The 57,270-nt window shown below is 63.7% G+C and carries 51 protein-coding genes (2 of these 51 cut by a window edge); 18 read left to right on the forward strand and 33 right to left on the reverse strand.

The genetic code is table 11. From position 1 onward, the window contains the following. Positions 1-707 carry the 5' portion of a LysR family transcriptional regulator gene (locus ACODSZ_RS12945; RefSeq protein ID WP_175344611.1) on the reverse strand. Its footprint begins 199 nt before the window's first position, so 707 of the gene's 906 nt are visible here — the first part of the coding sequence; it begins with the start codon at positions 705-707; the stop codon falls past the left edge of the window. A 196-nt stretch (positions 708-903) separates the two neighbouring features. Between ACODSZ_RS12945 and nfsB the strand changes: the two genes are divergently transcribed. Then, positions 904-1,557 carry an oxygen-insensitive NAD(P)H nitroreductase gene (gene nfsB, locus ACODSZ_RS12950; RefSeq protein ID WP_175344610.1) on the forward strand — a complete coding sequence of 218 codons (654 nt, stop codon included), beginning with the start codon at positions 904-906 and terminating at the stop codon, positions 1,555-1,557. 21 nt (positions 1,558-1,578) lie between these two features. Here nfsB and ACODSZ_RS12955 read toward each other — a convergent pair whose 3' ends face one another. Then, entirely contained in the window at positions 1,579-2,391 is an 813-nt protein-coding gene (locus ACODSZ_RS12955) for an IclR family transcriptional regulator domain-containing protein (RefSeq protein ID WP_175344609.1), read from the reverse strand. A 16-nt stretch (positions 2,392-2,407) separates the two neighbouring features. Further along, the gene (locus ACODSZ_RS12960) at positions 2,408-3,190 is read right to left on the reverse strand and encodes an IclR family transcriptional regulator domain-containing protein (RefSeq protein ID WP_008331696.1); all 783 of its coding nucleotides are present in this window, start codon (positions 3,188-3,190) and stop codon (positions 2,408-2,410) included. 129 nt (positions 3,191-3,319) lie between these two features. On the opposite strand from ACODSZ_RS12960, the gene ACODSZ_RS12965 reads away from it, so the two are divergent. The 5 genes from ACODSZ_RS12965 (at position 3,320) to ACODSZ_RS12985 (ending at position 8,920) form a co-directional block, all read left to right on the forward strand. Beyond that, positions 3,320-4,201 (forward strand): 4-hydroxyphenylpyruvate dioxygenase, encoded by an 882-nt coding sequence (locus tag ACODSZ_RS12965; RefSeq protein WP_034350938.1) that lies wholly within the window; start codon positions 3,320-3,322, stop codon positions 4,199-4,201. Between the two features lie 4 nt (positions 4,202-4,205). Next, entirely contained in the window at positions 4,206-5,051 is an 846-nt protein-coding gene (locus ACODSZ_RS12970) for a shikimate dehydrogenase family protein (protein ID WP_488927738.1), read from the forward strand. Continuing rightward, entirely contained in the window at positions 5,048-5,920 is an 873-nt protein-coding gene (locus ACODSZ_RS12975; protein WP_241820937.1) for a sugar phosphate isomerase/epimerase family protein, read from the forward strand. Before ACODSZ_RS12970 ends, ACODSZ_RS12975 begins: the two co-directional genes overlap by 4 nt. 356 nt (positions 5,921-6,276) lie before the next feature. Continuing rightward, entirely contained in the window at positions 6,277-7,437 is a 1,161-nt protein-coding gene (locus ACODSZ_RS12980; RefSeq protein WP_488927739.1) for a porin, read from the forward strand. An 85-nt stretch (positions 7,438-7,522) separates the two neighbouring features. Beyond that, the gene (locus ACODSZ_RS12985; RefSeq protein ID WP_488927740.1) at positions 7,523-8,920 is read left to right on the forward strand and encodes an MFS transporter; all 1,398 of its coding nucleotides are present in this window, start codon (positions 7,523-7,525) and stop codon (positions 8,918-8,920) included. A 110-nt stretch (positions 8,921-9,030) separates the two neighbouring features. On the opposite strand, the gene ACODSZ_RS12990 is transcribed toward ACODSZ_RS12985, so the two are convergent. Further along, positions 9,031-9,453 carry a hypothetical protein gene (locus tag ACODSZ_RS12990; RefSeq protein WP_488927741.1) on the reverse strand — a complete coding sequence of 141 codons (423 nt, stop codon included), beginning with the start codon at positions 9,451-9,453 and terminating at the stop codon, positions 9,031-9,033. Positions 9,454-9,648: 195 nt separating this feature from the next. Here ACODSZ_RS12990 and ACODSZ_RS12995 point away from each other — a divergent pair, with 195 nt between their 5' ends. The 5 genes from ACODSZ_RS12995 to ACODSZ_RS13015 all read left to right on the forward strand — a co-directional run bounded on the left by ACODSZ_RS12995 (position 9,649) and on the right by ACODSZ_RS13015 (position 15,058). Then, positions 9,649-11,124: a DUF7125 family protein gene (locus ACODSZ_RS12995; protein WP_488927742.1), complete on the forward strand. Its 1,476-nt coding sequence runs from the start codon at positions 9,649-9,651 to the stop codon at positions 11,122-11,124. Between the two features lie 2 nt (positions 11,125-11,126). Beyond that, entirely contained in the window at positions 11,127-11,522 is a 396-nt protein-coding gene (locus tag ACODSZ_RS13000; RefSeq protein ID WP_488927743.1) for a response regulator, read from the forward strand. A gap of 233 nt (positions 11,523-11,755) precedes the next feature. Next, a complete protein-coding gene (locus ACODSZ_RS13005) occupies positions 11,756-12,166 on the forward strand; it encodes a response regulator (RefSeq protein WP_488927744.1) in 411 nt (136 codons plus the stop codon). Positions 12,167-12,332: 166 nt separating this feature from the next. Continuing rightward, on the forward strand, positions 12,333-13,043 hold the full coding sequence (locus tag ACODSZ_RS13010) for a response regulator transcription factor (RefSeq protein ID WP_488927745.1): 711 nt from the start codon (positions 12,333-12,335) through the stop codon (positions 13,041-13,043). A 695-nt stretch (positions 13,044-13,738) separates the two neighbouring features. Further along, positions 13,739-15,058: an MFS transporter gene (locus ACODSZ_RS13015; protein WP_034350929.1), complete on the forward strand. Its 1,320-nt coding sequence runs from the start codon at positions 13,739-13,741 to the stop codon at positions 15,056-15,058. 248 nt (positions 15,059-15,306) lie between these two features. On the opposite strand, the gene ACODSZ_RS13020 is transcribed toward ACODSZ_RS13015, so the two are convergent. After that, on the reverse strand, positions 15,307-15,666 hold the full coding sequence (locus ACODSZ_RS13020; protein WP_488927746.1) for a response regulator: 360 nt from the start codon (positions 15,664-15,666) through the stop codon (positions 15,307-15,309). Positions 15,667-15,894: 228 nt separating this feature from the next. On the opposite strand from ACODSZ_RS13020, the gene ACODSZ_RS13025 reads away from it, so the two are divergent. The 4 genes from ACODSZ_RS13025 to ACODSZ_RS13040 are packed head-to-tail and all read left to right on the forward strand — an operon-like array spanning position 15,895 to position 18,878. Then, complete coding sequence (locus ACODSZ_RS13025) at positions 15,895-17,178, forward strand: PP2C family protein-serine/threonine phosphatase (RefSeq protein ID WP_488927747.1); 1,284 nt, start codon at positions 15,895-15,897, stop codon at positions 17,176-17,178. Next, entirely contained in the window at positions 17,175-17,738 is a 564-nt protein-coding gene (locus tag ACODSZ_RS13030) for a SiaB family protein kinase (RefSeq protein WP_008331662.1), read from the forward strand. Before ACODSZ_RS13025 ends, ACODSZ_RS13030 begins: the two co-directional genes overlap by 4 nt. Positions 17,739-17,766: 28 nt before the next feature. Further along, positions 17,767-18,156 carry a DUF1987 domain-containing protein gene (locus tag ACODSZ_RS13035; protein WP_008331657.1) on the forward strand — a complete coding sequence of 130 codons (390 nt, stop codon included), beginning with the start codon at positions 17,767-17,769 and terminating at the stop codon, positions 18,154-18,156. Further along, positions 18,156-18,878 (forward strand): GGDEF domain-containing protein, encoded by a 723-nt coding sequence (locus ACODSZ_RS13040; RefSeq protein WP_241820929.1) that lies wholly within the window; start codon positions 18,156-18,158, stop codon positions 18,876-18,878. The genes ACODSZ_RS13035 and ACODSZ_RS13040 overlap by 1 nt, the downstream gene beginning before the upstream one ends. A 60-nt stretch (positions 18,879-18,938) precedes the next feature. On the opposite strand, the gene ACODSZ_RS13045 is transcribed toward ACODSZ_RS13040, so the two are convergent. From ACODSZ_RS13045 to ACODSZ_RS13070, 6 genes are all read right to left on the reverse strand, one after another. Further along, complete coding sequence (locus ACODSZ_RS13045) at positions 18,939-19,574, reverse strand: response regulator transcription factor (RefSeq protein ID WP_175344216.1); 636 nt, start codon at positions 19,572-19,574, stop codon at positions 18,939-18,941. Positions 19,575-19,849: 275 nt separating this feature from the next. After that, positions 19,850-20,824, reverse strand: a complete 975-nt coding sequence (locus ACODSZ_RS13050; RefSeq protein WP_008331651.1) for a diguanylate cyclase — start codon at positions 20,822-20,824, stop codon at positions 19,850-19,852. Continuing rightward, positions 20,821-25,347 carry a CHASE domain-containing protein gene (locus ACODSZ_RS13055; RefSeq protein ID WP_488927748.1) on the reverse strand — a complete coding sequence of 1,509 codons (4,527 nt, stop codon included), beginning with the start codon at positions 25,345-25,347 and terminating at the stop codon, positions 20,821-20,823. Before ACODSZ_RS13055 ends, ACODSZ_RS13050 begins: the two co-directional genes overlap by 4 nt. Before the next feature lie 158 nt (positions 25,348-25,505). Continuing rightward, positions 25,506-26,852 (reverse strand): response regulator c-di-GMP phosphodiesterase, NosR family, encoded by a 1,347-nt coding sequence (gene nosR, locus ACODSZ_RS13060; RefSeq protein WP_488927749.1) that lies wholly within the window; start codon positions 26,850-26,852, stop codon positions 25,506-25,508. Continuing rightward, a complete protein-coding gene (locus ACODSZ_RS13065) occupies positions 26,849-28,213 on the reverse strand; it encodes an ATP-binding protein (protein ID WP_488927750.1) in 1,365 nt (454 codons plus the stop codon). The genes nosR and ACODSZ_RS13065 overlap by 4 nt, the downstream gene beginning before the upstream one ends. Positions 28,214-28,268: 55 nt before the next feature. Then, positions 28,269-29,900, reverse strand: coding sequence for a methyl-accepting chemotaxis protein (locus tag ACODSZ_RS13070; RefSeq protein ID WP_488927751.1), 1,632 nt, complete (start codon positions 29,898-29,900; stop codon positions 28,269-28,271). 360 nt (positions 29,901-30,260) lie between these two features. On the opposite strand from ACODSZ_RS13070, the gene ACODSZ_RS13075 reads away from it, so the two are divergent. Next, complete coding sequence (locus ACODSZ_RS13075) at positions 30,261-31,886, forward strand: EAL domain-containing protein (protein WP_488927752.1); 1,626 nt, start codon at positions 30,261-30,263, stop codon at positions 31,884-31,886. Between the two features lie 30 nt (positions 31,887-31,916). Here ACODSZ_RS13075 and ACODSZ_RS13080 read toward each other — a convergent pair whose 3' ends face one another. The 11 genes from ACODSZ_RS13080 to ACODSZ_RS13130 form a co-directional block, all read right to left on the reverse strand. Then, positions 31,917-32,363 carry a bacteriohemerythrin gene (locus tag ACODSZ_RS13080; protein ID WP_175344209.1) on the reverse strand — a complete coding sequence of 149 codons (447 nt, stop codon included), beginning with the start codon at positions 32,361-32,363 and terminating at the stop codon, positions 31,917-31,919. A 322-nt stretch (positions 32,364-32,685) separates the two neighbouring features. Further along, positions 32,686-33,648 carry a chemotaxis protein gene (locus tag ACODSZ_RS13085; protein ID WP_175344208.1) on the reverse strand — a complete coding sequence of 321 codons (963 nt, stop codon included), beginning with the start codon at positions 33,646-33,648 and terminating at the stop codon, positions 32,686-32,688. Between the two features lie 14 nt (positions 33,649-33,662). Further along, on the reverse strand, positions 33,663-35,417 hold the full coding sequence (locus ACODSZ_RS13090) for a methyl-accepting chemotaxis protein (protein ID WP_488927753.1): 1,755 nt from the start codon (positions 35,415-35,417) through the stop codon (positions 33,663-33,665). A gap of 155 nt (positions 35,418-35,572) precedes the next feature. Then, entirely contained in the window at positions 35,573-37,819 is a 2,247-nt protein-coding gene (locus ACODSZ_RS13095) for a hybrid sensor histidine kinase/response regulator (protein WP_488927754.1), read from the reverse strand. Between the two features lie 31 nt (positions 37,820-37,850). Continuing rightward, positions 37,851-38,225 carry an Hpt domain-containing protein gene (locus tag ACODSZ_RS13100; protein WP_349627566.1) on the reverse strand — a complete coding sequence of 125 codons (375 nt, stop codon included), beginning with the start codon at positions 38,223-38,225 and terminating at the stop codon, positions 37,851-37,853. A gap of 37 nt (positions 38,226-38,262) precedes the next feature. Next, positions 38,263-39,930: a cache domain-containing sensor histidine kinase gene (locus ACODSZ_RS13105; protein WP_488927755.1), complete on the reverse strand. Its 1,668-nt coding sequence runs from the start codon at positions 39,928-39,930 to the stop codon at positions 38,263-38,265. 29 nt (positions 39,931-39,959) lie between these two features. Further along, entirely contained in the window at positions 39,960-40,601 is a 642-nt protein-coding gene (locus ACODSZ_RS13110) for a response regulator (RefSeq protein ID WP_175344204.1), read from the reverse strand. Positions 40,602-40,826: 225 nt separating this feature from the next. Then, positions 40,827-42,401 (reverse strand): cryptochrome/photolyase family protein, encoded by a 1,575-nt coding sequence (locus ACODSZ_RS13115; protein ID WP_175344203.1) that lies wholly within the window; start codon positions 42,399-42,401, stop codon positions 40,827-40,829. Positions 42,402-42,431: 30 nt separating this feature from the next. Continuing rightward, the gene (locus ACODSZ_RS13120) at positions 42,432-43,673 is read right to left on the reverse strand and encodes an MFS transporter (protein ID WP_488927799.1); all 1,242 of its coding nucleotides are present in this window, start codon (positions 43,671-43,673) and stop codon (positions 42,432-42,434) included. 8 nt (positions 43,674-43,681) lie between these two features. After that, positions 43,682-44,275: a chalcone isomerase family protein gene (locus ACODSZ_RS13125; protein WP_175344202.1), complete on the reverse strand. Its 594-nt coding sequence runs from the start codon at positions 44,273-44,275 to the stop codon at positions 43,682-43,684. Between the two features lie 101 nt (positions 44,276-44,376). Beyond that, complete coding sequence (locus ACODSZ_RS13130; RefSeq protein WP_241820917.1) at positions 44,377-45,294, reverse strand: LysR family transcriptional regulator; 918 nt, start codon at positions 45,292-45,294, stop codon at positions 44,377-44,379. A gap of 139 nt (positions 45,295-45,433) precedes the next feature. On the opposite strand from ACODSZ_RS13130, the gene ACODSZ_RS13135 reads away from it, so the two are divergent. Both ACODSZ_RS13135 and ACODSZ_RS13140 read left to right on the forward strand, forming a co-directional pair. Next, complete coding sequence (locus tag ACODSZ_RS13135) at positions 45,434-46,300, forward strand: intradiol ring-cleavage dioxygenase (RefSeq protein ID WP_488927756.1); 867 nt, start codon at positions 45,434-45,436, stop codon at positions 46,298-46,300. A 7-nt stretch (positions 46,301-46,307) separates the two neighbouring features. Next, positions 46,308-47,378: a maleylacetate reductase gene (locus ACODSZ_RS13140; protein ID WP_488927757.1), complete on the forward strand. Its 1,071-nt coding sequence runs from the start codon at positions 46,308-46,310 to the stop codon at positions 47,376-47,378. Between the two features lie 130 nt (positions 47,379-47,508). Here ACODSZ_RS13140 and ACODSZ_RS13145 read toward each other — a convergent pair whose 3' ends face one another. From ACODSZ_RS13145 to ACODSZ_RS13195, 11 genes are all read right to left on the reverse strand, one after another. Then, complete coding sequence (locus tag ACODSZ_RS13145) at positions 47,509-48,267, reverse strand: hypothetical protein (RefSeq protein ID WP_175344198.1); 759 nt, start codon at positions 48,265-48,267, stop codon at positions 47,509-47,511. Positions 48,268-48,355: 88 nt separating this feature from the next. Continuing rightward, positions 48,356-49,081 carry a 4'-phosphopantetheinyl transferase family protein gene (locus ACODSZ_RS13150; RefSeq protein ID WP_488927758.1) on the reverse strand — a complete coding sequence of 242 codons (726 nt, stop codon included), beginning with the start codon at positions 49,079-49,081 and terminating at the stop codon, positions 48,356-48,358. 158 nt (positions 49,082-49,239) lie between these two features. Then, on the reverse strand, positions 49,240-50,484 hold the full coding sequence (locus ACODSZ_RS13155) for a beta-ketoacyl-ACP synthase (RefSeq protein ID WP_175344196.1): 1,245 nt from the start codon (positions 50,482-50,484) through the stop codon (positions 49,240-49,242). Then, entirely contained in the window at positions 50,481-51,218 is a 738-nt protein-coding gene (gene fabG, locus ACODSZ_RS13160; RefSeq protein ID WP_008331599.1) for a 3-oxoacyl-ACP reductase FabG, read from the reverse strand. The genes ACODSZ_RS13155 and fabG overlap by 4 nt, the downstream gene beginning before the upstream one ends. Continuing rightward, the gene (locus tag ACODSZ_RS13165; RefSeq protein WP_175344195.1) at positions 51,215-51,688 is read right to left on the reverse strand and encodes a hotdog family protein; all 474 of its coding nucleotides are present in this window, start codon (positions 51,686-51,688) and stop codon (positions 51,215-51,217) included. The genes fabG and ACODSZ_RS13165 overlap by 4 nt, the downstream gene beginning before the upstream one ends. Beyond that, entirely contained in the window at positions 51,685-52,884 is a 1,200-nt protein-coding gene (locus ACODSZ_RS13170; RefSeq protein WP_175344194.1) for a beta-ketoacyl-ACP synthase, read from the reverse strand. Before ACODSZ_RS13170 ends, ACODSZ_RS13165 begins: the two co-directional genes overlap by 4 nt. 13 nt (positions 52,885-52,897) lie before the next feature. Then, positions 52,898-53,461, reverse strand: coding sequence for a DUF3261 domain-containing protein (locus ACODSZ_RS13175; protein ID WP_488927759.1), 564 nt, complete (start codon positions 53,459-53,461; stop codon positions 52,898-52,900). After that, positions 53,458-55,872, reverse strand: a complete 2,415-nt coding sequence (locus ACODSZ_RS13180) for an MMPL family transporter (RefSeq protein ID WP_488927760.1) — start codon at positions 55,870-55,872, stop codon at positions 53,458-53,460. Before ACODSZ_RS13180 ends, ACODSZ_RS13175 begins: the two co-directional genes overlap by 4 nt. Beyond that, positions 55,865-56,476, reverse strand: a complete 612-nt coding sequence (locus ACODSZ_RS13185; RefSeq protein ID WP_175344192.1) for an outer membrane lipoprotein carrier protein LolA — start codon at positions 56,474-56,476, stop codon at positions 55,865-55,867. The genes ACODSZ_RS13180 and ACODSZ_RS13185 overlap by 8 nt, the downstream gene beginning before the upstream one ends. Continuing rightward, complete coding sequence (locus ACODSZ_RS13190; protein ID WP_008331592.1) at positions 56,473-56,937, reverse strand: acyl-CoA thioesterase; 465 nt, start codon at positions 56,935-56,937, stop codon at positions 56,473-56,475. The genes ACODSZ_RS13185 and ACODSZ_RS13190 overlap by 4 nt, the downstream gene beginning before the upstream one ends. Then, a protein-coding gene (locus tag ACODSZ_RS13195) for an HAL/PAL/TAL family ammonia-lyase (RefSeq protein WP_488927761.1) crosses the window boundary here: on the reverse strand, positions 56,930-57,270 show its final stretch. 1,240 nt of this gene lie beyond the right edge of the window; only the last 341 of its 1,581 coding nucleotides appear in the window; its start codon lies beyond the right edge, outside the window — the gene reads right to left on this strand; its stop codon occupies positions 56,930-56,932. The genes ACODSZ_RS13190 and ACODSZ_RS13195 overlap by 8 nt, the downstream gene beginning before the upstream one ends.

Consider the following 57,270-nt stretch of genomic DNA (forward strand, 5'->3'; position numbering starts at 1 on the left):
CGGCCCTCCACGGCCCAGCGGTGCACCAGTTCGCCATCGTCGCAGACGCGGTCGCCGTTGACCTGCACCTGTACCGGGGTGCCGTCCTGGAAAAAAGTCCACTGCGAATGCAGCATGTCCGACAGCAGATAGCGCAGGCAGTTGTGCTGGCGCAGGTCGGCCGGGGTACGCGGACGACCATGGCGCGCCAGATAGTCGGGTGAGGCGCACAGCACGCGGCGGTTGTCGGGGGCCAGGGGCAGGGCGACCAGGCTGGAATCTTCCGGCGGGCTGTAGCGGATGGCCACCTCCACCGGCTGGCGGAACATGTCGGCCACGCGATCGCTGATGCGCACCTGCAGGCTCACCGCCGGATGCTGGGCCTGGAATTCATCGAGCCACTGGCACATCAGGTTGCGCCCGAAATCCGAGGGCACCGACAGCGACAGGTTGCCGCCGACCACGCGCCTGCCGTGGGCCACGGCGTCGCGTCCGGCATTGATTTCGGCCAGCACGTTGCGGGCGTATTGCAGGTAGCGTTCGCCATCGGGCGTCAGACGCAGACTGCGCGTGGAGCGCGCCAGCAGGCGTGCGCCGAGTTCGCCTTCGAGGCGCTTCATGGCGGCACTGGCCACCGCAGGGGTGACATCGTGCTGGCGGGCGGCGGCGGAGAGGCTGCCGTTGTCGGCGGCACAGACGAAGATGGCGAGGTCTTCCAGACGAATCATGAGCGGCAATGTTGAACAAGGAGGATCGAAGTCCTCATTCTACTTTCAATTATTTTTTGAAAATGTTTCTGTCCCGCTCGGCTTTGTTGAAACCGCATCCTGCCCGATGATGTCACGCAAGCCGCACTCGCCAATTCATGAGCATTAAGCGCGCTTTAATGCTCAACGCCACCACCATTAAACGCAAGGAAACCCCATGAGCCTGCTCCAAGCCGCCCGCAAACGTCACTCCACCAAAGCCTTCGATCCCAGCCGCAAGGTCCCCGAGAACATCATCGCCGAACTGCGCGAGCTGCTGCGCCTGGCACCATCGTCGGTAAATTCGCAGCCCTGGCATTTCGTGGTGGCTTGCACTGATGCCGCCAAGGCCCGCATCGGCAAGGCCGCCGAAGCCGGTCATCCCTACAACCTGCCCAAGATCCTAAACGCCTCGCACGTGCTGGTGCTGTGCGCCCGCACCGCCATCAGCGAGCCGCACCTCGACGCCGTGCTGGAGAAAGAAGACGCCGATGGCCGCTTCGCCAATGCCGAGGCCAAGGCCGGCCAGCACGGCTCGCGCCTGCTCTACAGCAACCTGCATCGCTATGAATTGAAGGATGCCCAGCACTGGATGGAAAAGCAGGTCTACCTGGCGCTGGGCACGCTGCTCTTGGGCGCGGCCGAACTGGAAGTGGATGCCGTGCCGATGGAAGGTTTCAATGCCAAGGTGCTGGATGAGGAACTGGGCCTGCGCGAGAAGGGTTTCACCAGCGTCGTGCTGGTCGGCCTGGGCTACAGCGGTGCCGATGACTTCAATGCCAAACTGCCGAAGTCGCGCCTGGCTGCGGAGACCGTCTTCACTGATCTGTAACCGGCATCACGCGCTGGTCCCTCACACCTGATGGATCAGCGCATTGGCTGCCTGCTGCAAGGCGGGCAGCACGCGCGCCAGCGTCTGTTCCTGCGATTCCACCGCCAGCGGGAAGCTCAGGCTGAGCGCACCCACCACCTTGGCATGGCGATTCTTGAGCGGCACCGCAATGCCGCGTACTCCCGTCTGCAATTGCTGCTCCACCAGGGCATAACCCTGCTGGCGTGCCTGCGCGATCAGCTCGTAGAGGCGATCCGGATCGGTGATGGTGTGGGGCGTGAAGGGCGTCATGGCACAGGTGGCCAGCCAGTCGCGCACCTGCTGTTCGGGCAGGGCACCGAGCATCACGATGCCCGGTGAGGCCAGTTGCGCCGGTACCCGTGCGCCCAGCACGAAGCCGGTGGTCATCACCCGCGTGGTGCCGTTGCGGGCGATGAAGACCAGGTCCCAGCCATCGAGCACGCTGGCATAGACGGCTTCGCCGGTCTGCCCGGTGATCTGCTGGAGATGCGGTTGCAGGATGCGCGGCAGCGGCGCCGAATCGAAATACGACCAGCCCACTTTCAGCACCCGGGGCGTGAGTGCGAAGGTCTTGCCTTCGCTGTGCAGGTAGCCCAGGTGTTCCAGCGTGAGCAGATAACGTCGTGCGGCGGTGCGTGAGAGGCCCGTGCGTGCTGCCACCTGCGCCGAGGTCATGCGCTGGTTGTCGTAGTCGAAGGCTTCCAGGATCAGCAATCCCTTCTCCAGTCCGGCAATCCAGTCGCGCCGGGCCAGGCCGCCCTCGCCAGCCTCGCTGCTGTCTTCCGGCAAGTCGATCTTCTCCCGTTCGCTCATCGCTGACCCCTCGTCCTCATACCCACATCATCAGCGTATTGGCCGTGGTCTGCAGCGCCGGTACGCCGCGTGCGATGGCTTCCTCGCGCGAGCAGGCGGCGATGTTGGAGGTCACGCTCAAGGCGCCGATGACGCGGCCATTGCGGTTCTTGACCGCAATGGCGATGCCGCGCATGCCCATCTCGAACTGGTTCTCGGTAATGCCATAGCCCTGCTTGCGCATGGTGACGATCTCGGTGAACAGGGCGGCCTTGTCGGTCATGGCCATGTGGGTGTGCGGGATCAGGGTCACGCGGTCCAGATAGGCGGCGATCTCGGCATCCTCGCGCATGCCCAGCAGCACGCGCCCGGCCGTGGTGGTGTAGGCCGGCAGGCGCGTGCCCGGCTCGAAACCGGCATTGACCAGCTGCGCAGCCGTCACGCGGGTGACGTAGACGATCTCGTCGCCATCGAGCAGGGAGAAATTGGTGGACTCCTGCAACTGCTGGGTCAGCCGTTGCAGGAAGGGCACCACCGCGCGCGGCACGCGGGCCGATTCCAGATAGGACTGGCCCAGGTTCAACAGACGCGGCATGAGCCAGAACTTCTTGCCGTCCGAGGCCGCCATGCCGGTGTGCACCAGCGTGAGCAGATAACGGCGCGCGGCGCTGCGGGTCAGGCCCACGCGCTCGGCCACCTCGCTGGCCGTCAGCTGTGGTGAATCGCTGTTGAAGGCGGTGATGACATCAAATCCCTTCATCAATCCTTCGATCAGGTCACGTTTCTGGATGTCCAGTTCCACGGAGGTTTGGTCGATCATCGTAAAAAAAGTCCAGAAATGAGTGATTGGCGAACAAGTTGCGCGATTATCGCACGTTTGGGCGTATGTCGGCCTTTTTGCGGGGGTGGGGCTTGGCTATACTCGGCTCCGAGACAAATCATCGGGATCATGATGAACACCATAGAAAACAATCCTGTCCCCACCAATCCGCTGGGCATCGATGGCATCGAGTTCATCGAATACGCCACCAGCGAGCCGCTGGCGCTGGGCGCGGTGCTTGAGCGCATGGGTTTCGAGCAGGTTGGTCGCCATCGCTCGCGTGAGGTGGTGCTCTACACCCAGGGCGGGATGAACGTGATCGTCAACGCCGATGTGTCGGCCTGGTCCGGTTTCGATCACGAGGTGCAGGCCACCAACCTGAGCGCCATCGCGCTGCGCGTGCGCGATGCCAACGAGGCCTATCGCCGCGTCACCGAACTGGGTGCCTGGCCGATTCCCACGCGCGCCGGGGCGATGGAACTGAACATCCCGGGTGTTCATGGCTGTGGCGATTCCATCATCTACTTCGTCGACCGCTATCGCGATTTCTCCATCTACGACGTTGACTTCAAGCCTTCCAGCCAGGAGCGGCGCAAGACCACGGCGCTCTCGGGCATGCACTTCTTCGGGCTGGTGCAGGCGGTGGGGCCGGAGCGCACGCGCGAATGGATCGACTTCTATTCCTCCTTGATGGGATTTTCGGTGCTGCCGGAAGGGCAATTCTTCGGCATCCTGCCCAAGGGCATGCTGCTGGCCAGTCCGTGCCGCCAGTTCTACATCCAGCTGGTGGAACCGCCCGCGGGCACTGAAGACATCCACTGGGAAGAAGAGTGGCTGCGCCTGGGCCTGGGCACGTCCGACGTGCTGCAAGCCGTGCGGCAATTGCAGGAGCGCGGCGTGATCTTCGTCGACCGCGCACCCACCCAGATCAGCGAGCGTGGCGCGCTCACCCAGCTTTACAAGGGCGGCATCAGTTTCGAACTGGTCCGCAGCCAGAAAGACAAGAACTGAGACCATGAAGGAAATCACAGGCACCACCCGCATCTTCCCTGTCATCGGCTGGCCGGTGGAACAGGTGAAGGCACCGACCTTGTTCAACGCTTACTTCAGGCATCACGATCTGGATGCGCGCGTGATCCCGTTCAAGATCGAACCCGAGCGCTATTGCGAAGCCGTGCGCATGTTCATGAAGACGGAAAACGTCGGCGGCATCTTCGTCTCCATTCCGCACAAGCCCATGACGCTCGATGCCGTCCAGCAGGCCACCCTGCGCGCCCGTGTGGCCGGCGCCTGCAATGCGGTCTACCGCGATGCCGATGGCGTGATCTGGGGCGACCTGATCGACGGCGAAGGTTTCATCCGCGCACTGGCGCGCACGGCCGCGGACCGTCCGCTGGTATGGAACAAGACGCGCGCCCTGGTGGTGGGCACTGGTGGTGTCGGTTGTGCCATCGTCGCCTCGCTGGCCGCGCAGGGCATCGCCGAGATCAGCGTCTTCGACACCCATCGGGCCGGGGCCGAAGCCCTGCTGGCGCGTGTGGAAGCGGCCTATCCGGCGACCCGCGTGCGCTTTGCGCCACCGGACGCCAGCGGTGTTGACCTGCTGGTGAACTGTACGCCGCTGGGCATGCACGCGGGCGACCCGATGCCCTTTGCGCTGGAAGGCGTGAGTGCCGGGGCCATCGTGGCCGACTGCGGCATGAAGATCGAGATGAGCCAGTTGCTGGTGCAGGCCCGGGCCAAGGGCTGCCGCATCCAGAAGGGCAAGGAAATGCTCATCGAGCAGGCGCCGTTGTACCTCGAACTGTTCGGCTGGCCGGGCGTGGCTGCCGACGATTTCCGTCATCTGGAGGCATTGTGAACCTCGACAATTTCGGTATGGACACCATCACCCTGCCGGGTGGACTGGAATCCAAGCTGGCGGCTTCGAAGGCAGCCGGTTTCTCGCAGCTCATGCTGTGGTCCAAGGATCTGGTCGCGTATCCCGGCGGGCTGGAAGCGGCGGTGAGGCTGGTGCGCGAGAGCGGCGTGCGCGTCACCGGCATCCAGGTCATGCGCGATTACGAAGGTCTGCAGGGCAGCCTGCACGACTACAAGGTGGACGTGGCGCGCAACCTGCTGCAGATCTGCAAGGCGGTCGGCGCGCCGCTGCTGATGGTGTGCTCCTCGACCTCGCAGCATGCCAGCGGCGATACGCGCCATATCGCGCGCGACCTCGCCAAGCTGGCCAACCTGGCGGTGCCGCTGGGCATTCGCGTGGGCTTCGAAGCCTTGTCCTGGGGGCGTCACATCAATCAATACATGCAGGCCTGGGAAGTGGTGGAGATGGCCGATCACGCCAACCTGGGTGTGGTGATCGATTCCTTCCACATCCTCGCCAATGGCGGCGCGCTGGAAGACCTGGAGGCCATTCCCGGTCGCCGCATCGTGATGGTCCAGTTGTCGGATTTCATGTGGCGCGAGATCCGCACGCCCGAAGAACGGCTGGAGACGGCGCGCCATCTGCGCGTCTTCCCCGGTGAGGGCGAGCATTCGCCGGAACTGTCGGACATGGTGCGACGCCTGCATCGCGGCGGCTATCGCGGCGACTACAGCTTTGAAGTGTTCAATGACGATTACCTGCAGATGTCGCCGGCCGTGGTGGCCGAGCGTGCGCGCCGGTCCGCCAAGTGGGTGACCGATCAGGTCTTGCGGCGCGGCTTGCGGGCACGTGAGCCGGTGGCGGCGTGAACGCACTGCGTGATCTTTAACCTGCAGTCAACAATCAGTCATCGGCATTACCGCCGGCTCGCCACAACAAGACCATAGCGAGCGGGTTTGACGATGCGGCACCGTCTCCCCTGGGGCCGGTGCGCATCACCACAACAGAGGAGACCTCATGACATCGCACCGTCCTTCATCCTGAACCACCGGCCCTCTCCCTGAACACGCCAGGGAGTGCGCGGGCCCCTGCCCATTCTCCCGAACCGGACATGCCGCGCTGTGCGTCGGCAGGGGACCTGTTGCGTGCGCCGGGAGTGCGGCCCGCTCTACCACCACAACCACCACAACAACCACAACAACCACAAACAACAGAGATCAGAGACATGAAACCACGATCCGAATGCGCATCGCGCAACTTGCGGACCCCCGTCGCCATGGGCCTGCTGCTGGCCGCATCCACTGCGGCACTGGCCCAGAGCAGCAGCAACGTCACCTTGTACGGCACCGTCGATCAGTACCTGGGCTACATGCACAGCAGCAGCGGCAAGAGCCTGTGGGCGCTCAACGATGGCGCCATCCTGCGCAGCCGTATCGGCGTCAAAGGCGTGGAAGACCTGGGTGGCGGCTATGCGGCCACCTTCACGCTGGAAAACGGTTTTGCCGGTGACACCGGTGGCCTGGCCGACAGCACGCGCCTGTTCGACCGCCAGTCCTGGGTCGGCATCAGGACGCCCGCCGCAGGCGAGTTCCGCATCGGCCGCCAGAACAGCGTGCCCTTCTTCATCGGTGGCGCCATCGACTATACCGAGCGCACCACCTACGGTTCCATCATCAATACCTTCGGCGTGCCCTCGCGTTTCGACAATGACTTGTCGTGGAAGTCGCCGCGCTGGGCCGGCTTCCAGTTCGACATCCACTACGCCATGCCGGAGACGGCCGGCGAGGGACCGGGCCGCCGAGGTGTCTACCAGTTCGGTCTGGATTACACTAACGGCCCGTATCGCGCCGGTTATGCCGGTGTGGTGACCAAGCCCAATGCCGGCGGCCTCTACAGCAATACGGTGCAATACCATAACGTGTATGCCGACTACGACTACGGCCCGGGCAAGATCTACCTGGCCTACGTACGGAGCAATAACACCACCGCCAACGCCAACGGCAACAATGCCGCGACCATCCTCAACAATGTCAGCAATCCCAACAACTTCTTTGCCGGTAACGATCCGAATATCCAGCGCTTCTACAACGTCTATCAGGTCTCGGCGGACTATCGCCTGACCCCGCAGCTGCGCATCGGCGCGCTGTATGGCGTGATGGTCGACACCTCTCACAAGGACGGTGGTGCACAGGGCGGCAACGTGGGCGCCTACTATGACCTCTCCAAGCGGACCACGCTCTATGGATTCGCCAACTACATGAAGAACCAGGCTAACGCCGGCTGGCGCTTCAGCGGCTCGGCCGGACCGGGCAGCAACCTGGCCGGGGCCGACATCAATGGCAAGAGCCTGATCGGCTTGCAGATGGGCATCCTGCATCGCTTCTGAACGACGCCATTTCCTTATACCGGCAAGCCGGTCCGCATCTTCCCGACAAAACGGACGGCTTGCCCAGCATCATCACGGAGACACCATGCAATCCTCTCATTCCCGCGATCAGTCGCAGCAGAGCAAGAAGGCCGCCGCCAGCGGCTGGATCGGCTCGGCGCTCGAATACTATGACTTCTTCATCTATGCCACCGCCGCTTCACTGATTTTCCCGCAGCTGTTCTTCCCCAAGGGCGATCCGACTACGGCCATCATCGCCTCCCTGGCCACCTATGGCGTGGGCTATGTGGCGCGTCCCATCGGCGCTTTCGTGCTGGGCCACCTGGGCGACACTCATGGCCGCAAGAAGGTGTTGCTGTGGTGCATGTTTCTGATGGGTTTTTCCACCATCGGGGTGGGGCTGTTGCCGACCTATGACCAGGTCGGCCTGTGGGCACCTGCATTGCTGGTCATCATGCGCCTGGCGCAAGGCTTCGCGGTGGCCGGTGAAATCTCCGGCGCCAGTTCCATGATCCTGGAGCACTCGCCCTTCGGACGGCGCGGCTATTTTTCCAGCTTCACCCTGCAAGGGGTGCAGGCCGGACAGATCCTGGCTGCCGCCGTCTTCCTGCCGCTGGCGCATTACATGCCAGCTGAACAGTTCAACGTGTGGGGCTGGCGCATTCCCTTCCTGCTGAGTTTCCTGGTCATCATCGCCGGCTGGATCATCCGCCGCACGGTCGAGGAAACCCCGCTCTTCAAGGCCGCTGACAAGAAGGAACTGCAGCGTCGCTCGCCGGTGGTGGAAGCCTTCCGCGACAGTTCGCCCGACATGCTGCGCGTGGTCTGCATGGCGCTCATGAACGTGATCCCGGTGGTGGCCACCATTTTCGGTGCCGCCTATGCGGTGCAGCCGGCCTATGGCATCGGCTTCGCCAAGGATGTCTACCTGTGGATTCCGGTGGTGGGCAATATCGTCGCCGTGCTGGTCATTCCCTACGTGGGCAAGCTGTCGGACCGCATCGGCCGTCGTCCACCCATCATCATCGGCTCGCTGCTGGCCGGGCTGTTCGCCTTCGCCTACCTGTATGCGATCAGCATCCGCAATGTCGAGCTGGCCTTCGTGATGTCGATTCTGATGTGGGGCGTGGTCTATCAGGGTTACAACGCGGTCTTCCCGAGTTTCTATCCGGAACTGTTCCCGGCCCGTTCGCGGGTCTCGGCCATGGCCATTGCGCAGAACGTCGGGACCGCCATCACCGCCATGCTGCCGGCGCTCTTTACCGCCGTGGCGCCCCCCGGCTCGCACAACATCTGGCTCACCGTGGGCAGCATTGCCTTCGGCATCACCGTGGTGTCGGCCCTGGCGGCGCTGTCGGCCCGCGAAACCTATCGCACCCCGCTGGAAAAACTGGGCGAGCCCGATGCCCAGCCCATGCCGCTCAACGAATATGAACGGCTGCGGGCCCAGGCCGATCTGGAAGGGCGTTACGCCAAGTCCTGAGGCGTTCCTGCCGCAGGGGAAGTGAAACAAAGCGCCGTTGCCTGAGAGGGCAACGGCGCTTTTTCCTTGGCCTTTTCGTATTGACGCTTTGCGCGCCTGCCCGCAGCGGCTCACTGGGGCGTCGATGGACCGCACGCCTGCTGGCGCTGCTGCCTGTCCTCGTTGGCCTGCCGCTGCGCCGGTGGCAAGGGGGTTTTCTGCTGCAGTTGCGCCTTCACCTTTTCACGCAGCTCGCTGAAGACATCCATTTCCAGCAGGGCCGTACGCTTGAGCAGTTTTTCCATCCTCTTGCGCAACCTGGCCTGGCTTTGCGCCTGCGATACCGCCCCCTCAAGCGGGCTGGCCAGTGCCTGCTGCATTTCCTCCGTCCATTGCCGCCGCCCCTGGTCCGACAGGCTGACCACGACCGAATCCTGGGTCTGCTGCGCTGCCGGCACCGGGGATGGACGGTCCGGATCGGGCCGGAAGGCGTGCCCGGCCAGCCTGGCCTGGCCCGGGACGATCTGGGAGATTGCTGCAGGCGTCACTTTCATGCGGCCCTCGAAAGGAAGGAAGATGCTCCCGTATCGGTACGCCGCTGGCCTGGCTTGAGGGATGTCAGGATCTTTTCTTTTCCTGACCAATGCAACTTTCGGCCTGCATGACAACCATAAGCAAGTAATAGGCAATCGTATAATGACGAAACTCATTAAATCTTTGCACAATAAAAACGCCGAGCCATCCTCCCCATGAGCCATCACCCATCGTCCCCTCACCGCGCTGCCGTCCCGACCTCACGGGCCAGCCGCATTGCGCTGCTCAGCACCGGTATTGCCGGGTTTGACGAGATCCTGGGCGGTGGCCTGCCGGCGGGCAGTCTCTACCTGATCCAGGGGCTGGCCGGTAGCGGCAAGACCACGCTGGCCTCGCAGGTCGGTTTTGCGCAGGCACGCGGTGGCAAGAAGGTGATGTTGTTGACGCTCATTGCCGAATCGCACGCCAAGATGCTCAATCATGTGAGCAATTTCGATTTTTTCGACGAAAGCCTGGTCGGCGACCAGATGCAGATGTTGAGCGGCTACGGCGCGCTGGCCAGTGAGGGTCTGCGCGGCCTGCTGCGCCTGATCAGCGCCGAACTGAACCGCCATCGTCCCTCCATGCTGATCATCGACGGCTTCCGTTCGGTGCGGGAGTCGGGACCGTCGGATCTGAACCTGTCGGAATTCATGCACTCCCTGAATGCCCTGGTGTTCACCATGAATTGCACTACGCTGCTGCTCTCGCCGGTGGAAGGCAACATGCCCGAGTCGGAAAACACTCTGGTTGATGGTGTGATCGAACTGAGTCAGTACGAGTCCGGCATGCAGCTGGTGCGCGAGATCAAGGTCTTCAAGCTGCGCGGCGCCAATCACCTGCTGGGCAAGCACGTCTTCGAGATCAACCAGAGCGGGGTCGAGATCTTCCCCCGCTTCGAAGCCACCGCCACCCGCGCAGGCAAGGTGCCGGGCACCTCGGACCGCTATGTCAGCGTGGGCATTGCGTCCTGGGACAAGTGCATCGGCGGGGGCGTGGTCAGCGGTTCGCTCACCTGTCTGCTGGGCAGCCCCGGCGTGGGCAAGACCCTCATGGGCCTGCATTTCATCGAGCAGGGTTTGAAGGATGAACAGCAATGCCTGATCCTGGGTTTCTACGAATCGCCCGAGCGCCTGCTGGCCAAAGCCCGCAAGGCCGGGATGCAGCTGGATGAACATATCGACAGCGGGGCTCTGCAGATGATGTGGCAGCTACCGCTGGAAATGCTGTGCGACGATCTGGCCAAGCGCATGCTGGACAACATCGCCCAGCGTGGCGTGACACGCCTGTTGATTGATGGCGTGGATGGCCTGCGCAGCATCGTGGTGCAGCAGCAGCGCATGCGCCCCTTCCTGGTGGCCTTGACCAATGAACTGCGTGCGCGCGGCGTGACCACTTTCATCACCGAGCAGTTGCCGTACTTCCGCGAATCGCGGCCCCAGGTCGATCCCAGTTCCTCGCAACTGTACGAAAACATGATGCTGCTGGAATACGTGGTCAAGGATAACGTCAACCGCCGCCAGATTTCCGTGATGAAACTGCGCGAAAACGGCTACGACGGCGCCAGCCGCCTGATGAACATCTCCGACGCCGGCATCGAGATCGATGGCCTGGTCACCCCTGTTGCCGCGCCGGTTGCGGATGGACGTTGACCATGTCCGGTGCGTCACCTCCCCAGCCGGCGGTCCAACCGCTGCTCCTGATCGTCGACGATGAGATCGACATCACCGACACCTATGCCATGCTGCTGGAGCTGCACGGCTATCGCGTGATGACGGCCGTGCACGGCGCCGATGCGCTGGTCAAGGTGCAGCAGGCCTGGCCCGATCTGGTCATCTCCGACTGCATGATGCCGGTGATGAACGGACTGGAGCTGTGTGGCGCCCTGCGTGCCTTGCCACAAGGTGCCGGCCTGCCCATCATCCTGTGCAGCGGTGCACCCGAACGTCACGATCTGTCGCAATCCAGTCACAATCTGTTCCTGCGCAAGCCGGTCTTCTTCGAGCAACTGCTGGCCGAAATCGAGCGCCTGCTCGGCACGCACGCCTGATCCCCCCACCCCTGATTGCCCCGGCGCCCATGGCAGAGCTTGGCCAGGGGCGGTCTTGCGCGTCTTTCCCTCACGCTCGTGCCGGGCACGCAGCGCCTGTCCCCGGATTGCGGTGACGCCATGTTGTCCGAGTTTCAGGAATTTCCTGATATCGCGTTTCATCGCCAACCATCACCATAAATCACGACAAGTAACCGTGACATGACGTGCGGGATAGAGGGCGGGAGGACAAGGTGGCAACGATCAGCAAGGCACCGACCGTATTGGTCGTGGAAGATCACGCGGAGTCGCGCGCGATGTTGTGCGGAATATTGCAGCAGGGTGGGCTGCAGGTGGTGGCGGCTGCCGATGGCGTGGAGGCCATCGCGCTCATGCCTGAGCATGTGCCGGATCTGATCCTGACCGACCTGGGCATGCCGCGGATGGATGGCATGGAGCTGGCGCGCTACACCAGCTCGCATGAACGTTTTTCCCGGATTCCGGTGGTGCTGATCAGTGCCCACCTGCCGGCAGCCAGTGCGCGACTGTCCACCATTGCCGCTTTTTTACTCAAACCATGCTCGGTAGACCACCTGCTCGGGACGGTCACGGACCTCCTGCGCCAACGGGCGCAAAGCCAGGCCAGGCGGAGTTTTCAGGTGTAAGGGATCTGCGAGTTTTTATGATTTTATTTGCAGATATTTTCTGTATAACGTTGTGATTATGGAAAGCATTTCCGCGCTCGCAGAAGGTCCCGGTTCCCGTCCGGGAGGGGCGCATGGGGATGCTCCGGCAGTCATAAAAACAGGTTTCGTCCGGAACAAAAGAGTGATGAAAGTACTTATCGTAGAAAGCGATCTCGACTGGCGTAACACGTTGAGCGCACATATGGGGGAATTGGGATACGAGGTCTCGGTCTGCTCGGCACTGGGGCAGGCCAGGGACACGCTCAGGAGCCGTCAGCCCGACATCCTCATTTCCGACATCGGCTTGCCGGATGGCAGTCTCCTGCCGGAACTGGCCTCGCTGCGGCAGAATTTCCCGTCCATGGGCATCATCATTCTCACCGCCGCCACGCGCAGCGAGGAGCGGGTGCGCTGCATGAGCGACGGCGCCGATTACTACCTGGTCAAGCCGGTCAAGCTGGAGGAAGTCTCGGCCACGCTCACGGCCCTGGCGCGGCGCATGAAGACCGCGCCGCACCAGAGTTCGCCGCAGTCCGAAAAGTGGGCCTTCAACCGTCGCTCCGGACGCCTCTCCAGCAATGGCGCGGTGGCGCTGCAATTCACCGACAAGGAAAGCATCGCCCTGGCAGCGCTGCTGCAAAGTCCCAACTATCCGGTCTCGCACGCGCAATTGTTCGACCTGCTGCGTTCCGGGGGCGAGGAATATGATGCCCATCGCATCGATGCGCTGATCTACCGCGTGCGTCAGAAATTGCGCTCGTTGCAGGAGGCCCCCATGCAGATCCGCAATATCTACGGCGAAGGCTTCCTGATGCTGCGCCGTAGCTCGACCGTCGATATTGTCCTGGAGTCCTGAGCCGCAAGAGGCTCGCGCCATTTTGTCATTGGCTTCACCTGTTACCGAAGCCCGCCTGGCAGCAGAGGCTGTCGGGCGGGCTTTCTGACTTGTTCCCGTCACTAGGGCCTGTTCACATTAAATCTGCGAGTGCGAGAGGTCGCCAAGCGTTGACTGCCTAGGCGCAGCGACGCGCCGTGGTGGTGCCACGGCAAGGAGCTGCAACAACGGCAGGCGACGCTTGGCGGCCTCTCCCGGAGGGTTGCCCCCAGAAGGCGCGCTGGCCGCGTTGCACGTCAGGGCTGGTGGCACCACCACCAGCCCTGACGCGCGCCTTGCCAACACGCCTTCTGGGGGCAACGCATCTCGCAGATTTAATGTGAACAGGCCCTAAACTTCACATCGGCCTGAAACCGTCAGGGATGCTGCTAGGTCCGCCAACGACGGCAAGAAATGCTGCATTGCGGAAGCTTCGCCGCTTTTGGGGTATCATTGGGCAAGTTTCGACGCCAAATCGTATTTCTTCGCTTTACGTTTTCCGCTGAATCTGTCCTTCGCAGACATGCCCAGCACTGTCCCGGCATGCCCTCTGCGCTTACCCGACCGAACAAGTTGAAGCAGGCCATCCGGCTGGCTGCGGCATTGCCATGGGTTCGCTGATCCTGTGGCGATGCTGGCGGCGCTCCGGATAGCCGCTTTGCTGCTAGTGAACCATCATGACCACTTCTGCCCGATCTGCTGAATTGACCGGGGCTCTGAACGAGTCCCGGCATCGTCCGCTCACTTCCTCCGACTACCGCACCCTGGGCCTGTCCGCCTTGGGGGGCACGCTGGAGTTCTATGACTTCGTCATCTACGTGTTCTTCGCGGCGGTGGTCGGCAAGCTGTTCTTCCCGGCCGACATGCCGGAATGGCTGCGCATGCTGCAGACCTTCGGCATCTTCGCCGCCGGTTATCTGGCGCGCCCGGTGGGCGGCATCATCATCGCCCACTATGGCGACGTGATCGGCCGCAAGCGCATGTTCACGCTCTCGATCTTCCTGATGGCGGTGCCCACGCTGGTGATCGGTCTCTTGCCGACCTATGCCAGCATCGGCGTGGCCGCGCCCATCCTGCTGCTGTTGATGCGCACCCTGCAGGGTGCCGCCATCGGCGGTGAAATGCCGGGTGCCTGGGTCTTCGTGGCCGAGCACGTGCCGGCCAACCGTTACAGCTTCGGTGTCGGATCGCTCACTGCCGGCATCACCGGTGGCATCTTGCTGGGGTCGCTCATGGGCATCTTCATCAACAGCGTCTATGGCCCGGCTGAAGTGGCGGCGTATGCCTGGCGCATTCCCTTCATTCTCGGGGGCGTGTTCGGCTTGGTGTCGGTGTATCTGCGTCGCTATCTGGAAGAGACCCCGGTGTTCCGCGAGCTGGCTGCACGTCGCCAGCAGTCCAATGAACTGCCCTTGAAGACCGTGCTGCGCGAACACCGCGCCGCCAGCTTGCTGACGGCCGGCATGACCTGGTGCCTGTCGGGCGCGGTGGTGGTGGTGATCCTGATGACGCCGTCCTATCTGCAGACCGTGCATCACCTGCCGGCCAAGCTGGTGATGCAGGCCAACTGCGCCGGCACGCTGATGCTGACCTTGGGTTGCCTGGCCATCGGCTGGCTGTGTGACCGCATCGGCACGCGCGTCAGCATGATCATCGGCTGGGGTGGCCTGGGACTGTCGACCTGGTGGTTCTATGGTCAGTTGCCGGGTTCGCCCGCGTCGCTCATCGCGGGCTATGCGCTGGTGGGCCTGTTCGTGGGCAGCATTTCGCTCACCCCCATTGTCTCCACCCGTGCCTTCCCGCCGGCGGTGCGCTTTACCGGACTGTCCTTCGCCTACAACATGGCTTATGCCGTCTTCGGCGGGCTCACGCCGGTGCTGATCTCGCTGTGGATCAAGGCTGACCCGCGAGGTCCGGCGCTGTATGTGATCGGCCTGTCCATCCTGGGGGTGCTGCTGGCCTTCGTACCGATGAGCAGCAAGGGCTACCGGGCCTGATCGCAGGCGCGAACGCAAAAATGACCAGGCCCGGTAGCGCAAGCTGCCGGGCCTTTTTTTTCTTGATGATGCCGTGGACGTGCAACGCGGCCAGCGCGCCTTCTGGGGGCAACCCTCCGGGAGAGGCCGCCAAGCGTCGCCTGCCGTTGTTGCAGCTCCTTGCCGTGGCACCACCACGGCGCGTCGTCGCGCCTAGGCAGTCAACGCTTGGCGACCTCTCGCACTCGCAGATTTAATGTGAACAGGCCCTAGTTGACCAGTTCCCGCTTCAGTTCGGAAATCAGGGCGGGATGCAGCGCGCCGGCACAGAGGAAGGCCGGCCATTGTCCCTTGACCAGATCCATCTCGCGTTCATCGCGGCACAGCAAGATGACCGGTACGTCGGCCAGCTGCTTCTGTGCCTTCAGGTAATGTGCCAGACGCAGACCGCTCATGCCTTCCATGGCCAGCTGCGCCAGTACCACGTCGGGGCGGTCCAGCGCGATGTGTTCGATGGCATCGTTGCCGCTGCTGGCGATCTGGATGTCGATGTCGTTGATGGCCAGCCATTCGGTCAGCGCGCGGCTGACTTCGGGCTGGCTGGTGGCAATCAGGGCGGTCTTGTGCATGAGTGGGCGCTCCATCAGTCATGAAGTCATGGGACAAGCTCATCATGCACTGCGGGCAACATGGCCGCCATCGGGGTTTTCCTGAGCGGTGGCTCAGCTCATGCTGCGTCCGGTAAGACGCATCGTGTCGCACAATTGGTTAATTGTCGCCTGACAGCGTCACATTGTTGTCACAGGAATGAAATATGATCCGCGGTCTATCCAAAAATCACGACGCGGGCGAGCACGGTGGAAAGTCATTTCAGTCTGACTCCGGCGACAGGGAGCAAGTTGTTCCAACCGACAGCGGGAGCGCTGGCGGTACAGGTGCCGGTCGTCCAGTTCGATGAGAACAACGCTGCCGTCCTGGAGATCTTCGGCCAGCACAAGGAGCTGGTCAGTCTTCCCGTGGTGGAACGGCAGCGGCCCATCGGTCTCATCAGCCGTCACATCTTCATGTCCCAGATGTCCAAGCCGTATCACCGCGAGCTGTACGAGCGCAAGAGCTGCATCGCCTTCATGGACAAGAACCCGCTCATCGTCGAGGCCGCTACCCCCATCGAAACGCTGGGCGCGCTGGCCGTGGCCTCGGGCGACAAGACCCTGGCTGACGGCTTCCTGATCGTCGAGCAGGGCCAGCTGGCCGGCTTGGGCGCGGGCCTGGCCCTGATGCGTGAACTGGTGAGCATGCAGGAAGAAAAGAACCGCCAGGTCATGCAGAGCATCGATTACGCCAGCGTGATCCAGCGCGCCATGTTGAGCGCCTCGCGCGCCGCCATGACCGAGGCGCTGGCCGATGCCTGCCTGGTGTGGGAGCCACGTGACGTGGTCGGCGGCGACTTCTATCATTTCGAAGCGCATCCCGGTGGCTGGTTTGCCGCCGTCGCCGACTGCACCGGTCATGGGGTGCCGGGTGCCTTCCTGACCCTGATCGCCTCATCCTCGCTGAAGCAGGCACTGGAACTGCATGGCCCGCACGACCCGGCGCGCCTCCTGCGCGAGGTCAACCGCAGCATGAAGCGTGTGCTCGGGCAGCACGGCCAGTCCGACAAGCCCTCCGAATCGGACGATGGCATGGACGCCTGTTTCTTCTGGTTCGACAGTGCCACCCGCACCCTCACCAGCAGCAGTGCCAAGATGCCGCTGTTCCTGCTGGTGGCCGATGGCACCGAAGTGCTGACCATCGAAGGCAAGCGTGTCGGTCTCGGCTATGTCGACACCCCCGACGACATGCAGTGGGATAACCACAGCCAGCAGCTGGCACCGGGGACCATGATCTTCGTCTGTACCGATGGCGTGATCGACCAGATCGGCGGTCCCAGGAACATCGCCTTCGGCAAGCAGCGCCTGCGCCGCACCCTGCTCGAACACGGCCACCTGCCGATGCCGGCGCTGGGGCGCGTGGTCATGGACATTCACAGTCACTATCAGGGGACGCAGCGGCGACGCGATGACATCTGCTTCTTCGGTGTGCGCCTGGCGGCGGCGCTTCAGGATTCTCTTCAAGACTCTCAACACGGAACACAGGCATGAACGGTATCCAACAGGAGTGGGCTGAGTTCCACAGCTATGTCGCCCGGCGCGACATTGTCTTCTACTACGTCGGCTATTTTTCCCAGACCATCATCGCAGCCATGGCCGAGGCCGTGAAGCTGCGCGCCGAGCACACCGGTGCACTGGCGCAGACGCGGCGCAAATTGTTCTCTTCCTTCATCGAGATGGCGCAGAACATCGTCCACTACTCGGCAGATCTGCACGAGAAGGAAGGAAAAGTCACAGAGCCGCCCATGCGCCATGGCGCGGTCTACATCACCCAGACCGATGGTCGCTACTTCCTGCATTGCGCCAATCCCGTCGATGCCGAGATGGCCGACAAGCTGCGGGCGAAACTGGAACACCTGCGTTCGCTGACCAATGACGAAATCAAGGCTGCCTACAAGGAAATGCTGCGCACCGAGACACCGCCCGACAGCAAGGGTGCCGGTCTGGGTTTCCTGACGGTGGCGCGCGATGCCAGTGCGCCGCTGGACTTCGAGTTCTCCCAGCCGGCCGCCGATGGCGCGCAGACCTTCTATCTCCGGGCCACCATCTGAGGGCCCGCCGCCTCTGACACACGACACCATGGACAACTTATTCATCGCCGCCAGCGCCAGCTCCCCCGAGGTGGATTTCCGCTTCGACCAGCGCACGCTTTCGCTGAAGGGCGAATCCTACCCCGAGAATGCCGCCCAGTTCTGGGGCGAGATCATCACCACGCTGCGCCGCTTCCTGGCCGACGATGAACACGGCGGCACCATCACCGTCAACGTGGCGCTGGCCTACTTCAACAGCTCCAGCACCAAGATGTTGTTCTCGCTCTTCGACGCCCTGAACGAGAAGGCCGAGAGCGGAACCGAAGTCGTTCTGAACTGGTACCACGACGAGGAAGACGACACCATCTTCGAATTCGGCCAGGAGTTGCAGGAAGATTTCGCCGCGCTGGTCTTCCACGATCACGCGGTGCAGAGCTGATGGACCGCGACGATCTTTTTGCGGCCGAAGCCGAGGCCCTGCACCGTGCTACGGCAGTACTGGCCGATCCCGCCAGCGCCCCGGCCAGCCATCGCGCGGCGCTGGAGGAACTGGTGCAGCACTATGGCCAGCTGATGCGCCAGAGCCGTCGCCTGATCTCGCGCAGCGACCGCACCGAGCGCGAGCTGAACCTGCTCAATGCGCGACTGCAGCAGTTGAGCGATGAACTGGACTACAAGGCGCGGCACGACAATCTGACCGGCGCCCTCAATCGTGGCGCTGTCTTCGAGCGCGCACACCAGATCCTGGAACAATCGTCGATGTCGCTGATCGTGCTGGACATCGATTTCTTCAAACGCATCAATGATGAATTCGGCCATCCGACCGGCGATGCCGTGATCCGCGAACTGGTTGGTCGTCTGCGCACTACGCTGGCAGGCAACGGCGTCATCGGCCGCGTGGGTGGCGAGGAATTCACCATCCTGCTGGCCGGGGTGGCGCTGGAACAGGCAGTGACCCTGGCCGGCAGGATCCGCCAGGCGATTGCCGGTGAACGTTTCCAGTGCCTGTCGGCGCGGCCGGTCACCTCCAGCTTCGGAGTGGCCTGGGCCACCGCCGGCAGCGATTTTGAAGAAGCCTATGCCCGTGCCGACCAGGCCTTGTATCAGGCCAAGCGCGGTGGGCGCAATCGGGTGGAGTCCGAGGATACGGTGACCGGCTGAAGCCCAGCGCCCCTCATCGTGCAGGGGCTCGATGAGGCGAGCGACCGCCCGCAGGCGCCTTCAGTAGCGCGTCATGGCCGCCACCAGCGCGGCCAGCGAGTCGGCATTCATCTTGCGCATGACCTGCTGGCGATGGGCCTTCACGGTGCGTTCCGAGGTGCCCAGTTCGGCGGCGATCTGCTTGTTCAGCCTTCCCTTGACCAGACGTTCCAGCACCTCGCGTTCGCGTCGCGTGAGGGTCTTCAGGCGCGCGTAGTGTTCCTGTCGCTGCTGCATCTGCGGACCGGATTCATCGAAGGGCATGAGCGCGCCCCGGAAAGCTTCCACCAGCTGCTGCCGCACCATGGGCTGCGCGCCCTGTTCACTGGCCGCGCCGGGGAGGGCACGCGGGCCGGCATCGTGGTGCCCGCTGTACATCTCCTCCGGTGCATTGGCGGCGGTATGGCCGGTGATGACGATCAGGGGCCGGCCCAGTTCACGTTCATCCAGCAGCGAACGCAGGCGCCGCGCGTCGAGATTCTGCATGTGGACTTCCAGCACCAGCCCGCCAGGGGCGCTGCCGGTCGTGTGCTGCAGAAACTGGGCCGCCGAGGAATGGTGGGCGACGTGGAATCCGGCGGCCTCCAGCAGGCGGACCAGCGGGCCACCCAGAGAGTCTTCACCACCGACGATGTGAGCGAGATGTGCAGTTGTCATGTTTTTCTTCCTTGACCGATACGGACGCATCGAACGGGTCTAATGGGCTTCACCGCTCCCTCGTCAGGCAGACTGCTTTCCTGGGACAAGGACATGCGGGAAGAAAAACGCAGTTTTACCGGGATGTCGAAAATAGTCGACGCTGGCTGAAATTCAGGCCAGTGAGTTCAAATTTATTCGAATATTTCCTCGTTATTTTTCGAGATGCCGCTGCGGTGCAGCGTGCAGCGGCCTCTTCGCAGACGTGTGGGGAGGTGTTCCTGCCGTGGCTGGCTTCAACTTGCGGGGACGGGTGCCGTGTCGGTCCGGCTCACTGTCTGCCCGTATACCTGTGCTCGTCCGTGTGCCTTGGCCTGATACAGGTTCTGGTCGGCCAGGGCGATGAGCGAGGCGGGGCTGCTGCTGTGGCCTGGCGCATCCACCGAGGCCACCCCGATGCTCAAGCTGACGTATTGACCGACCTCCGACCTGGCATGGGGCAGATGCAGCCGGGCCACGGCGTCGCAGACGTCGCGTGCCAGCTTCATGGCCTGATCGAGACCGGCCATGGGCAGGATGCAGGCGAACTCCTCGCCGCCATAGCGTGCCACGCAATCGTAGCTGCGGTGGAAGTTGCTGCGGATGGCGTGCGCCACTTCGGCCAGGCATTGGTCGCCAGCCTGATGACCGTAGTGGTCGTTGTATTTCTTGAAGTAATCGATGTCGATCATCAAGAGTGACATGGCTTGGCCGGAGCGCTTGCACAGCTCCCATTTCTCGGCCAGCTCGCTGTCGAACTTGCGACGGTTGAACAGGCCCGTGAGCGAATCGGTGACGGCAATGTTGCGATAGAAATCCGATTGCAGCTTCAGGGTCAGGTGCGTCAGTACGCGTGCCTTGAGCACGGTGCCGTTGATGGGCTTGCTGATGAAGTCCACGCCGCCGGCATCGAAGCCCTTTACCTCGTCTTCCTCGCTTTTCAGGCCGGTCAGGAAGATCACGGGGATGCCCAGCGTGACGGTGTTCTGCTTGAGCCGTTCGCAGGTCTCATAGCCGTTCAGTCCTGGCATGTTCACGTCCATCAGGATCAGGTCCGGTACGACCTTCTCGCTCAGCTCGATGGCCTGCACACCGCTGGTAGCCATGAAGATCTCGTAATCGCCTTTGAGCAGGGCATTGGCCAGGCGGATGTTGATGGGCTGGTCGTCGCACAGCAGTACGCGCGGGCGGCTGCCGCGCAGGGACGAGAGTTCTTCGAGGATGCGTTTCAAGTGGATTCTCCGAAGTGATGATCGAGATGGGCCAGGGCCGCCGGGAAATCGAGTTTCTCGATCAGTTCCCACAACTGCTGGTAGTAGGGTTGTCGCATCAGCCCATGGCGCTTGCCGATGGCTTCGGCCAGATCCAGCGCTTCAAGGTTGCTCGACGCTAACAAGGCGTGCAGCTGCTGCCTGTCAGGAAAATCGGTCGCCTTTGTCGCGGCCGGCAGCTCTCCTGCATCGGCCAGCGGCAGCCCCGCCGGCGATGGATCGCGCACCCCTTGCAGTGCCTGTACGGCCAGTTGCTGCAGGACTACGCCGGCATCGCGCCGCACTGCGCCCTGTTGTTCATGCCAGCCTGCTGCACGGGCAGTGAAAAGGGCATCGGGCGACTCTTCCCGTGCAGCGCGACATGCGTTCTCGATGTCGGCGAAATACGCGGCCAGGCCGCTGGCCCCGATGGTGGCGCACAGGCCCTTGAGGGCATGACTGCTCTGGCCGATGTCTACTGCCGAGACCTGCGTCAGCGCCGCCTCATATTGCGTGAACAGCCGCTCCAGTTCCGCTCCGGCAGCATCCAGCGTGGTACGGTAGACGTCGCTGGCCTGACGGAAGCGCCGCATCACGTCGGCGTGCTGCTCGACCTGCTGGCGGTCGGCGGGCAGGGAGACGGCGCTGGTCTCGGTTGGTGCGCGTTCTTGCGGGGCGGCGGGGCGATCGTGCTGCAGGTGCGACAGCAGGGTAGGGACCAGTGTACTGACGTCGATGGGTTTGGCAATGTGGCCGGCCATGCCGGCATCGATGCAGCGGCGGCGATCTTCCGGCGAGGCATTGGCGGTCATGGCCAGGATGGGGATATGGCGCAGGTCCTGCTGGCGACGGATGCGCCGGGTGGCTTCGATGCCGTCGATACCGGGCATCTGCAGATCCATCAGAATTAGGTCGAAATGGCGCTCGGGATCGCTGGCCAGGGCTACGCCGGTGCTGCCGTTGTCGGCGCTGGTGATGTGCGCGCCGCATAGCGACAGCAGACCGCTGGCGACCTGACGGTTGACGGCATTGTCTTCCACCAGCAGGATGTGCACGCCTTCCAGTTCGCGTGCGCCCTCGCGCACGGCTGGGGAATCGGCATGCGGGCTGGCCTGGTCCGCGCGCGCCTGCGATAGCGGCGTGGCATCTTCGATCTGCATCGGCAGGTCGAACCAGAAGCGGCTGCCGCGTCCCGGTTCGCTGCTCACCTGCAACTGTCCGCCCATGAGCTGCACCAGATGGCGGCTGATGGCCAGACCCAGGCCGGTGCCCCCATAGCGGCGGGTGGTGGAGGCCTCGGCCTGGGTGAAGGCATCGAAGATGTCCTGCAGGCGTTCCGGGGCGATGCCGATGCCTGTGTCGCACACTTCTACCCGCAATATCAGCTGCTGCGCGTTGCTGCCCGGCAGGCGCGTCAGCTGTACGTCGACTCGTCCCAGATGGGTGAACTTGAGCGCATTGCTGATCAGGTTGACCAGCACCTGCTGCAGGCGGTAGACATCGCCCACCACGCGTTGCGGCAGCTCGCCGTCCAGTGCGATGTGCAGACTCACGCCTTCCTGGGGCGGGCTGCCCGCCAGGATCGCGGTGAGATCGTGATGCAGTTTTTCCAGCGAGAAGGCCTGCAGTTCCAGCAGTACCTGGCGGGCATCCATCTTGGAAAAATCCAGCAGGTCATTGAGCAGATTGAGCAGCGACCGTGCCGAGATTTCGGCCTTGTTCAGGTAGTCGCGCTGGGCCGGTTGCGGCTGTGTCCGTTGCAGAAGCTGGATCATGCCCAGCACGCCGTTCATGGGGGTGCGGATTTCATGACTGACGCTGGCCAGGAACAGGCTCTTGGCCGAACTGGCCTGCTCGGCCTTCAGACGCGCCTCGACCAGGTTGTTTTCGAACTCGATGCGCTGGGTGATGTCCAGGTTGATGCCGATCACCCGTACCGGCGCGCCCATGCCGTTGCGGTCCACGTGCGCCCGAGCCTGCACGAAGCGGATGCTGCCGTCCTCGCGCTGCACCCGAAACACCGGTTCGAATTCTCCGGTACCGGCCAGCGCCGCCTGCAGGGCTGCTTCCACATAGCCGACATCGTCGGGATGCACGCGACGGCGCCAGCCGTCATAGGTGGTGACGTGGCCGCTGCGACCATCGCCGATACCGTAGATCTCGGCGATCTGGCGGTTGAATTCCAGCGTATCACTGTGGCGGTCCCACACCCACACGCCCAGCTTGGCCACTTCCGCAGCCAGCATCAACTGGTCGCGCGCGGCCGCCAGTTCGGCTTCCTGCTGGCGTTGCAGGCTCATGTCCATGGCGATGTAGAGATCGCCGATATGGCGCTGGCGGTGGTCCAGCATGGAAGTCTGCTGACGCGTGACGGGCAGAGTCACGCCATCCTTGCGACGATAGCGCAAGTCGCTCACGGCCTTCTCTTGCGCCGTTGCCCGGGCGCCGATGGCCGGACTGTTGAGACGGCCCGAGAAGGCTTCTTCCTTCATCTGACCGATCACTTCCTCGGCCGGATAGCCCAGCATGCGTTCAGCGCCGCGATTGAAGAGAGTGATCACGCCATCCGGTGCGGTGGCGATGATGGCCACACCGGTGGCCGAGCTGAGCACGTTGTTGAGCAGGGCATTGGCCTGCTGTACCTGGTCCAGCAGGGACTGGTTCTGGGCCAGTGCATCGCTGAGCTGGTTGCGGTTGTGGGTGATCTCGGTCACATCATGGGCCACGACGTAGAAGCCGATTACATCCCCGGCTTCGGTGATGTCGGGGATGTAGGTGGTCAGGACGTGCTTGTAGCCGTTGACGGCATGGGTGAAGGTGCGCTCGAAGATCTGTTTTTCGCCGGCCAGCACGGCATCGATGTAGGGCAGGGCACTTTCGTAGAGCTCCGTTCCTACCAGGTCCAGCATGTACATGCCGGTGATTTCACCATGTGCCCGTCCGAACACTCGCTCGTAGGAGGCGTTGGCGAAACGGTTGATGAGATGCTTGTCCCAGTAGCCGACCAGCGAGGGCATCACGTTGAGCACGGTCTGCAGCATGGTCTTGGCCTGGTGCAGCGCATGGGTACGCTGCTGCACAGTCAGTTCCAGTTCTTCGTTGATGCGGTGCAGCTGGCGTTCGATGCGTTTCTCGCGCGTGATGTCGCGCAGCATGAAGGCCTTGCCGATCTGTTGCCCGGCACGGTCGCGCAGCGGGAACATCAGCGCCGAGGCATAGCGCAACGCCTCCCCGTGCAAGCTGACCACGTGAGGCTCCTCCTGCTGACCGGGGGCGGGACTGAAACCTGTCCCCGGCTGCCGGGTGTTGCTGCGCTGGTCCAGTTCGCGCAGCGTTGCCTGCGCGGACAGGGCCGTGCCCAGTGCCCGATCTTCCGAAAGGCCCAGGGTATCGGTGGCACCCCGGTTCCAGGAGGTGATCAGTCCATGGGCATCGGTAGTGACGATGGCGTCGGGCGAACTGTCCACCACGGCGGCCAGCAGTGCGCGCGCTTCCTGCAATTTGCCTTCGCGGGTGGAAAAGACCTGGTAGGCCAGCGCGATGGCCAGGATCAGCATGGTCAGCGTGCAGCAGGAGAGCAACATGGCGCGGTCGCTGATGAACTGGTGCGCCTGCGCGTATTCCGGGGCGGCGCGGATCACCAGTTTCCAGGCGCGGCCATAGAGCGGCAGGGCGGTATCGAGGGTGACGGCGCCATCGATCTGGTCGAATCCGCCGCTGCGGAACAGTTCGACCGCAGGTGCGTCGCTGGCCACGTCCTCCACACGGATCTGCAGCGAATGGACGTTCCAGCGCCGGCTCAGTTCGGACAGGATGTCGTGTACCGACAGCGGTGCGTAGGCCCAGCCGATGATTTTTTCCCGACGCTGCTCCATGGTCGGCGGAGTGACCGAGCCGGCATAGATGGGCAGCAGGAAAAGATAGGCATTGGCGGCAGTGCCTTGCTTCTGTACCAGGCTGATCGGCGTGGTCAGTTCGGCGCGGCCGGTCAGCATGGCGTGGTCGGCGGCCGAGCGGCGTTCGGGCGAGGAGGCGATGTCCAGACCCAGGGCTTGCCGATTGGGAACGATGGGCTCGATGTATTCGATGACGTAGCGTTCACCGGGATTGTGGGTGAGCTCGGTGATGCTGGAAAACAGCATCTGCTCCTGGCGTACCTTCTTCTCATAAGCCGGCAGCGCGGCCAGCGGCACATGACGGATGAAGCCGAAGCCGCCCGCCCAGGGGAACTCCTGGGCCAGATCGCGGCTGTCCATGTAGCGCAACAGTTTCTCGCGGCTCAGTTCATCCGCGCCGATGGCCAGGATGGCGCCACGGGTACCGCGCAGGCCGTGTTCGTAGCGGCGCAACAGGGATTCGATGTCGTCGCGGATCCAGCGGCTGTCCAGTGCCAGACTGGCCTGTACTTCCTTCTGGTTGAGTTGCGACAGGCCGGCCACGCCCGCCAGCAGCAGGCTGAAGGCGACGAGCAGGAACAGGCAGGTATTTCTCGTGATTCTGGTCATGATCAATATTGTTATGGTGGAACAGCCTCGCGTCCCCCAACGCGAACGGGCGCCCAGCGCCCTGTCCTGCCGATTGCATCAGTCCCGGGTCGGGCTGGCAATCAGGAAATTCCCGGGTCAGCCGGCGCAGGGCGAGCTGACCCCAATACGTATTTGCCTCAGTGCAACAGGATGCGCGCCTTCAGCGGCATCTCGTCGATCTGCTCGAAGCGTCGCAGACGCGCCAGGATGGCTTCGTCCAGTACGTGCTCCTTGTTGAGCAGCAGGACGCCGGAGCGAGTGCGCAGGTCCTCGGCCAGCTTCATGCCCACGCGCAGGTCTTGCGGCGCCAGCAGGCGGGTCTGCTGTTCCAGGGCCAGGCGTTGTTCTTCCATCATGGCGATGAAGGTCTCGACCACCAGCGGGTCGTAGCGATGGCCGGCGTGGGCGCGCAGCATGGTCAGGGCCTTCTCCGGGCTGACGTTGTGGCTGGTGATGCCGCCATTGCACAGACCCTCGAAGTCGCGCACCACCGCCAGGATGCGCGAGCCCAGCGGGATGGCGTCGCCCGAGAGGCTTTCCGGTACGCCACGGCCATCGTAGCGTTCGTGCTGATGGCGGATGATCTCGCCGCTCTCGGCCAGGGTCGGGATGGGGGTGAGCAGCATCTGGCCCTTGACCGGATGCCAGAGGAAACGCTGCAACTCGTCGCTGCTCATCTTTTCGATGGGCTTTCTTACCAGCTCATCGGAGAGGTCCAGCTTGCCGATGCCGTGCAGCATGCCGGCCATCATGGTGTGCCTGGCATGCAGGCTGGTCATGCCCATGCGCATGGCCAGCTGTTCGCACCAGCGGGCGATGCGCGCCGACTGGCCATTGGCCAGCCCGGCGCGCAGTTCACTGATGTCGGAGAAGACGTGCAGCATGCTGAGGAAGGCTTTCTGTTCTTCCGCCTGGGCACTCTCCAGGAACAGCACGGTCTGGCGCAGTTCCTCGGTGCGGGCCTGGACCTGGCGTTCCAGCTGGCGGGTGAAATCGGCCAGTTGCAGATTCTGTTCGCGCACCTTGCGTTCCAGTGCCATTTTCTGCTTGCGCAGTTGCTGTTCTTCCAGCGCATGGGCGACCGTCATGAGCAGTTCGCGGTCTTCCCAGGGCTTGGAGAGGTAGTGGTGGATGCCGCCATCATTGATGGCCGAAATGGTGCTGCCGATCTCGGAATAACCGGTCAGCAGGATGCGCATGGTGGCCGGCCACTGTTGCTTGACCTGGGCCAGGAACTGGGCACCATTCATGCCCGGCATGCGCATGTCGGAGATCACCAGATCAACTTCGGCGCTGGCCAGGATGTCCAGTCCGGCCTCGGCACTGGTGGCCGTCAACAGGCGATAGCCCAGGGGCCGGAAGCTGCGTTTGAGGGCCGACAGGATGCTCTGTTCATCGTCCACCAGCAGTACGCAGGGTGGTGGCAGGGCGAACGGATCGGCTTGTTGCAGGGTCTGGAGTTCCTGGCTGTGGATGGCGGTCATGATGCTTCTCCTGGTTCGCCCGTGGCCTTGCTGGCCGGCTGGGCGCTGGCGGGATCGATGGGCAATTCGATCCGGAAGGTGGTGCCTTGGCCCGGTTCACTGCTGACATGAATATCGCCGCCGTGCTTCTTGATGATGCCGTAGGACAGCGACAAACCAAGCCCGGTCCCGCTGCCGACCGGCTTGGTGGTGAAGAAAGGTTCGAAGATGCGGTTGATGTGTTCAGGCGCGATGCCGTGGCCGGTATCGCTGATGCTGACGATGGCGCGCTCGCCACGGCGTTCGGTGCGGATGGTCACGCTGCCACGTTCGGTGATGGCCTGAGCTGCATTGACCAGCAGGTTCATGAAGACCTGGTTCAGTTCCGAAGCCAGGCACTTGACCATGGGCAGTTCGCCGTATTGCTTGATGATGGTGACCTTGTACTTCAGTTCGTTGTTGGCGATGTTGAGGGTGCTGTCCAGGCCGTGATGCAGGTCGGCCATCTGCCAGTTGCTTTCGCCGGTGCGCGAGAAGTCCTTGAGCGACTGCACGATGTTCTTGACCCGCTGCAGGCCCTCGTTGGATTCGGCCAGCAGTTCGGTGACGTCTTCGCTGAGGAATTGCAGGTCGGCGCGTGCCTCGTAGGCCTGCAGTTCGGATTGCGCCACGCTGGTGGGCAGCGTGCCGCCGGCGACGCACTGGTAGAGTTTGATGCCCTCCAGCAGCGTGGCTACGTAGTTGCCCAGGGTATTGAGATTGGCGTTGACGAAGCCGATCGGGTTGTTGATCTCGTGCGCCACACCGGCGGCAAGCTGGCCGATGGAGGCCAGCTTCTCCGACTGCATCAGCTGGGCCTGGGCCATCCTGAGCTGCTCGATCAGGGCACGCTGTTCTTCGGCTTGGCGTTGCAGGGTGTCTTCGAGCTGCTTGCGGCCGGTGATGTCGGTCATCAGTCCGATCACTTCCAGGGGAGTGCCTTCGGCATCCCGGATCAGGCGCAGCGTATCGTGCATCCACAGGTAGCTGCCATCGCTGGTGCGGAAACGGTATTCATAGATCTTCTGGTCTTCCACGAAGAGCATGGCCAGGCTGGAGAAGATCGCGGCGGTGTCATCGGGGTGGATGTGGTTGAACCAGAAGTTGGGATCGTCCAGCATTTCCTCCGGATCGTAGCCCAGCAGGCGTGTGGCGTTTTCGCTGACGAAGGTGAGCTGGAAGTCGCCCGAGGGTACGCTGCTGTAGATGATGGCCGGGGTGTTGCCGATGATGTGGCGATACCGTGCATTGGCCTTGACCAGGGCGCGGGTGTCGGGCGCGTCATCGGTATGGGTACGCGGGCTGGCGCACTCTTCGGCCATCAATGCTTCGCTGTGTCCCATGTTCGCCTCCTCAGCGATGGCTCCCCGGTCAAGGGCGGGAGCCGCGCCCCGCTGGTCAGGCCGCGCGCAGCAGCGCCACGCGCTTGGCCTCTGGTGAGCGCATCGGGATAGACTGGGCCGGCATGCCTTCCAGGTTGAATACGCTGATGGCCTGGATCATTTGCCGGGTCGATTCTTCCAGGCTACCGGCTGCTGCGGCGGCCTCTTCCACCAGCGCCGCATTGCGCTGGGTCACTTCATCCATCAGCACCACGGCTTCGTTGACCTGGTGGATGCCGGTCTGCTGTTCTCCCGAGGCGGCGGTGATCTCGGCCACGGCGGTGGCCGCTTGCGTGACCGAGCGCATGATGCCGCCCATGGTGTCGCGGATCTCGCCGGCCAGTTTCACGCCCGAGCCGACCCGCTGCGAAGATGCCTCGATGAGCAGCTTGATCTCCTTGGTGGCCTGGGTCGAACGTTGCGCCAGGTTGCGTACCTCGCCGGCCACCACTGCGAAACCGCGTCCCTGCTCACCGGCGCGGGCGGCTTCCACGGCGGCGTTCAAGGCCAGGATGTTGGTCTGGAAAGCGATGCCGTCGATCAGTCCGGTGATCTGCTTGATTTGCTCGGCGCTCTTGTGGATCGCATCCATGGTGTCATTGATGTGGTTGATGGAAGCTTCGCCACTGCGCGTGGTGGCCAGCGCTTGCTCTACCAGGTGGTTGGCCTGGCGCGCGTTCTCGCTGTTCTGGGTCACGGTGGAGGCCAGCTCTTCCATGCTGGCGGCGGTTTCTTCCAGGCTGCTGGCCTGGGATTCAGTACGGGCCGACAAGTCCATGTTGCCGCGTGCGATCTCCCCGGTGGCCTGGGCAATGTGCAGGCCGCTGCGGCGCACGTCACCGACCGAGGCCACCAGGTTGACGCGCATCTGTTCCATGGCTTGCAGCAGCGCGCCCATTTCATCGCGGCGCGCCTGGAGATCGGTGACCGACAGATCGCCGCCAGCCACCCGGCGCGCTTGCACCACCGCCCGACGCAAGGGAGTGAAGATACGTTTGGCCAGCGTCATGCGCAGCAAGGCCAGGCTGGTCAGGGCAATGCCGGTGGTCACCAGTGTCGGGAGGCTGCTGGCGTGGCTGCTGCACTGGCTGTTCAGGAAAGCCAGCGCGCCTGCACTCGCGGCGGCCGTGGCCAGGCCGAGGTCCAGCCGGGCCTTCAGCGAAACCTGCGACACCTGGCGCAGCTTGCCGCGCAGACCGGTGGGTACGACTTCGCCGCGATGGACCGCGATGCGGGTGCTTTCCTTCTTCAGCTCCTGGTAGGCCTGGTCGGCGGCGGCGATCTCGGTGCGGCTGGGCTTGGTGCGCACCGACATGTAGCCGGTGCACACGCCGCGTTCCCAGATCGGCGTGACATTGGCCTTGACCCAGTAGAAGTCACCGTTCTTGCAGCGGTTCTTGACCAGCCCGGTCCAGGGCAGGCCCGCCTTGAGGGTGCTCCACAGGTCGGCAAAGGCCAGCTCCGGCATGTCCGGATGGCGCACGATGTTCTGCGGGGCGCCAATCAGCTCTTCTTCCGTAAAGCCACTGATGTCGATGAAGGTCGGGTTGACATAGGTGATGCGGCCCTTGATATCGGTCTTGGAGACGATGGAGGCGTGGGCGTCGATCTCGCGCTCTTGTTGAGTGACGGGTAGGTTGAGGCGCATGATCGGTTCCTGAAAAATTGATTGATGGAATCATTAAAGCACAAATTCATTGAAATCGCTAAAAAATCGGTTCTCTACGGGAATATATAATGAATTTGTTGCGAGCCTCCAACTAAGTTGTCATTGCGAAAAGTCTTGAGGGGATGCTGAAGTGTTTTTATAAGTCGTTGATTTATAAGTGTTAAATTCACTTTTGGTGATGCTGCCAATGGACCGCTTCCAGCCGTTGCAAAAACGCTTCACTATTTTGTAAAATGATTAAATTGATTTAATTGTTTGTTCGGGGTCTAATGATGAGCATGGACATGGAATAGTCGATTCGGACGGGCCGTCGCCAAGGCGCGGCGCAAGGGGGAAGACGTGAGCAACAAGAACAAGGTGGTGCTGCTGACCATCATCGCCACCGTCGTGGCCGCGACGGTGCCGGTGATCGGCATGCTGTGGCTGTCGCGCCAGGCGGTGATCCAGTCCGAGCATGAGCGCCTGACGCGCTACGCCGAGACCGTCGTGGAGCGCGCCGAAGCCACCTTCCAGAACGCCCAGCGCTCCCTGAAATCGCTCTCGCCGCTGCTGCTCTTTCCCTGTTCGGATGAACACATTGCCCAGATGCGGCTAATTGCCGTCCATTCCGGCGCCATCGAGGAAATGGGTTATTACGAATACGGCCAGCTCAAGTGCACTTCCTGGGACCGGCGCGGTCAGGCGCTGCGGCGGGGCCAGCCTGAGCCGCAGTTCACGACCCGTGACGGCATCGGTGTGGCGCTGGAACAGCCGTCCTTTGTCACCGACGGCCCCAGCATGATGGCCATTCAGTACGGAGCCCATGTGGCCCTGGTGCAGCGTGAACGCTTCGTCGATGTGGTCCTGGAAGATGGCGTGCATGTGGTGCTGGCGCGCAACGGATTCGGACTGGTGGCGCAGTACGGCGTGCCGTTGTCGGCGGGCATGGCAGGGCGGGCGCTGGGTGGTCTGGGTACCCAGGATTTCGACGGGTTCTTTGTCTCCACCGTCAGTGGCGACGGCTGGACCGCTGCGGCCATCATCGATGGACAGCAGGTACTGGCGGCCATGACGGGAGAGCAGCAGTGGTTCCTGCCCGCTGGCGTGCTGCTGGGGCTGGTCCTGGTGCTGCTGGTGCTGCGCGTGTCGCAGGCGCGCCTGTCGCCGCTGGCGGAACTGCAACTGGCCGTGCGCAAGCGTGAATTCATCGTTTTCTACCAGCCCATCATCGAGCTGGCCACCGGGCGCTGCGTTGGCGCCGAAGCACTGATTCGCTGGCGTCGCCCGGACGGCAGCATCGTGCGGCCCGACTTGTTCGTGCCGCTGGCCGAGGAGAGCGGTCTGATCCTGCCCATGACCGACCAGGTCATCGCGGCTGTGCTGGCCGAGCTGGGCGATACCCTGCGCGCCGACCGCGCCCTGCACGTGGCCGTCAATGTCGCCGCCCAGGATATCAAGACCGGTCGCATCATCGATGTGGTCAGCCAGATGCTGGCCGGTACCGATATCCGTACCGAACAGTTGTGGATGGAAGCCACCGAACGCGGCTGCATGGATATCGCCTCGGCCCGGGTGACGCTGGCGCGGGCGCGTGAGTTGGGGCATTCGATGGCGCTCGATGATTTCGGCACCGGCTATTCGAACCTGCAGTATTTGCAGGGCCTGCCCATGGATGCGCTCAAGATCGACAAGTCCTTCGTCAGCACCATCGGCACCGGTGCGGCCACCAGTGCGGTGATCGATCACATCATCGCCATGGCCAAGAGCCTGCATCTCTACATCGTCGCCGAGGGCGTGGAAACCCTGGAACAGGCCGCCTACCTGAGCGAGCACGGGGTCCACTTCGCCCAGGGCTGGCTGTTTGCCCAGCCCTTGCCGGCGGCCGATTTCATTGATTTCTACCGGGCCACGCTGGCCGATTACGGCAGCGGGCCTGAGCTCATCCGCGGGCCCCAGGCTGCCACCTCCACCGCACTGAACGCCTGAGTCGCACGCCGTCGCCGGCGCAATGCTGGCTCAGTGCCGCTCCGCTACGCCGCCCTGCATGCGCAAGGCCAGTGCCAGCGCCTGGTCCATGCCCGCCATGTGCCGTACCAGCATGGCCGGGATCATGCCCATGACAATATCGGCCAGCGGCGCGTTGCCGTCCTCCAAATAGGGCCGCAGACGGTGCAGCAGCGCCAGCAGCTCGGCGTGGTCGCGGCGATGGGCGCGGATCTCGCTGTAGCCGATGGCGTCCATCATCTTTTCTTCTTCCCGGAATCCCTGTTCGATCTGCGCCACCAGTGCGCCATAGGCTGCGGCGAACTGCGTGGGTGGTACCACCGCCAGGGCGGCCACGCTCTCCAGCACTTCGCGATGTTCGGCATCCATCTCGGCCAGCAGGGCCGGGATGCGTTGCGCCAGCGGCGGGTTGTCGCCGCTCGGGGCGAGGGATACGACACGATCGGCAGAGGGAACCATGACCAGCCTCCTGAGGCAGGGCGCGACCGCACGCGGGTCGCAACGCAGACATCCACGGCAGCGGCAGACGCACGACCTGCCACAGGGATGTTCATGTCCGATTCTAGAAGTCTGGTCTCGAAATAATTTGAGATAGCTCAAGCCGATCAGGATTGGTCGGGAGTTCGGGTTGGCTCGGCGCGCACGGCCACGTGCGCCCGCGATATCCATGAAAAAGCCCCACGGCACCGTCAGGGGTGGCGTGGGGCGGGTCTTGCCGGCCGACCGGGCGTCGGCCGTGCGCTTGTAAAAAGCGCCGTTCCTGGCTCTGCAGTAGGTGCCGTCAGGGGGGCAGCACCTTGCGCAGCATTGCTGCCAGTTCAGGCGGGGAAAACTTGGCGACGTAACCATTGGCACCCACCGAACGCACATGGTCTTCGTTGGCGGCACCGGTCAGTGAAGAATGGATCACCACCGGCAGTTGTTTGTAGAGGTCCGAAGCCTTGATCTTGCGGGTCAGGGTGAAGCCATCCATCTCCGGCATCTCGAGGTCGGTCAGCACCATGGCGACCTTGTCGGTGAGCGGCTTGCCTTCCTGTTCGGCTTGGCGGGCCAGCTCCTGGAGTTTCTTCCAGGCTTGCACGCCGTCGGTGGTCATCACGTAGGGCAGCTTGAGATCGGTCAGGCACTGCTCGATGAGGGCGCGTGCCATGCGCGAATCGTCAGCGGCCAGCACGACCGAGCCCGGCTTGATCTTCAGTTCATTGCTGCCGGCCGGGACCGGCTCGATCTGTTCCTTGACCGGCGAGATCATGTTGAGGATCTGCTCCACGTCCAGCACCTGCACCAGGCGACCGCCATCCTGGGCCGAGTCGAGGCGGGCGATGCTGGTGACCACGCTGCCGGAAGCATGGGAGTCAGCCGGCAGGACCTGGCTCCAGTCCAGGCGCACGATTTCCTCTACCGATTCCACCGCGAAGGCCTGGGTATGGCGGGCGAACTCGGTGATGAGCAGGATGTTGAAGCCATGGCCCGGCTTGCATCCGGCCACCGCCGGCAGGTCCACCACCGACATCACCTGGCCGCGGATGTTGACCATGCCCAGCATCGGGGAGCGCATGCCGGCCGCAGCGGTGATGTCCATCATGGGCACGATCTCGCGGATCTTGAAGACATTGATGCCATACAGCTCGCCCGGCCTGTCGGTGCTGCCGTCCGGGGTGCCGAGGCGGAACAGCAGCAGTTCGAACTTGTTGCTGGAGGTCAGGTTGGTACGTTCGTCGATTTCTTTTTGGAAGGCGTCCATATCGTCCTCAAGGATCAGAATTGTTCCCAGTCGCCGTTGTCGGCGCTGTCGTGCTGGCTCCTGGCCGGGGTGCCCGGACGGGCGGCAGGCGCAGGCTGGGCGATGTTCCTGGCGCGTGGCGCAGCCACTGCCGGACGTGCCGGGGTAATGTCGCGCGGGGCGCTGGCCGCCTTGACAGGCCGGGCAGGGGCCGCTTGTGCCGACATCACCACGTGGCTGGTATCGAGGCGGAACACGCCGACCGTCTGGCTCAGGCGTGCCGCCTGTTCCTGCAAGGCCTTGGCGGCCGCGGCAGCCTGTTCGACCAGGGCAGCGTTCTGCTGGGTATTTTCATCCATCTGCGTGACGGCATTGTTGATCTGTTCGATACCCTGGCTCTGCTCGGCGCCGGCAGCGGTGATCTCGGCGACGATGTCGGAGACGCGCTTGACGCTGGCCACCACCTCGTCCATGGTCTGGCCGGCTTCGCCGACCAGCTTGGTGCCGGTGTCGACCTTGGCCACCGAGTCGTCGATGAGCGCCTTGATTTCATGGGCCGCCGATGCACTGCGCTGGGCCAGCGAACGCACTTCCGAGGCCACCACCGCGAAACCGCGTCCCTGTTCCCCGGCACGGGCCGCTTCCACGGCCGCATTCAGGGCCAGGATGTTGGTCTGGAAGGCAATGCCGTCGATGACCGCGATGATGTCCACGATTTTGCGTGACGATTCATTGATGGCATCCATGGTATGAACAACCTTGCCCACTACCTGGCCTCCAGCCTGGGCCACCTCGGAGGCCGAGACCGCCAGTTGGTTGGCCTGGCGGGCATTGTCGGAGTTCTGGCGCACGGTGGAGGTCAGTTCTTCCATGGCCGAGGCGGTTTCTTCCAGGGCGCCGGCCTGCTGTTCGGTACGGGAGGACAGGTCCATGTTGCCGGTAGCGATTTCGGCCGAAGCGGTGCTGATGGTGTCGGTGCCCACGCGCACCTCCTGGACGATCTTGAGCAGGTTGTCATTCATCTGCTTGAGCGCAGCCGTCAACTGGGCGGTTTCGTCGCGACCGGTGTTCTCCGGGATATGGGCGGTCAGGTCGCCTTCAGCCACCTGGCGGGCAATGGCTACGGCATTGACCAGGGGACGGGATACCAGGCGGGCAATCCACCACGACAGCAGCATGGCCAGCGCGATGCAGCTGGTGATCAGTCCGATGATGGCCAGCCGTGCGCGCTCGTAGACCTGGCGCGCCTGCACCTCGGAGGCGGCTGCGCCCTTGATGTTGACCGTGGTCAGTTCATTGATCTGGTCCTGCAGCTTGCGGTAGACCGGGGTGGAGCTGGTATTGAGAACATCGTGACCAGCCGGCTTCTGGCCTTGCTCGAAGAGCTTCGTCATGCGCACATGGGCATCCTGGTAGGCCGCGATATTGCGTTGCAGATCCGGATAAATTTCCTTTTCGCGCGGTTCCGATACCAGCGTGCCGTAGTGCGTCATTTCCTTGGCAAGGATGTCCATCTGCTTCTCGGCGCGCTCGCGGGAAGCCTGTTCTTCCTTCTTGTCATCGGTCAGCAACTGCTGCATGTCGAAGCTGCGCGAGCGGGCCAGCGCCAGGCTGATCCGGGACAAGCTATTGATGCTGGGAAGCCAGTTGGCAGACACATCGTTGGCCGCCTTGTTCACCTCGGCCAGTTGCGCAACCGAGAAGCCCCCGAGCGCGACAATGAACAGCAGCACAACCAGGAAGGCTGCGTTGAGCTTGCTGGCAATTTTGAGATCGTAGAACCATTTCATGATGACGACTCCTGATGTGGGCGCGATATAGGAATAAAGGGGGTGCGCTCAGGAACCATCATAAGTGGCTTCAGCAAATAAATCAAATAAATCGATTTAATCAGTTGTTTTATTTTCTTAGGGAATTTCCTGAATTCAACTCAGGTTTGCTGCATTCATGTCTTGTGCAGCCATTTTTCCACGGTATTCATCAAGCCGACCTGGGTGAAGGGTTTGCTGAGGTAGTCGTCCATGCCGGCATCCAGGCAGCGCTGGCGGTCGCCCTCGATGGCACTGGCGGTCAGCGCCACGATGGGGGTGCGCGGACGTCCCTGGGCCTGTTCGTAGGCGCGGATCTCGGCGGTGGCCTGGTAACCGTCCATGATGGGCATCATGCAGTCCATGAGCACCAGGTCATAGCTGCCGTTGCGCACTGCCTCCAAGGCCAACTGGCCGTTTTCGACTTCCTGCAGGATGCAGCCGCGCCGCGCCAGCAGGATGCGCAGCAGTTGCCGGTTGATCTCGGTATCCTCGGCCACCAGGATGCGGGCGCCCGTGAGTGCGGAGGAGGCCGCCGCGCCCGGGGTGGGCGGTGCGCTTTGCGCCGCCAGCGCGGGCGCCGCTGCGACCGCACTGGCGGCGGGCTGGCGGGCCGGTGGCACCTGGACCTGCTCGGTGCTGACGGTGCCAGCCGGTGCCACGCCCTCCGGGCAGAGGATATCGAAACTGAACTTGGTGGATTGTCCCGGCACGCTCTGGCAGGCGATCTTGCCGCCCATCAGTTCCACCAGGTTCTTGCTGATGGCCAGACCCAGCCCGGTACCACCGAAGCGGCGTGAAATCGAGGAATCGGCCTGGGTGAAGGGCTGGAACAACTGGGCCAGGGACTCGGGAGAAATGCCGATGCCGCTGTCGGCAATGGCAAAGAAGAGTCGCCAGCGTTGCGGGCTGGTTTCTTCACGGTGGGCCGACATGCTCAGCCGCACGTAGCCGGCCTGGGTGAACTTGATGGCATTGCTCAGCAGGTTGCCCAGCACCTGCTTCAGGCGCGAGGGGTCCCCGACCAGGCAGAGCGCCTCGTCACAATCGATGCGCACGTCCAGTTGCACGTCCTTGTTGTGGATCGAGGGCCGGTACAGCTCGGCCAGCTCGCGCACCAGCCGCGCCGGATGAAAGGCCACGCCTTCCAGGTCGAGCTTGCCCGATTCGATCTTGGAAAAATCCAGGATGTCGTTGATGATGCGCACCAATCCGCCGGTGGCATTGTGGATGCTGTCGGCATAGTGTCGCTGCTTGTTTGACAGCCCCGACTCCATCAGCAATTCGGACAAGCCCAGGATGCCATTCATGGGGGTGCGGATTTCATGGCTGACCATGGCCAGGAAGCGCGACTTGGCTTCATTGGCATGGTCGGCTTCTTCCTTCAACTGCAAGGCCAGCTGGGCGTCCTGCTCACGCCGCTGCACCTGACGCAGGGCTACGCCAAAGCCGCCGATGAGGCCGATCAAGCTGATCACCGCTACCAGCATCAAGGGATACATGGATTCCAGCCATTCACCGAAATAGACCTTGTCGGTCACGCCGATTTCCAGATACATCGGCGCATTGCGCACCGGTCGGTGGATGCCCAGCCAGTGCGACTGCATGAAGTAATAGGGCTGCTTGCCGTCGCTGTCGGCCGGGCGTGACGCGTGCAGGTCGGCCAGGGGGCGGATGTCGCGCTGCGCGGAGGTGTCGTGTGCCAGGGCGGTGGTGATCAGCGGTTTCTCGTCCTGGCGCGCCAGCAGGATGGAGAAGGGCTTGTCCTTGGTGACGGCAGTGAAGAAATCTTCAAAGAACGAACACGGCAGGGCGACCACCACGATGGCCAGCATGCGTCCCTGGCGGTCATTGATGCGGCGGCTCAGATAGAAGGTCGGCACACCGGCGGCCCGTGAATTGACGGTTTCGCTCAGGAAATCCTCACGCGAGGCATTCCTGCTGTGATGAAGGAAATAGTCGCGGTCGGTCAGATCCAGCGGTGGTGGCGGGAAGGTACGCGACAGGCCGATGATGCGGCCCTGGGCATTGCTGATGCCGATGCCCGAGATGAAGGGCAGGCCGCGGATCTTCTCGCGCATGGTCTGGGAATACGCGGCACTGCTGACGTGCTCGTAGAGCTGGGCGTCGTTGCTGACGTTGGCTGCTTCGATGTCGGACTGGATGCTGTCGAGGACCAGGCGGGCCGAGGAGATGGTCTGCGAGGTGCTTTCGGCCAGTACCGTGGAGAGCGTGGCCAGGTCATTGCGCCAGTCGTTGAGGCTGGCGCGGTACAGCAGTGCGCCCGAGATGAAGACGGTGCTCGCCAGCAACCCCAGCAGCAACCCGCCCAGGGTGAGGGCGGACTTGCGGATGCGCGGCGGGGCGGGCGTGGGTGGCGTCATGGGCAGGCAGGGGCTGGCTGGCCCTCGCGGCTCAGGGCTGCGCGAGGGAGCGCGCGCAGCGCCCGATTTCGTCCAGTACCAGTGCAAAGCTGGTCTGCAGTTGCACCAGTTCTTCCGGGCGCGGTGGCTGGCCGTTGCGGGCGGCCTGCTCGGTCCGCTGCAGCAGCGCCGTGAGCACATCGGCCTGGAACATGGCGCTCATGCCCTTGAGGCTATGGCTTTCGTGTCGGCTGCGCTCGGCATTGCCGTCCAGCGCGGCCTGCTCCAGCCGGGCGAAGATGGGCGGGGCACTATCGACGAAAGTGCGCGCCAGCGCGGCCACGGTGGCGGCATCGCCGCCCACGGCCTCCAGCAGCTGGCTCGGGTCGATATGATGATAGTGGCTCAGTGACTGGCCCAATGGCACGGTATTCCCCCTCTGTCCTGATCTGGTCGCGGCCGTTTTACTTCGGCTCTTGCAGCGGCAATGTGAAGCTGAATGTCGATCCTTGGTGTTGCTCGGACTGTAACATGAGTTGGCCTCCCATGAGCGTCACCAGCCGTTGCGCGATGGTCAGGCCGAGGCCCGCGCCATCCTTGGCGCGTCGTTCGCTGTCGTCGGCCTGGGTGAACTTCTCGAAGATGGTATCGCGTTGCCCGGCGGGAATGCCGATGCCGGTGTCCTTGATGCGAATGACCAACTCATTGTCGGCGCGGTCGACTTCGACCATGACGCGGCCGGTATCGGTGTAGCGCACGGCATTGCCGATCAGGTTTTCCAGCACGCGCAGCATCTTGCGCTGGTCGCACACGATGATCTGCGGAACCTCGTCGGTGATGCGGCATTCCAGCAGCAGGCCCTTGGCCTGGGCAGCCTGGTAATGGCGCGCCATGGCCTGGCCGACCAGTTCGCGGATATTCTCGGGCTCGCGATGGACGCTCACCCGGCGGTCTTCCAGGGCGGTGACTTCAAGGATGGCGTCAACCAGCTCCAGCAGGCGGTTGCCGCTGTCATGGATGGCCGTGGCATATTGCGCCAGGGGGGACTCGCCCAGTTCCTCGCGCAGGGCATCCGAATAGCCCAGCACGCCATTGAGCGGCGTGCGGAATTCATGCGACATGTTGGCCAGGAAGCGCGACTTGGCGTGGCTGGCCTGCATGGCATCCTGGCGGCTTCTGACCAGCGAGCCGGCCATCCAGATCAGCACTGCATTGAAGACCAGCACCGCCAGCGTGATCAGCGAGGCCAGTGTCAGGGTGCGGTTGCGCTCACGATAATAGGGGGCCAGGCGTTCTTCGATGTCGATGCCCACCGAGGCATAGAGCGGATAGTCGTTGAGCTTGCGGAAGGCATAGATGCGCTCGCGGCCATCGATGCGGCTGACCGCATCGATCACGCCATTGCCCTGCGCCAGCATGGCGGCATAGACCTTGCCGCCGTTGACCTGCTCACCCATGGCATCCATGTCGCCGGTACGGCGCACGCGCACGACGCCATCGGCACCGACCAGGGTGATGACGCCATGGTGGCCGACATCGATCTGGTGGTACAGGCTGGTGAAATACTGGGGATCGATGGACACCACGATCACACCGCCAAAGCCGCCATCGGGTCGGTTGATGCGCCGGGTCAGCTGCAGCGACCACTTGTGCGAGACGCGCCCCAGTACCGGCTTGCTGATGAAGAATTTGTCCTCCCCCCCGTGCATGTGCACCTGCACGTGCTCACGGTCCGACAGATTCAGCGGGGTGAAGGGTTTGCTGGAGAGCACCACGTCGCCCTTGGCATTGACGACGGTGAAGAGGTTGTAGACATTGCGCGCCACCAGGCCATTGGCGATCTCGGTGGCCAGGTCCAGCGACTGGCCCCGCTCGGCATAGCGGTAGCGCAGGTAGACGGCGGCCTGGTCGGCCGCTTCGATGGTGCGGTAGGCGTGTTCGAGGAACAGCCGCGAGAGCGACTGGGCGTCGCGGCGGGCATCTTGCAGGTGGTTTTCGCGGCTGGCGTCGAGCTCCTTGAGTGCCGCCAGCCACAGGCCGCAGATCAGCAGCAGGGAAAACAGGCCCAGGGCCAGGCGCAGATCGATGCGCGCGAACCGGAGGGGCAGAGGGGGGTGTTTCCGGTCATCCATGGCACTGCTGGCCTTTCTTCGTTGGTCCCTTAGCGGGTTTCGCGCTCCCTGCGGGCACAGCAGGCCCGCATGTAACCGCGCAATTCATCAAAATTGACCGGTTTGGAGAAGAACACCACCCCGGCCGGAATACCACCGCGCATGGCCATCTCTTCGGCATCCAGGCTGCTGACGATGGCGATGCTCACATCCTTGAGCTCCGGGTCATGGAGGATGGTCTTGACCACTTCGTAGCCATCCATGCCTTCCATCACGATATCGGCCAGCACCACGTCGGGTTTGCTGCGCGCGATCTCCAGCAGCGCCTTGTAACCGTTGTCGCAATACACCAGGTCCAGCGGCAGGCCCCAGGAACCGAGCGCACTGGCATACAGCTCGCGCTGCAGGCGGTTGTCCTCGATCACCAGCACCGCGGTGCGGCCGTTGCCGGCACGTGGCGCCGGGCTGGCGCGTCCGTGTTCGCCTGCCTCGCCGCCCGAGGACGAGCCGGGGGTGGACTTGTAGGCATGCACGGCCGCCAGCGGGATGCGGCGGTGGCCGCCCTTGGTCTTCCAGGCCTCGATGATGCCGGCCTCCACCAACTGCTGGACGGAGGACACCGAGATGCCCAGGATGTGCGCCGCTTCCTGCGTGGTGCATACCTCGGAACTGGTTGTCTTTGCGGTTTTCATAAATCCATTATCGGTATTTTACACAAATAAATCAAATTCATTAGATCGAATTTGAATTCGATATAATCGTTTTTCGACGAAAAGCAACACTGCTGCCCATGGGCAATGCTTTGACGACCCATTATGCAGAGAATTTCGTGAGTTCGTCAGATTTTGTGTATTTTGCCTGCTTTTACCGGCGTTGGCAGCCATTACCATGCGCCGGGAGCGCCTGTCGGTGCGGGCTCAGAGGGTATCGAGCTGGTTGCGCAGATCGGCGGCGCGTTGTTGCAGGGCCTCGATATCGGCGCTCTGCATTTTTCTTAGCTGCTGGTAGGCCATGCCCATGCGCGGGTTGTTGCCGAAGGTGGACTGGTGGCGCAGGAAGAAGTCCCAATAGAGGGCATTGAAGGGGCAGGCATTCGCGCTGGTCTTCTGCTTGGGATCGTAGGCGCAGCCCTGGCAGTAGTCGCTCATGCGGCCAATGTAGGCGGCGCTGCTCACGTACGGTTTGGTGGCGATGATGCCGCCGTCGGCCCACTGGCTCATGCCCAGGGTGTTGGGCAGCTCCACCCATTCGAAGGCATCGATATAGATGCCCAGATACCAGTGGTGCAGCTCCCGGGGATCGAGCCCGGCCAGCAGGGCGAAGTTGCCGATCACCATCAGGCGCTGGATGTGATGGGCGTGGGCCGTCTCCAGCGACTGGCCGATGGCGTGGCGCAGGCAGTTCATGCGCGTCTGTCCGCTCCAGAACCAGGCCGGCAGGGGCAGGTGATGGGCCAGGGCGTTGCGCTGGTCATAGCCGGGCATCTGCGACCAGTAGATGCCGCGCACATATTCACGCCAGCCGATGATCTGGCGAATGAATCCTTCCACTGCCGCCAGCGGCGCCCGTCCTTCGCGATAGGCTTCTTCGGCGCGGCGCACCACTTCCAGGGGATGCAGCATCTTGACGTTGAGGGCGAACGAGAGCAGCGAATGGAACAGCCGCTGCGCCTGGCTGCTCATGGCGTCTTCGTAGTCGCCGAAATGCGGCAGCACGGTGCTGATGAAGTGATCCAGATGTTGCAGGGCTTCGGTGCGGTCCAGCGGCCAGCGCAGTTGCGTGGCCTGGGCGTTGCCGAAACTGCGCACACCCTGGGCCTGCAGCATGTCCCACAGCGCAGCGTGATCGTGCGGCCGACGCCAATCCGCGGGTTCGGGCGGGTTGCCGGGCCAGCGCTTGCGGTTGTCGTGGTCGAAATTCCATTGGCCGCCTGCGGGCTTGCCATCGCCATCGAGCAAGAGCTCGAAGCGCCGTCGCATCTGTCGGTAGAAATGCTCCATCAACCACTGCTTGCGGCCGGCGAAAAGGCGCGGCAGTTCGTGGCGCGCGGTGAGAAAATGCTCGCTGTCGCACACGGCAATCTCGCCCTGATGCGTGCTCGCCCAGGCCTGACCCCACTGCTGCAGCGTCTGGTCGACCCGCCATTCGTCCGGTGCCTGCCATTGCACCTGACGGGCCTGGTAGTGGGCCGCCAGGGCATCGAGGTTATCGACCAGCGATTGCCGGTTGCAGGGATCGTCCAGCCGGATGTAGCGCACCCGATGACCGGCCTGGCGCAACTGCTCACCGAAGGCCCGCATGGCGGCGAAGATGGCCAGGATCTTTTGCGCGTGGTGTAGCACGTAGTCGGTCTCGGAGCGCACTTCCATGAGCACGTAGACCACCTCGGGATCGACCTGGTCGAACCAGGAGTGCTGTGGATTCAACTGGTCGCCCAGGAGCAGGCGCAGGGTGGATGCCGGGTGAGATGGCGCGTTGGAATTTTTAGTCATGGCGGGTAAAACGGTAGAGCGGAAGACCGATCATGCGGGATGCAGGCGACCATAGCGCCCCAGCACCAGAAAAGCCGCCAGTTTCAGCACGCAGGGCAGGGCCGCATAGACCAGCGGCAGGCTGCTGCTGGGTCCCTGGCCCGGGTGGTAACCGAGCGCCGACAACAGCGGCAGGGCGATGCCCGCCAGTGCCAGGGCCAGCTTGCCCAGCATGGTGAGGATGCCGAAGGCGCTGCCCACCGATCCAGGCTGGGTGACCACGCGCGCCAGCAGGACCGGTGGCAGCAGCAGGTCCGCACCGAGTGCCGCGCCGGTGGCCAGGCATACGGCGAGAAACGCCCAGCGCTCGCCCGGCCCCAGCAGAACCGCAGCGACGAAGCCGACGATGGACAGCAGCATGGCCTGGCGCCAGCAGGCGATGGGTCCGATGCGGCGTGCCAGGGCGCTCCAGAGCGGCAGCCCCAGCGCGGCTGCGCCGAAATAGGTCGCCAGGAAGACGCCGGCCAGTGCGCGCTCCTGCAATTGATCCTCGATGAAAAACAGCGCCAGCGTCGCCGGAACGGCAGCCGACAGGGCATTGAGCAGGTAGGGCGGCAATAGCGCGCGAAACGCCCGGTTGGCCCACAGCCCGCGCAGCGACACCGCCCAGCGCTGGCCCTGCGCCGTCATCGCTGGCGCCGGCTGGCGCAGCAGCAGCAACAGCGCACCGCCCAGTACGGCAGTGAAGAACAGGCAATACCAGGTGATGCGCTGGTCGATCAATGCCGGGTCTGCCGCCAGGATGCCGACCGGTACCACGCTGGCGACGATCACCCCGGCCAGGCCCGCGCCTTCACGCCAGGCGACGGCGCGCATGCCCTGTTCCGGCAGGCGCGAGCCCCAGGACAGATAGGCGATGCTCAACATGCTGTGGGCGCCGTAGGCCAGCACCAGCATGCCGACCAGCCACACCATCGCGGCCTGGGGCGTGGCGGGGGGCTTCCAGAGGCATATGAAGGCAAATGTCAGCACCACGCCTGCGGCGGCCATCCAGCGCTTCTGCCGTTGCGCCGAGCGGTCCAGCAAGTGACCGAAAAGGGGATCTTGCAGCATGTCCAGCAGGCGCGCCGCAAACAGCACCCAGCCCAGCGGCGCCAGCGCCACGCCGACGTGGCTGGCGTAGTAGGCCGGGATCTGCACGAACAGCGGCAGTGCCGCCATGGCCAGCGGTGCGCCCAGCATGCCATAGGCGGCATTGTCGGCCCGCGAGCGCGGCGCGCAGGAGGGCTCCATCACTGCGCTCAAGGTACCTCCCCGAGCAGGCGGCGACGCAGCTTGTCGTCACGGCTGGGCTGGCCCAGCCAGATGTTGAAGAAGGAGCGCGCCAGTTCCGGATCGGCGATCTCGGCCAGCATCCGGTTGCGGTCATACAGGCGCATGCCGCGCCGGGGCAGATAGACGCCGACCAGTTCATCGCCATCGGCCACGTCCACGAAGGCGCTCTCCAGCTCGCTCTTCCAGCGCGCCAGGGTCGGGCCGGCGATGGGGGCCGGACTCATGCGTTTGATTTCATCGATGGAGGTGGAAGCCAGCTTGTCGCGGCTGATCTTGACCTGGTAATCCAGCTGCAGGGCAAAGGGCTGGTTTTCATCCAGTGGCTTTTGTGCTGCCCACAGGGTGGCATGATAGATGCGGAAACCCAGCCAGGTCATGGTGCCGCTGCCGAGCGGCTCAACCCGGGCGGGCAGGGCTTCGCGCCAGGGCTCGCTGGCATGGGCAGTGCGGCCCGGCCAAAGGGCCGCCAGCGCCAGCAGCAGCATGCAGCAGACCAGTTGCAGGCGCTGTCGGTGCGCTTGGCGCGGCAGTTCGAGGGGGGCAACGGTAGCGTCGGGCATCGGGAGTCTCCTCAACACTTTGGGTGACCAGGGGATTACCAGTATAAGATAAAAGCTACCAATTGGTATTTAATATTTACCAATTGGTATTGACGCGTTGCTCAGCGCGTCCATTTGCGCTCATAGTCCATTTCCGCGAAGTGCTGCAGGAGGAAGTCGACGAACACGCGCACCCTGGCCGGCAGGTGCTTGCGGCCCTGGTAGGCGATGTTGATGGTCAGGCGAGGCAAGTCCCATTCGTCCAGCACCGGGACCAGGCGGCCTGCCACGACGTCGTCATAGATGATGTAGTTGGGCTGGATCAGGATGCCCAGTCCCTCCAGCGCGGCGGCGCGGATGATCTGGCCGTCGTTGGATTGCATCAGGGCGCTGATGTCCAGCTGCCGTTCATGGCCGTCGCGATGGGTGAAGCGCAGCTGGTTGGGGTGGTTGGCGTGGCTGTACACCAGCAGGTCATGCGCGGCCAGCTCTTCGAGCGACCGTGGTACGCCGCGTGCGGCCAGGTAGCCGGGGGAGGCGGCCAGGATGCGGCGGGTGGCCGCCAGGCGGCGCACGGCGATGTTGGAATCCGGCTCGAACTCGCGGGTACGGATGGCCACGTCGATGCCGCTGTCGAGCAGGTCGACGTAGCGGTTGGCCGAGACCACGTCGAGGGTGATGTCCGGATAGAGCCGATGAAAGCGTGGCAGCAGCGGGCTGATGTGCTTCATGCAGAAGGACAGCGAGGAGGTCACCCGCAGCAGTCCGCCCGGTGCGACGCTGTTGGCGTTGACCAGGGCTTCGGCTTCCTTCATCTGCGTGAGTGCCGCCTTGCATTGGCGGTAGAAGCCCTCGCCGGCCTGGCTCAGGCCCAGGCGGCGCGTACTGCGTTCCACCAGACGTGCGCCCAGGCGTTCTTCCAGCGCCGCCAGGCTGCGGCTGGCGGCGGCATTGGACATGCCCAGCGCCTCGGCCGCGCGCGAGAGACTGCCCAGCTCGGCTACCTGCACGAAGAGTTCGAATTGATTCCAGCGGTCCATGGGGCGGCTTTCCTGGCGAGGTGGGCAGTCCGAAGTGGAAAACAGTTTTCCACATTCGTCATATATCTGCAGAAAAATAAGACCTATATTACCGCTCAGCGAAAAAATCAAAACCATTTTCCCCATCGCCGAGGAGACCATGCTCAATCTCAACGAAGACACCATCACCCAGGCCGTCCTGGCGCGCCATGCCGGCATGGCCGATGAACGCCTGCGGCAGATCGTGACCAGTCTGGTGCAGCATCTGCATGCCTTTGCGCGCGAAGTCAGGCTGACCGAGGAGGAGTGGTTCGCGGGCATCCGTTTCCTCACCGAGACCGGGCAACTGTGTTCGGACAAGCGCCAGGAATTCATTCTGCTCTCCGACACGCTCGGGCTGTCCACGCTGGTGATGGCACAGCAGCACCACAAGCCGGCCGGCTGCACCGAGGCGACCGTGTTCGGTCCTTTCCACGTGGAGAACTCCCCGGTTTATCCGCTGGGGGCGGATATTTCCAACGGGGCCAAGGGGCAGCCCTGCTTCGTCAGCGGCAGCGTACGCGGTCTGGATGGCCAAGCCGTTGCCAACGCCAGGATGGAAGTCTGGCAAGCCGATGAGGATGGTTTCTATGACGTGCAGTATCCGGACCTGGCGCAGTTGCAGGCGCGCGGTACGCTTCATACCGATGCGGCCGGGCGTTACCACTTCCGCAGCATCCTCGCCAATTCGTATCCGATCCCGCACGACGGCCCGGTGGGCAAGATGCTGGAGACCCTGGGCCGTCATCCGTGGCGACCGGCGCACCTGCATTTCCGCATCCAGGCCGAGGGCTATGAGACGCTGATTACCCACGTCTTCCGTCGTGGCGATGAATACCTGCAATCCGATGCCGTCTTCGGTGTACGCTCCACCCTCATTGCCGACTGGCCGCGCCACGAGGCCGGTACCGCGCCCGATGGCACGGTGTGTGACCAGCCCTTTTACACGCTGGACTATGATTTCATCCTCAATCCCCAGCGCACCTGAGTCCGCCATGTCCCTGTCCGCGCCCAGTTTCACTTATAGCAGCGCTGCTGCCCGTGTCATCTTCGGTGCCGGCAGCCTGCAACATCTGGTTCGAGAAACCGAGCTTCTGGGCGCGCATCGTGCCCTGGTACTGTGTACGCCCGGCCAGCGTGCCGAGGCCGAGCGCGTGGCGTCCCTGATTGGCGATCGTTGCGCCGGGGTATTCGACCAGGCCGTCATGCACGTGCCCATCGAGACGGCACGACACGCGCGGTCGGTGGCCCAGGCGCTGGGCGCGGACTGTGCCATCGCCATTGGGGGTGGGTCCACGATGGGATTGGGCAAAGCCATTGCACTGGAATCCGAGCTGCCCATCCTGGCCATCCCGACCACCTATGCCGGTAGCGAGATGACGCCCATTTACGGCATCACCGAAGCCGGTCTCAAGAAGACCGGCCGCGCCGCGCGCGTGTTGCCGCGCACGGTCATCTATGATCCCGAATTGAGTCTTGGCCTGCCGCTGCCGCTGTCGGTGACCAGTGGCATCAACGCCATGGCACATGCGGCCGAGGGCCTGTATGCGCCGGACGCCAACCCCATCATGTCGCTGCTGGCCGAAGAGGGCTTGCGCGCACTGGCCGAGGGTTTGCCGCAGCTGCTGGTGCGCAGTGATGATCTCGAGGCACGCAGTCAATGCCTGTATGGTGCCTGGCTGTGCGGCACGGTGCTGGGCAATGTGGGCATGTCGCTGCATCACAAGCTGTGCCACACCTTGGGAGGCAGTTACAACCTGCCGCATGCGCAGACGCATACCGTGATCCTGCCGCATGCGCTGGCCTACAACGCACCGGCCGCACCGCAGGCCATGCAGCGCATCGCACGGGCACTGGGCACCGACGATGCCGCGCAGGGGCTGCATGCGCTGGCGCGCAAGCTGCGGGCGCCGTTGTCCTTGCGCGAGCTGGGTATGCCCTATGAGGCGCTGGATCGCTGCACCGACATCGCCTTGCAGAATGCCTATGCCAATCCGCGTCCGCTGGAGCGCGCGGCGCTGCGGACCTTGCTGGAGCGTGCCTGGCAGGGGGATGCGCCTGAGTGACGTATAGTGTGGCGGTGCAAGGCTTGCATAGACGACGTCCAGATTACCAGGAGACCGCCAGGCCAGGAACATCGGCCAGGCCACGGGCGGCCTATTGCCGGCTGAGTGGCGAGATCAGCCCATGCACGCTTTAATCCACCTCTGGCCGCAGCTCGTCCTGGAACTGCGCTACTTGTGTGCCACGCACTGAACAGCCGATGCGACTACCCGGGAAAGCTGGATCGCGCGAAGCTTCGATGACCAAGGAGCGCTCGCCCAGTACATTGGCCTGGGCCCGATAATGCTCAAAGCGCGTGGTGCGGTGCCATCCGCCGCGATCAAAGATTTCCATGCGCACGTAGTTGCCTTCCAGCTCGCGGCTGGTGCGCTTGAAGTTGGGGATGGCCGCACCCAAGGCTTTGACCAGTTGTTCCGGCGTAGCCGGACTGAAGAAACCCCAGCTGATCTTCTGCAACTGGCCGTTGATTTCCAGACGTTCGTCGTAGTAGCCGCTCAGGATTTGTCCGTAGGCCTGTGCCGGGGCCGCTACGGCGATGTGGTTGCGGCCTGCGGTGCTACGGTCCGGGACATCGATACTGGCCACCGGGCCCTTGAGGGTGACCACGAAAGCCGGTTGCAACGCGCCGGAGAACTGGCGTACCGTCGCCGCGAAGCTGGCGTCGCAACTGCCAAGCGCCTTGAGGACGTTTTCCAACGGCGTGCGCTGGTCGGTCACCGCGGCGGACTCCGCCTTCGTGCGCAATTCGTCGCGTTGTGCTGCTTGCTGCGACTTCACTGCCAGTCGCTGCTGCTTGATTTGCAACTTGGCCATGCGCTCTTCCGGCGTGGAGCAGGCGGTGGTCAATAGAAGTGTGCCGGCTGCGAGCAGCCAGATGCGTGATGTGGACATGTTTTCCCCTTGATATGTCTACGTGGTTGAGTGTTCTTGTTCGGTGATGCGGTTTACTGCGGTCCAGCGATGACAGTCTTGCGGTGTATCAGCCGCCGTCGTATTGCTGCGGTGTTGCGTTGCTCTGGCTGCCGGTAAGCTCCAGAAGGGTCGGCAGCGCGATGTCTTGCGTAGGGTGCAGCCGCACCGGCACCGTAGTACAGAGACACAGATGGTAGTGCGCCCCAGGTTCGTGATGCAGGAAGGACGGAGCGTCGCCAGTCAAGGCAACCTGGTTCTGACGGGCGTTGTGGCGGCATTTGTAATCGGCCTCCTTGGCGCACCACAGCCGATAGAAGGCGGCTTCCCGCTGGTCGCCGGTGAGGCCTTCCAGGCTGGACAACTCATGCGGTGTGAAGGCCAGCTCCGCCAGTGCCGACAGGTCGCGTTCGGGCGCCGGAGCTTCGATGTCCACGCCGATCTGCGTGCCCACTCCTACCGCACAGGCGATCCAGCCGCGGCTGTGCGAGAGGCTGACCGCTGGCTGCCCGACCCCATCGGCCAGCTCTCCTGCGATGCGCACCACCGGAGCGGCCCCGCCTGGCTCGCTTACCGCGATGTCGTCCAGGCGGCAGCCACTGACCTGCATGAGTGCATGACGCATCAGCAGCCGGGCCAGCAGGAATTCGCCCGCACGCTGCGGACGCAGGAAACCCTGCAGGCGCATGCGCTCATTGGGCGACAGGACCGCCGCCAGCCGGGCCAGCGTGGAGGAACGTGCGCCCGCGCCGACGAAGCTGCGGCCATCCACCACCCAGGCTACGGTGGAGGCCATGACGACTTACTTGCCCAGCTTGACGATGTCGCCCTTGAGGGCGACACCGGCCATGGTGGCGGCCAGCGCCGAGGTCAGTGCGAGGGAGAGGGAAATGATCTTCATATCGCTTGTTTTCCTTGTCATGAGAGGAGGCAGAGCAGGCAGAGGAGGGGCGCTCAGGGCCAGCGTCTGAAAATGAGCGAGGTGTTGATGCCGCCGAAGGCAAAGTTGTTCGACATCACGTATTCGCACTGCAGTGCGCGGCCTTGCCCGGTGAGGTAGTCCAGTTCGCCGCAGTCGGAGTCGGGATGCTGCAAATTGATGGTCGGAGCGAACCAGCCGTGACGCATCATCTCGATGGACAGCCAGGCTTCCAGCGCGCCGCAGGCACCCAGAGTGTGGCCCATGTAGCTCTTGAGCGAGCTGATCGGTACGCGATGGCCGAACACGCGTGCGGTGGCCTGGGTCTCAGCCAGATCACCTTGGCGCGTACCGGTGCCGTGCGCATTGATGTAGCCGATGGACGAGGCCGGCAAGCCGGCGTCGTCCAGCGCCATCTGGATAGCCGCCTGCATGGTGGCAGCGTTGGGATTGGTGACGTGGGCGCCGTCGCTGTTGGTGCCGAAACCGACGATCTCGGCATAGATCCGCGCCCCGCGTGCCTGGGCGTGTTCCAGGTCTTCCAGAATCAGGCTGCCGGCGCCTTCGCCCAGCACCAGGCCGTCGCGGTCGCGGTCGAAGGGGCTGGGCGTGAGCTTCGGAGTGTCGTTGCGAACGCTGGTGGCGTAGAGCGTATCGAAGACTGCGGCTTCGGTGGCGCACAGTTCTTCCGAACCGCCAGCGACCATCGCCACCTGACGCGCACTGCGGATGGTCTCGTACGCATAGCCGATGCCCTGGCTGCCCGAGGTGCAGGCGCTGGACGTGGTGATGATGCGACCGGTAATGCCGAAGAATACGCCCATGTTCACTGGCGCCGTGTGGGCCATCATCTTCAGGTAGGTATTGGCGTTGATGTCGCGGGTATTCTTTTCGGCGAACATCATGGCGAAGTCGGCAATCGCATTGGGCGTGCCGGCCGAGGAGCCATAGGCGATGCCCAGTTGGCCGCTCTTGAGCAGAGGATCTTCCAGCAGCCCGGCATCGGCCAGCGCCCATTCGCTGGCGCGGGTGGCCATCAGGGCGACCCGGCCCATGCTGCGCGTGGTCTTGCGGTTGTAGCGTTCGGACAGCGAAAACTCTGCTGCCGGTGCACCCAGGCGGGTGTGCAGGCCGATGTAGTCATCCCAGCCGGGCATGCGCTGCACGGCATTGGTATAGGTCTTCAACTGCGCCAGTGCGCTGGTCCAGTCGGTGCCGATGGGACTGATGCCGGCCATGCCGGTGACCACCACCCGGCGTTCGGTGCGGGGATGCGTCATGCCAGGCCTCCGTTGACCGAGATTACCTGGCGCGTGATGTAGGCCGCATCGGGCGACATCAGGAAGGCCACGGCCGCCGCCACTTCCTCGGGCTTGCCGGCGCGGCGGGCGGGGATCAGTTTGAGGATTTCCTCGACGGGAGCGTCTTCGGTCATGTCGGTATCGATCAGGCCGGGGGCGACGCAATTGACGGTGATGTCGCGCTTGGCCAGTTCCAGCGCCAGCGCTTTGGTGGCGCCGATGACGCCGGCCTTGGCCGCGCTGTAGTTGACCTGGCCGCGATTGCCGATCAGTCCGGACACCGAGGCCAGGGTCACGATGCGGCCCGCAGCGCGCCGCCGCACCATGGGCATGACCAGCGGATTGAGCACGTTGTAGAAACCATCGAGGTTGGTGCGCAAGACGCTGTCCCAGTCTTCGCCGGGCATGGCGGGAAACGCGTTGTCGCGGGTGATGCCGGCGTTGCAGACCACGCCGTAGTAGCAGCCGTGCTGTTCCACGTCCGCCAGCAGGGCTTGCGAGGCTTGCTCGCGGTGGGCGACGTCGAATTGCAGTACGCGGACCTGACGGCCCAGCGCCGCGATCTCGGCGGCTACCTGGTCGGCGGCGTCGCGCCGTGCGTGGCAATGCAGGACGATGTGGTATCCCTCGCGTGCCAGGCGCAGCGCGATGGCGCGGCCGATGCCCCGGCTCGAGCCGGTGACGAAAATGCTGTGTTCTCCCGATGTGGTCATGCCATGCCTTCTTGAAGATAGTGTGTTGCGTCGCGCGGCTGGAACACCGACACGGTGGCTTGCGCCAGTTCTTGTTGCGTCGCCAGGTCGGTGATGCGGCATTCGAAGGAGCCCAGCCCGTTCTCCGCCTGCAACAGCAGTTGCACCGACACCCCCAGGCGCATGCCGGTGGCAAATTCGGGAACTGCGCAGTGATAGCGGCGCGATCCCAGCAGAAAGCCGATCTTGGCGCGACCGCCCTGGCGCAGTTCGTGGTAACCGGCCCAGGCGGCGATGCTCTGCGCCATGTATTCGATGCCGACCCAGGCACCTACGCCGCTGCCTTGCCGGAAGAGGCTGTCGTGGCGGATTTCCAGTTCGGCCTGCAGTTGATCGTGGCTCACCGCCACCACGCGGTCGATCAGGATCATGGGGGCGGCGTGCGGCAGCAGTTGCTCAATCGGCGGGATATCTTGCAGGGCCGGATTCATGTGTCCTCCCGGCGAGAAAACACCAGCGCCACGTTGCTGCCGCCAAAGGCGAAGGAGTTGGAGAGCACGTGCCGCAGCGGCCGGCCCAGAGCTTGCCCGATCGCTACCGGCGCCAGTGGCGGCAGCGCCGGATCAGGCACGCCATCCCACAGATGCGGCGGCAGCAGGCCGTCCGGATTGCCGTCCTGCATCAGGAGCCAGCACAGTCCGGCCTCAACGGCGCTGGCCGCGCCCAGGGTGTGGCCGGTGAAGGGCTTGGTCGAGCTCACCGGCACTGCCAGCCCGAACAGGGTCTCGATGACGTGTGACTCCATCGCATCATTTTGCGCTGTTGCCGTGCCGTGCAGGTTGATGTAGTCGATCTGGTCAGCGCGCAGTCCGGCACGGCGCAAAGCCTGGCTGATAGCCAGTTGTGCGCCCCGGCCCCGGGGATCGGGGGCCGAGATGTGATAGGCGTCGGAGGACTCGCCCCACCCGCTCAATTGCACGGGCGCCGGCTCGCGCGTGAGCAGGAACAGGGCTGCAGCTTCGCCGATGTTGATGCCCTGGCGATGCAGTGAAAGCGGATTGCAACGTTGGGTGCTCACCGATTCCAGTGCGGTGAAGCCGGCAATGGTGAAATCGCACAAGCTGTCGACGCCGCCGCAGAGCACGGCGTCGCAAAGACCCATGTTGAGCAGGCGTGCAGCACTGGCGATGGCCTTGCCGCTGGAAGCGCAGGCGCTCGATTGCACGTAGGCCGGACCGGTGGTGCCCAGCGTCAGTTGCAACGCGGCGGCGGGAGAGCCCAATTCTTGCTGGCCGTAATGATAGCCGGGCGGAAAGCTGCCGCTGCTGGCCCGTGCGGCAAAGGCGGCCTCGCCCTCGGCGATGCCGGAGGTACTGGTCCCGAGCACGATGCCAATACGTTCTGCACCATGGCGGGCGATGGCGGCATCGACCTGAGCACGGATGGGTTGCAGTGCTGCCAGCGCCAGGCGATTGTTGCGGCTGCGTTCGCGCAGGGGCAGATGGCTGTCTTCCGGGAGCAGCGTATCCTCGCTCACGGCGCCCAGTGCCAGTGGCGTGCCATTTGCGTCGACATGGCGTGCATCGTCGCGCAGGCCGCTCTGGCCGGCCAGCAAGCGCGCACGGATCGTCTCGTGCGTGCCGCCTAGCGGGCAGACCATGCCGAGGGCGTTGAGATAAAGGCTCATGCTTGGGGCGATGTCATTCAGAGGTTACCACCGACTGAATCGTCAGCTTGTAGTGGTAACGCAGATTGTTCAGGATCACTTTCCCTCCCCAGCGCCGCTGGTCGGGATAGTCGATCACGGCAATCGTTTCGCCGTGGAGCAGGAGGGTACGTTGAGCCTGGGCTTCGCGCAACTCCCAGCCCTCAGGAAGTGCCTGGCGAATCGCCTCGGTCGGCCAGAGCGTCAGTTGTACGTCCTGCAGCACATCTTCACCTTGTACCTGGCTGGGAAGCAAGGCATGACGCCAGACCTGCAAGCGTTGGCCATCATAGTGAAGCGACATGACGCGCTGGCCGAAGGCCAGACCGACCAGATCGACATGCCCGGGATCGATTTCCAGGGCGGTGTCGAGTTGGTCGACGCGGCTGCCGCGCTCGACCGTCAGATGTTGCTGCAGGCTGATGCTTTGTCCCAGTGCCGCCGGCGACAGTCGCAGGGACAGGCGCGCCGGGGCACGGCCATCGGGCACCATGGGCGCGGCGCAGGCGGCAAGCAGGAAGGCGACGGTCATGGCGGCAAGCAGCAGGGCGGGTTTCATACGGAGTCCTTGACCGGCTGGGCGCGCAAGGTGCCCAGACCGGGATGGGTGAACAGGGGGGCCAGCAGCCACACCAGCAGCATCCCGCACAGCATGGTGAGGCCAAAGGCGTGCAGTGGCGGACTTTTGCTCAACGCCAGCAGGCCGAAGGAGAGCAGTGCGCTGGCGGCCGACAGGCCGACGGTCAGCCAGGCATGTGCACGTTGGTTTGGGGAAGATTCGAGCAGGAAGATGCCATAGTCCACGCCCAGTCCCAGCACCAGCAGTCCAGCCAGCACGTGGAATAGTTGCAGCGGCTGACCCAGCCAGCCGAACAGGCCCAGGGTCAGCAGCGAGGCCAGCAGCGGCGGCGCCAGCGCGCGCCAGGCGCGGCGGCGGTAGCGCAGCGTCAGCAGGGCGAAGATGGCCGCGTAGGCGCAGAGCAGCGCCCAAGCCATCATGATCCGGTATTGACGCAGCACCGACGAGATCTCGCCGACCTTGTCCACCCATTGCACGCCCGGCAGTCCTTCGGCGACGGCGGCCAGTTGGTCGAGCTGGCGATAGTCGGCCAGCCCGCGCAGGGCGACGATGCTGGCGAATTGACCATCCACTTGTCCCAGCCACAGATGGCGCGAGGCGGCTGCGGCCGGGGTGGCGAGGAATTGCGCTGGCGTGATCGGCTGGGTCTTCTCCAGCATGCGCTGGCGCAGCGCTTGCGCCCACTGCGCACTCTCCCCGATGGCGCGGGCAGTCAGGGTGATGGCATCGGGCGCATCGCCTCGGGTATCCAGCAGACTGCGATGCAGCAGGGACAAATTCTCCTGCTGGCGGCGCTGCGAGGGAACCCAGTTGGAGAGCGCCTGTACGCCGCTGATGAGCTTGCGTTGCAGCAGCGGTTGCAGCTTCTCGCGCAGCGCCTCTTCCTGCTGCAAGACGGCCTCGGCCGACGCGCCGCGCACCAGGTAGAACTGTACCGGCGCGGCCATGTCCAGTAACTGGCTGATGCGGATCTGATCCTGCAGCAAGGCAGGTGGACTTTTCTGCAGGGCACGGATGTCGTCACTGCTGTGCAGACGGGCGACCCCGACGATGGCCAGTCCGATCAGCGCTACCGCCCCGGGCAGGACCAGGTGCCAGGCGAAGCCGCCCAGCAGATCAGGCCAGCGCGCGATGCTCTGGCCGAAGCGCAGCGCTTGCGGGGTCGCGCGCAGCGTGTGCGGACCGATCAGTTGAGGGAACCAGCAGATCACCGTCAGCCAGGCAAACACCAGTCCCAGTGCGGAGAACACGGCCATTTGCTGCAAACCGGGGAAGGGCGTCAGGGCCATGCCGAGATAGCCGATCAGGGCTGCCAGCAACATCAACGCAAGCCCCGGCAACAGGCGTCGCAACAGGGCCTGTGAATCCTGCGATGCCGGTGCTGCGAGGCGGGCACAGAGGAAGTAGATACCATAGTCCTGAGCGATGCCGATCAGGCTGGCTCCAAATACCAGGGTCAGCAAATGAATCTTGCCGAACAGCAGCATGCTCACCGACAGCGCACCCAGGCAACCGACGGCAATGGACAGGGCGATGTAGAGAATCGGCTTGAAGGAGCGCAAGGTCAGCCACATCAACAGCAGGATGCCCAGCAGCGAGCCGGCGCCGATGGTGGCGCTCTCACTGCCGGCCTGGGCACTGGCGGCGGCGGCATGCAGGATTACCCCGCCGCTGACGACCTCGCTGGCCTGGTTGTGGGCGGCTCGCTGCGCCTGTGCCAGCAACGGCATGACCTGCTCCTGTGCCTGCATCGACAATGCCGGGGCCTTCAGCTCCAGTAGCAGCAGGACATAGTTGATGCCGTCACGTTCTACGAAGAGCTGGCCATCACGCGGACGTACTGGCGTTTCCTTGGCGCGTTCCTGGACCCACTGGCTGAAGAGTCCGAAGGGATCATCCTGCCAGGCGCCCAGACGCGGTCCGCCGAAAGCACCGTAAAGACCCGCCAGGGCGCGCTGGCTCCATTGCTGTGCATTCCCGACGGCCAGCTCGGCGCGCTGGGTATCGCTGAGCAGCATGGTGCGGCCAGGCTCCAGGCTGTCCAGCCACTGGCTTTGCCACTGCGCAGAGTCACCGCTGACTGGCACGATCAGTGCGGCGTGCCCGCGCAGGACGTCAAGATAGGCCTGTGCACCGGCGCGGGCCCGGCTCCAGTCACGGTCGCCGACCAGTACCACCAGCTTTTGCTGGGCCGCGTCGACCATGTGGGAAAAGGCTTGCTGGCGCACCACATCCTTGCCGTCGGCGCCGGGCAGCAGCGCCAGCATGTCGGTATCGGGACTGGCGCGCTGGCCCAGCCACAGCCAGGCGTTGTGTCCGGCCACCAGCAGCACCGCCAGCAGCCATGCCAGCGCCAACAGGCGCTGCAGGCAACGGCCGGGCTTAGTCAAACAGGGCTCCTTCTTCGGCCGTCATGGCGCCTTCGCCGGTCTTGATGGCCGAAAAGCTGATCTCGGTACGGTCGCCGCTGGCTTCCTGCATGCTGACCTTGTCCACATAGCTGGCACCGGCCAGGCTGATGTCGCCGATGGCCTTGGCCAGGGCCGGCTGGCGTGCCTTGAGCGCGACCTGCCAGTGGCCGTCGCGCAGGCTGCCATCGAGTTCAAAGAGCGTCTCGAGCTGGCTCAAATCCCCTGCCAGCAGCGAGAAGAGGACGCTATTGATCATCTTTACCACCGGTTCCTGTTGCGCATCGAGTTTCATGGCGATGCGGCCATCCTGAATCTGCACGATGGCGTCGCGAGTGATGCGCAGGGTACCGGGGAACGGTTGCAGCGTCTGCCACAGGATGCCCCGGCCCTTGAGCACGCAGAAGCGCCCATGCGATTGCAGTGGCTTCTTGATGCCGGTCAGTTGCTTGGTTTGGTCGAAGCGACCACACATCACGGTCGGTTTGGCCAGCCTGGACTGGATCTGTTGTACCGGCGCAGCGGCCTGGGCGATAGGCGGGATGGCCAGCAAGGCCAAGCAGCAGAGAAGGGAGCGTGCGTTCATGGGGTGGGAGGCGTCAGTCCGAGCTTGTGCCACAACACCGGCGGCGAAACGAAGCACATCTCGTGGTTGTTCATCTGCACCGCCACCTGAACGGTGGAGGCACGGGTCAGGCGCGCGCCGCTGACGGCGTCGCTGATGAGGTAGTCGATGCGCAGGCGGTTTTCCCACTCGACGATGGCTGCGCTGACGCGAATGCGCTGGCCGAATCGCGCCGGTGCGGCATAGCGCAGGTGCAGGTCGATCACCGGCCAGCCATAGCCGGACTCCTTCATGGCGGGGTAGTTGTAGCCGATGCCGTCTAGCAGGGCGCAGCGCGCGGCTTCCATGTATTCGACATAACGACCATGCCAGACGATTTCCATGGGGTCGAGGTCATAGAACTGGATCTGCAACTCAACTTCCCCGCGCCAGGGCGAATTGGCCAGGGTGATCTTGCCCGCAGGCAGGAGGGGGTCAGTCATACAGACTCCATGCCTGGGCGCGCAGACGCTGCAGCAGCCGGCGCAGGTCGGGTTCGAGCATGCGGTCTTCATCAACCACCGCGATGTCTTCGGCCAACGCGGCCTGCATGGCGGCCAGACGGCCGGCCGGCAAGTCCTGCAGCGGCGTATCGCCGGGTTGCTGGCGCTGGCTGCGCAGCCACACGCCCTGGCGCACCGTGATCAGCAAGGCGGCCGCGACCTGTTCGGTCAGTTCCAGCACGCGCAGGCAATCGCGCGCGGCAATGGTGCCCATGCTCACCTTGTCCTGGTTGTGGCATTCGGTGGAGCGCGAGAATACCGAGGCCGGCATGG

The sequence above is a fragment of the Herbaspirillum sp. FG34 genome, from assembly GCF_057809315.1.

Excerpts from the sequence above, each read along its gene's own strand:
- nfsB (WP_175344610.1), top strand. The coding sequence starts at position 904 with ATGAGCCTGCTCCAAGCCGCCCGCAAACGTCACTCCACCAAAGCCTTC.
- ACODSZ_RS12955 (WP_175344609.1), bottom strand. The coding sequence starts at position 2,391 with ATGAGCGAACGGGAGAAGATCGACTTGCCGGAAGACAGCAGCGAGGCT.
- ACODSZ_RS12960 (WP_008331696.1), bottom strand. The coding sequence starts at position 3,190 with ATGATCGACCAAACCTCCGTGGAACTGGACATCCAGAAACGTGACCTG.
- ACODSZ_RS12965 (WP_034350938.1), top strand. The coding sequence starts at position 3,320 with ATGATGAACACCATAGAAAACAATCCTGTCCCCACCAATCCGCTGGGC.
- ACODSZ_RS12970 (WP_488927738.1), top strand. The coding sequence starts at position 4,206 with ATGAAGGAAATCACAGGCACCACCCGCATCTTCCCTGTCATCGGCTGG.
- ACODSZ_RS12980 (WP_488927739.1), top strand. The coding sequence starts at position 6,277 with ATGAAACCACGATCCGAATGCGCATCGCGCAACTTGCGGACCCCCGTC.
- ACODSZ_RS12985 (WP_488927740.1), top strand. The coding sequence starts at position 7,523 with ATGCAATCCTCTCATTCCCGCGATCAGTCGCAGCAGAGCAAGAAGGCC.
- ACODSZ_RS12990 (WP_488927741.1), bottom strand. The coding sequence starts at position 9,453 with ATGAAAGTGACGCCTGCAGCAATCTCCCAGATCGTCCCGGGCCAGGCC.
- ACODSZ_RS12995 (WP_488927742.1), top strand. The coding sequence starts at position 9,649 with ATGAGCCATCACCCATCGTCCCCTCACCGCGCTGCCGTCCCGACCTCA.
- ACODSZ_RS13000 (WP_488927743.1), top strand. The coding sequence starts at position 11,127 with ATGTCCGGTGCGTCACCTCCCCAGCCGGCGGTCCAACCGCTGCTCCTG.
- ACODSZ_RS13010 (WP_488927745.1), top strand. The coding sequence starts at position 12,333 with ATGAAAGTACTTATCGTAGAAAGCGATCTCGACTGGCGTAACACGTTG.
- ACODSZ_RS13015 (WP_034350929.1), top strand. The coding sequence starts at position 13,739 with ATGACCACTTCTGCCCGATCTGCTGAATTGACCGGGGCTCTGAACGAG.
- ACODSZ_RS13020 (WP_488927746.1), bottom strand. The coding sequence starts at position 15,666 with ATGCACAAGACCGCCCTGATTGCCACCAGCCAGCCCGAAGTCAGCCGC.
- ACODSZ_RS13030 (WP_008331662.1), top strand. The coding sequence starts at position 17,175 with ATGAACGGTATCCAACAGGAGTGGGCTGAGTTCCACAGCTATGTCGCC.
- ACODSZ_RS13035 (WP_008331657.1), top strand. The coding sequence starts at position 17,767 with ATGGACAACTTATTCATCGCCGCCAGCGCCAGCTCCCCCGAGGTGGAT.
- ACODSZ_RS13040 (WP_241820929.1), top strand. The coding sequence starts at position 18,156 with ATGGACCGCGACGATCTTTTTGCGGCCGAAGCCGAGGCCCTGCACCGT.
- ACODSZ_RS13045 (WP_175344216.1), bottom strand. The coding sequence starts at position 19,574 with ATGACAACTGCACATCTCGCTCACATCGTCGGTGGTGAAGACTCTCTG.
- ACODSZ_RS13055 (WP_488927748.1), bottom strand. The coding sequence starts at position 25,347 with ATGACCAGAATCACGAGAAATACCTGCCTGTTCCTGCTCGTCGCCTTC.
- nosR (WP_488927749.1), bottom strand. The coding sequence starts at position 26,852 with ATGACCGCCATCCACAGCCAGGAACTCCAGACCCTGCAACAAGCCGAT.
- ACODSZ_RS13065 (WP_488927750.1), bottom strand. The coding sequence starts at position 28,213 with ATGGGACACAGCGAAGCATTGATGGCCGAAGAGTGCGCCAGCCCGCGT.
- ACODSZ_RS13070 (WP_488927751.1), bottom strand. The coding sequence starts at position 29,900 with ATGCGCCTCAACCTACCCGTCACTCAACAAGAGCGCGAGATCGACGCC.
- ACODSZ_RS13080 (WP_175344209.1), bottom strand. The coding sequence starts at position 32,363 with ATGGTTCCCTCTGCCGATCGTGTCGTATCCCTCGCCCCGAGCGGCGAC.
- ACODSZ_RS13085 (WP_175344208.1), bottom strand. The coding sequence starts at position 33,648 with ATGGACGCCTTCCAAAAAGAAATCGACGAACGTACCAACCTGACCTCC.
- ACODSZ_RS13090 (WP_488927753.1), bottom strand. The coding sequence starts at position 35,417 with ATGAAATGGTTCTACGATCTCAAAATTGCCAGCAAGCTCAACGCAGCC.
- ACODSZ_RS13095 (WP_488927754.1), bottom strand. The coding sequence starts at position 37,819 with ATGACGCCACCCACGCCCGCCCCGCCGCGCATCCGCAAGTCCGCCCTC.
- ACODSZ_RS13105 (WP_488927755.1), bottom strand. The coding sequence starts at position 39,930 with ATGGATGACCGGAAACACCCCCCTCTGCCCCTCCGGTTCGCGCGCATC.
- ACODSZ_RS13110 (WP_175344204.1), bottom strand. The coding sequence starts at position 40,601 with ATGAAAACCGCAAAGACAACCAGTTCCGAGGTATGCACCACGCAGGAA.
- ACODSZ_RS13115 (WP_175344203.1), bottom strand. The coding sequence starts at position 42,401 with ATGACTAAAAATTCCAACGCGCCATCTCACCCGGCATCCACCCTGCGC.
- ACODSZ_RS13120 (WP_488927799.1), bottom strand. The coding sequence starts at position 43,673 with ATGGAGCCCTCCTGCGCGCCGCGCTCGCGGGCCGACAATGCCGCCTAT.
- ACODSZ_RS13125 (WP_175344202.1), bottom strand. The coding sequence starts at position 44,275 with ATGCCCGACGCTACCGTTGCCCCCCTCGAACTGCCGCGCCAAGCGCAC.
- ACODSZ_RS13130 (WP_241820917.1), bottom strand. The coding sequence starts at position 45,294 with ATGGACCGCTGGAATCAATTCGAACTCTTCGTGCAGGTAGCCGAGCTG.
- ACODSZ_RS13135 (WP_488927756.1), top strand. The coding sequence starts at position 45,434 with ATGCTCAATCTCAACGAAGACACCATCACCCAGGCCGTCCTGGCGCGC.
- ACODSZ_RS13140 (WP_488927757.1), top strand. The coding sequence starts at position 46,308 with ATGTCCCTGTCCGCGCCCAGTTTCACTTATAGCAGCGCTGCTGCCCGT.
- ACODSZ_RS13145 (WP_175344198.1), bottom strand. The coding sequence starts at position 48,267 with ATGTCCACATCACGCATCTGGCTGCTCGCAGCCGGCACACTTCTATTG.
- ACODSZ_RS13150 (WP_488927758.1), bottom strand. The coding sequence starts at position 49,081 with ATGGCCTCCACCGTAGCCTGGGTGGTGGATGGCCGCAGCTTCGTCGGC.
- ACODSZ_RS13155 (WP_175344196.1), bottom strand. The coding sequence starts at position 50,484 with ATGACGCATCCCCGCACCGAACGCCGGGTGGTGGTCACCGGCATGGCC.
- fabG (WP_008331599.1), bottom strand. The coding sequence starts at position 51,218 with ATGACCACATCGGGAGAACACAGCATTTTCGTCACCGGCTCGAGCCGG.
- ACODSZ_RS13165 (WP_175344195.1), bottom strand. The coding sequence starts at position 51,688 with ATGAATCCGGCCCTGCAAGATATCCCGCCGATTGAGCAACTGCTGCCG.
- ACODSZ_RS13170 (WP_175344194.1), bottom strand. The coding sequence starts at position 52,884 with ATGAGCCTTTATCTCAACGCCCTCGGCATGGTCTGCCCGCTAGGCGGC.
- ACODSZ_RS13175 (WP_488927759.1), bottom strand. The coding sequence starts at position 53,461 with ATGAAACCCGCCCTGCTGCTTGCCGCCATGACCGTCGCCTTCCTGCTT.
- ACODSZ_RS13185 (WP_175344192.1), bottom strand. The coding sequence starts at position 56,476 with ATGAACGCACGCTCCCTTCTCTGCTGCTTGGCCTTGCTGGCCATCCCG.
- ACODSZ_RS13190 (WP_008331592.1), bottom strand. The coding sequence starts at position 56,937 with ATGACTGACCCCCTCCTGCCTGCGGGCAAGATCACCCTGGCCAATTCG.